The 56972-nt window shown below is 55.7% G+C and carries 52 protein-coding genes (1 of these 52 running past the window's edge); 30 read left to right on the top strand and 22 right to left on the bottom strand.

Going from position 1 to position 56972, the window contains the following annotated elements; translation table 11 throughout:
• Positions 1 to 262, bottom strand: the 5' portion of a protein-coding gene (gene yeiP, locus ACOTXC_RS06815; protein ID WP_003859355.1) for an elongation factor P-like protein YeiP. 311 nt of this gene lie to the left of the window's left edge; only the first 262 of its 573 coding nucleotides appear in the window; it begins with the start codon at positions 260 to 262; the stop codon falls past the left edge of the window.
• Positions 263 to 426: 164 nt separating this feature from the next.
• Between yeiP and ACOTXC_RS06810 the strand changes: the two genes are divergently transcribed.
• Positions 427 to 681, top strand: coding sequence for a YkgJ family cysteine cluster protein (locus ACOTXC_RS06810; protein WP_023300591.1), 255 nt, complete (start codon positions 427 to 429; stop codon positions 679 to 681).
• Here the strand turns inward: ACOTXC_RS06810 and setB are convergent.
• Entirely contained in the window at positions 678 to 1859 is a 1182-nt protein-coding gene (gene setB / locus ACOTXC_RS06805; RefSeq protein ID WP_063841550.1) for a sugar efflux transporter SetB, read from the bottom strand. The genes ACOTXC_RS06810 and setB overlap by 4 nt on opposite strands.
• 358 nt (positions 1860 to 2217) lie before the next feature.
• Here setB and fruB point away from each other — a divergent pair, with 358 nt between their 5' ends.
• From fruB to fruA, 3 genes are read left to right on the top strand one after another with little or no spacing between them, the layout of a single operon-like run.
• Positions 2218 to 3348, top strand: coding sequence for a fused PTS fructose transporter subunit IIA/HPr protein (fruB, locus tag ACOTXC_RS06800; RefSeq protein ID WP_022648705.1), 1131 nt, complete (start codon positions 2218 to 2220; stop codon positions 3346 to 3348).
• A complete protein-coding gene (gene fruK / locus ACOTXC_RS06795) occupies positions 3348 to 4286 on the top strand; it encodes a 1-phosphofructokinase (protein ID WP_006811313.1) in 939 nt (312 codons plus the stop codon). The genes fruB and fruK overlap by 1 nt, the downstream gene beginning before the upstream one ends.
• A gap of 16 nt (positions 4287 to 4302) precedes the next feature.
• A complete protein-coding gene (fruA, locus tag ACOTXC_RS06790) occupies positions 4303 to 5988 on the top strand; it encodes a PTS fructose transporter subunit IIBC (protein ID WP_022648704.1) in 1686 nt (561 codons plus the stop codon).
• Between the two features lie 74 nt (positions 5989 to 6062).
• Here fruA and nfo read toward each other — a convergent pair whose 3' ends face one another.
• Together nfo and ACOTXC_RS06780 are read right to left on the bottom strand one after the other, a co-directional pair.
• The gene (gene nfo, locus ACOTXC_RS06785) at positions 6063 to 6920 is read right to left on the bottom strand and encodes a deoxyribonuclease IV (RefSeq protein WP_023300589.1); all 858 of its coding nucleotides are present in this window, start codon (positions 6918 to 6920) and stop codon (positions 6063 to 6065) included.
• Between the two features lie 64 nt (positions 6921 to 6984).
• On the bottom strand, positions 6985 to 8031 hold the full coding sequence (locus ACOTXC_RS06780) for a YeiH family protein (protein WP_023306611.1): 1047 nt from the start codon (positions 8029 to 8031) through the stop codon (positions 6985 to 6987).
• 97 nt (positions 8032 to 8128) lie between these two features.
• On the opposite strand from ACOTXC_RS06780, the gene yieE reads away from it, so the two are divergent.
• Both yieE and ACOTXC_RS06770 read left to right on the top strand, forming a co-directional pair.
• Complete coding sequence (gene yieE, locus ACOTXC_RS06775) at positions 8129 to 8995, top strand: DNA-binding transcriptional regulator YeiE (protein WP_017383387.1); 867 nt, start codon at positions 8129 to 8131, stop codon at positions 8993 to 8995.
• A gap of 180 nt (positions 8996 to 9175) precedes the next feature.
• On the top strand, positions 9176 to 10645 hold the full coding sequence (locus ACOTXC_RS06770; RefSeq protein ID WP_022648700.1) for an amino acid permease: 1470 nt from the start codon (positions 9176 to 9178) through the stop codon (positions 10643 to 10645).
• A gap of 54 nt (positions 10646 to 10699) precedes the next feature.
• Here ACOTXC_RS06770 and ACOTXC_RS06765 read toward each other — a convergent pair whose 3' ends face one another.
• On the bottom strand, positions 10700 to 12685 hold the full coding sequence (locus ACOTXC_RS06765; protein ID WP_058677664.1) for a ligand-gated channel protein: 1986 nt from the start codon (positions 12683 to 12685) through the stop codon (positions 10700 to 10702).
• A 261-nt stretch (positions 12686 to 12946) separates the two neighbouring features.
• Positions 12947 to 13774 carry an S-formylglutathione hydrolase gene (gene fghA / locus ACOTXC_RS06760; protein WP_045308654.1) on the bottom strand — a complete coding sequence of 276 codons (828 nt, stop codon included), beginning with the start codon at positions 13772 to 13774 and terminating at the stop codon, positions 12947 to 12949.
• A 137-nt stretch (positions 13775 to 13911) separates the two neighbouring features.
• Between fghA and ACOTXC_RS06755 the strand changes: the two genes are divergently transcribed.
• From ACOTXC_RS06755 to mglC, 7 genes are all read left to right on the top strand, one after another.
• Positions 13912 to 15060: a YbfB/YjiJ family MFS transporter gene (locus ACOTXC_RS06755; RefSeq protein ID WP_023306608.1), complete on the top strand. Its 1149-nt coding sequence runs from the start codon at positions 13912 to 13914 to the stop codon at positions 15058 to 15060.
• 102 nt (positions 15061 to 15162) lie between these two features.
• Complete coding sequence (folE, locus tag ACOTXC_RS06750) at positions 15163 to 15831, top strand: GTP cyclohydrolase I FolE (protein WP_017383384.1); 669 nt, start codon at positions 15163 to 15165, stop codon at positions 15829 to 15831.
• Between the two features lie 18 nt (positions 15832 to 15849).
• A complete protein-coding gene (gene yeiB / locus ACOTXC_RS06745; RefSeq protein ID WP_421767518.1) occupies positions 15850 to 17007 on the top strand; it encodes a DUF418 domain-containing protein YeiB in 1158 nt (385 codons plus the stop codon).
• 155 nt (positions 17008 to 17162) lie between these two features.
• Positions 17163 to 18185 carry an HTH-type transcriptional regulator GalS gene (galS, locus tag ACOTXC_RS06740; RefSeq protein WP_003859324.1) on the top strand — a complete coding sequence of 341 codons (1023 nt, stop codon included), beginning with the start codon at positions 17163 to 17165 and terminating at the stop codon, positions 18183 to 18185.
• Between the two features lie 295 nt (positions 18186 to 18480).
• Complete coding sequence (mglB, locus tag ACOTXC_RS06735) at positions 18481 to 19479, top strand: galactose/glucose ABC transporter substrate-binding protein MglB (protein WP_022648695.1); 999 nt, start codon at positions 18481 to 18483, stop codon at positions 19477 to 19479.
• A gap of 79 nt (positions 19480 to 19558) precedes the next feature.
• Positions 19559 to 21079 carry a galactose/methyl galactoside ABC transporter ATP-binding protein MglA gene (gene mglA, locus ACOTXC_RS06730; RefSeq protein ID WP_003859320.1) on the top strand — a complete coding sequence of 507 codons (1521 nt, stop codon included), beginning with the start codon at positions 19559 to 19561 and terminating at the stop codon, positions 21077 to 21079.
• 15 nt (positions 21080 to 21094) lie between these two features.
• Positions 21095 to 22105 carry a galactose/methyl galactoside ABC transporter permease MglC gene (gene mglC, locus ACOTXC_RS06725; RefSeq protein ID WP_022648694.1) on the top strand — a complete coding sequence of 337 codons (1011 nt, stop codon included), beginning with the start codon at positions 21095 to 21097 and terminating at the stop codon, positions 22103 to 22105.
• A gap of 127 nt (positions 22106 to 22232) precedes the next feature.
• Here mglC and sanA read toward each other — a convergent pair whose 3' ends face one another.
• From sanA to ACOTXC_RS06705, 4 genes are all read right to left on the bottom strand, one after another.
• Complete coding sequence (gene sanA / locus ACOTXC_RS06720) at positions 22233 to 22943, bottom strand: outer membrane permeability protein SanA (RefSeq protein ID WP_022648693.1); 711 nt, start codon at positions 22941 to 22943, stop codon at positions 22233 to 22235.
• Between the two features lie 127 nt (positions 22944 to 23070).
• Positions 23071 to 23955, bottom strand: a complete 885-nt coding sequence (gene cdd, locus ACOTXC_RS06715) for a cytidine deaminase (protein ID WP_022648692.1) — start codon at positions 23953 to 23955, stop codon at positions 23071 to 23073.
• A gap of 128 nt (positions 23956 to 24083) precedes the next feature.
• Complete coding sequence (locus ACOTXC_RS06710; protein WP_022648691.1) at positions 24084 to 24779, bottom strand: CidB/LrgB family autolysis modulator; 696 nt, start codon at positions 24777 to 24779, stop codon at positions 24084 to 24086.
• A complete protein-coding gene (locus ACOTXC_RS06705) occupies positions 24776 to 25171 on the bottom strand; it encodes a CidA/LrgA family protein (RefSeq protein ID WP_022648690.1) in 396 nt (131 codons plus the stop codon). Before ACOTXC_RS06705 ends, ACOTXC_RS06710 begins: the two co-directional genes overlap by 4 nt.
• Positions 25172 to 25339: 168 nt before the next feature.
• Between ACOTXC_RS06705 and dusC the strand changes: the two genes are divergently transcribed.
• The 3 genes from dusC to ACOTXC_RS06690 all read left to right on the top strand — a co-directional run bounded on the left by dusC (position 25340) and on the right by ACOTXC_RS06690 (position 28842).
• Positions 25340 to 26275 (top strand): tRNA dihydrouridine(16) synthase DusC, encoded by a 936-nt coding sequence (gene dusC / locus ACOTXC_RS06700; RefSeq protein WP_023306604.1) that lies wholly within the window; start codon positions 25340 to 25342, stop codon positions 26273 to 26275.
• Between the two features lie 333 nt (positions 26276 to 26608).
• Positions 26609 to 28027, top strand: coding sequence for a multidrug resistance outer membrane protein MdtQ (mdtQ, locus tag ACOTXC_RS06695; protein ID WP_421767517.1), 1419 nt, complete (start codon positions 26609 to 26611; stop codon positions 28025 to 28027).
• Between the two features lie 50 nt (positions 28028 to 28077).
• Positions 28078 to 28842 carry an SDR family oxidoreductase gene (locus ACOTXC_RS06690; protein WP_022648687.1) on the top strand — a complete coding sequence of 255 codons (765 nt, stop codon included), beginning with the start codon at positions 28078 to 28080 and terminating at the stop codon, positions 28840 to 28842.
• A gap of 101 nt (positions 28843 to 28943) precedes the next feature.
• Here ACOTXC_RS06690 and ACOTXC_RS06685 read toward each other — a convergent pair whose 3' ends face one another.
• Positions 28944 to 29516, bottom strand: coding sequence for a DedA family protein (locus ACOTXC_RS06685; RefSeq protein ID WP_022648686.1), 573 nt, complete (start codon positions 29514 to 29516; stop codon positions 28944 to 28946).
• A gap of 157 nt (positions 29517 to 29673) precedes the next feature.
• Here ACOTXC_RS06685 and ACOTXC_RS06680 point away from each other — a divergent pair, with 157 nt between their 5' ends.
• Positions 29674 to 30261 carry a Yip1 family protein gene (locus ACOTXC_RS06680; RefSeq protein WP_003859296.1) on the top strand — a complete coding sequence of 196 codons (588 nt, stop codon included), beginning with the start codon at positions 29674 to 29676 and terminating at the stop codon, positions 30259 to 30261.
• 167 nt (positions 30262 to 30428) lie between these two features.
• The gene (pbpG, locus tag ACOTXC_RS06675) at positions 30429 to 31352 is read left to right on the top strand and encodes a D-alanyl-D-alanine endopeptidase (protein ID WP_023300582.1); all 924 of its coding nucleotides are present in this window, start codon (positions 30429 to 30431) and stop codon (positions 31350 to 31352) included.
• Between the two features lie 105 nt (positions 31353 to 31457).
• On the opposite strand, the gene ACOTXC_RS06670 is transcribed toward pbpG, so the two are convergent.
• Positions 31458 to 32012 carry a GNAT family N-acetyltransferase gene (locus ACOTXC_RS06670; protein ID WP_022648685.1) on the bottom strand — a complete coding sequence of 185 codons (555 nt, stop codon included), beginning with the start codon at positions 32010 to 32012 and terminating at the stop codon, positions 31458 to 31460.
• A gap of 102 nt (positions 32013 to 32114) precedes the next feature.
• The gene (gene dld, locus ACOTXC_RS06665; RefSeq protein ID WP_023300581.1) at positions 32115 to 33872 is read right to left on the bottom strand and encodes a D-lactate dehydrogenase; all 1758 of its coding nucleotides are present in this window, start codon (positions 33870 to 33872) and stop codon (positions 32115 to 32117) included.
• A gap of 189 nt (positions 33873 to 34061) precedes the next feature.
• Between dld and bglX the strand changes: the two genes are divergently transcribed.
• The 5 genes from bglX (at position 34062) to ACOTXC_RS06640 (ending at position 40247) form a co-directional block, all read left to right on the top strand.
• Complete coding sequence (bglX, locus tag ACOTXC_RS06660; RefSeq protein WP_421767516.1) at positions 34062 to 36359, top strand: beta-glucosidase BglX; 2298 nt, start codon at positions 34062 to 34064, stop codon at positions 36357 to 36359.
• A gap of 136 nt (positions 36360 to 36495) precedes the next feature.
• Positions 36496 to 37413: a glycine betaine ABC transporter substrate-binding protein OsmF gene (gene osmF / locus ACOTXC_RS06655; RefSeq protein WP_045620887.1), complete on the top strand. Its 918-nt coding sequence runs from the start codon at positions 36496 to 36498 to the stop codon at positions 37411 to 37413.
• A gap of 12 nt (positions 37414 to 37425) precedes the next feature.
• Complete coding sequence (locus ACOTXC_RS06650; RefSeq protein WP_023300579.1) at positions 37426 to 38583, top strand: ABC transporter permease; 1158 nt, start codon at positions 37426 to 37428, stop codon at positions 38581 to 38583.
• Positions 38576 to 39526 (top strand): ABC transporter ATP-binding protein, encoded by a 951-nt coding sequence (locus ACOTXC_RS06645; protein ID WP_022648680.1) that lies wholly within the window; start codon positions 38576 to 38578, stop codon positions 39524 to 39526. Before ACOTXC_RS06650 ends, ACOTXC_RS06645 begins: the two co-directional genes overlap by 8 nt.
• Positions 39510 to 40247: an ABC transporter permease gene (locus tag ACOTXC_RS06640; protein ID WP_022648679.1), complete on the top strand. Its 738-nt coding sequence runs from the start codon at positions 39510 to 39512 to the stop codon at positions 40245 to 40247. Before ACOTXC_RS06645 ends, ACOTXC_RS06640 begins: the two co-directional genes overlap by 17 nt.
• Here ACOTXC_RS06640 and ACOTXC_RS06635 read toward each other — a convergent pair.
• Entirely contained in the window at positions 40222 to 40335 is a 114-nt protein-coding gene (locus tag ACOTXC_RS06635; RefSeq protein WP_022648678.1) for a protein YohO, read from the bottom strand. The two genes, ACOTXC_RS06640 and ACOTXC_RS06635, sit on opposite strands and share 26 nt — an antisense overlap.
• A gap of 69 nt (positions 40336 to 40404) precedes the next feature.
• Positions 40405 to 41145: an HTH-type transcriptional regulator MlrA gene (mlrA, locus tag ACOTXC_RS06630; RefSeq protein WP_421767559.1), complete on the bottom strand. Its 741-nt coding sequence runs from the start codon at positions 41143 to 41145 to the stop codon at positions 40405 to 40407.
• A gap of 218 nt (positions 41146 to 41363) precedes the next feature.
• Between mlrA and ACOTXC_RS06625 the strand changes: the two genes are divergently transcribed.
• From ACOTXC_RS06625 to ACOTXC_RS06615, 3 genes are read left to right on the top strand one after another with little or no spacing between them, the layout of a single operon-like run.
• On the top strand, positions 41364 to 43049 hold the full coding sequence (locus ACOTXC_RS06625; protein WP_063199057.1) for a sensor histidine kinase: 1686 nt from the start codon (positions 41364 to 41366) through the stop codon (positions 43047 to 43049).
• On the top strand, positions 43043 to 43762 hold the full coding sequence (gene btsR / locus ACOTXC_RS06620; protein WP_022648676.1) for a two-component system response regulator BtsR: 720 nt from the start codon (positions 43043 to 43045) through the stop codon (positions 43760 to 43762). The genes ACOTXC_RS06625 and btsR overlap by 7 nt, the downstream gene beginning before the upstream one ends.
• 46 nt (positions 43763 to 43808) lie before the next feature.
• Positions 43809 to 44279 carry a DUF1456 family protein gene (locus tag ACOTXC_RS06615; protein WP_015572337.1) on the top strand — a complete coding sequence of 157 codons (471 nt, stop codon included), beginning with the start codon at positions 43809 to 43811 and terminating at the stop codon, positions 44277 to 44279.
• A gap of 108 nt (positions 44280 to 44387) precedes the next feature.
• On the opposite strand, the gene metG is transcribed toward ACOTXC_RS06615, so the two are convergent.
• The gene (metG, locus tag ACOTXC_RS06610; RefSeq protein ID WP_023300575.1) at positions 44388 to 46421 is read right to left on the bottom strand and encodes a methionine--tRNA ligase; all 2034 of its coding nucleotides are present in this window, start codon (positions 46419 to 46421) and stop codon (positions 44388 to 44390) included.
• A gap of 137 nt (positions 46422 to 46558) precedes the next feature.
• Between metG and apbC the strand changes: the two genes are divergently transcribed.
• A complete protein-coding gene (gene apbC, locus ACOTXC_RS06605; RefSeq protein WP_023300574.1) occupies positions 46559 to 47668 on the top strand; it encodes an iron-sulfur cluster carrier protein ApbC in 1110 nt (369 codons plus the stop codon).
• 89 nt (positions 47669 to 47757) lie between these two features.
• On the opposite strand, the gene ACOTXC_RS06600 is transcribed toward apbC, so the two are convergent.
• Both ACOTXC_RS06600 and ACOTXC_RS06595 read right to left on the bottom strand, forming a co-directional pair.
• Positions 47758 to 48234: a GNAT family N-acetyltransferase gene (locus ACOTXC_RS06600; protein ID WP_032622520.1), complete on the bottom strand. Its 477-nt coding sequence runs from the start codon at positions 48232 to 48234 to the stop codon at positions 47758 to 47760.
• Positions 48185 to 48517 (bottom strand): RcnB family protein, encoded by a 333-nt coding sequence (locus ACOTXC_RS06595; RefSeq protein ID WP_022648672.1) that lies wholly within the window; start codon positions 48515 to 48517, stop codon positions 48185 to 48187. Before ACOTXC_RS06595 ends, ACOTXC_RS06600 begins: the two co-directional genes overlap by 50 nt.
• Before the next feature lie 455 nt (positions 48518 to 48972).
• On the opposite strand from ACOTXC_RS06595, the gene ACOTXC_RS06590 reads away from it, so the two are divergent.
• From ACOTXC_RS06590 to ACOTXC_RS06580, 3 genes are read left to right on the top strand one after another with little or no spacing between them, the layout of a single operon-like run.
• The gene (locus ACOTXC_RS06590) at positions 48973 to 50103 is read left to right on the top strand and encodes a polysaccharide export protein (RefSeq protein WP_022648671.1); all 1131 of its coding nucleotides are present in this window, start codon (positions 48973 to 48975) and stop codon (positions 50101 to 50103) included.
• Complete coding sequence (locus tag ACOTXC_RS06585; RefSeq protein WP_022648670.1) at positions 50103 to 50552, top strand: phosphotyrosine protein phosphatase; 450 nt, start codon at positions 50103 to 50105, stop codon at positions 50550 to 50552. The genes ACOTXC_RS06590 and ACOTXC_RS06585 overlap by 1 nt, the downstream gene beginning before the upstream one ends.
• Positions 50552 to 52741 (top strand): polysaccharide biosynthesis tyrosine autokinase, encoded by a 2190-nt coding sequence (locus ACOTXC_RS06580; protein WP_058677655.1) that lies wholly within the window; start codon positions 50552 to 50554, stop codon positions 52739 to 52741. The genes ACOTXC_RS06585 and ACOTXC_RS06580 overlap by 1 nt, the downstream gene beginning before the upstream one ends.
• A gap of 52 nt (positions 52742 to 52793) precedes the next feature.
• Here ACOTXC_RS06580 and ACOTXC_RS06575 read toward each other — a convergent pair whose 3' ends face one another.
• The 4 genes from ACOTXC_RS06575 to ACOTXC_RS06560 all read right to left on the bottom strand — a co-directional run bounded on the left by ACOTXC_RS06575 (position 52794) and on the right by ACOTXC_RS06560 (position 56856).
• A complete protein-coding gene (locus ACOTXC_RS06575; RefSeq protein ID WP_038416407.1) occupies positions 52794 to 54260 on the bottom strand; it encodes a pyridoxal phosphate-dependent decarboxylase family protein in 1467 nt (488 codons plus the stop codon).
• Positions 54261 to 54278: 18 nt separating this feature from the next.
• Positions 54279 to 55655, bottom strand: a complete 1377-nt coding sequence (locus tag ACOTXC_RS06570) for a diaminobutyrate--2-oxoglutarate transaminase (RefSeq protein ID WP_032623920.1) — start codon at positions 55653 to 55655, stop codon at positions 54279 to 54281.
• Positions 55656 to 55966: 311 nt separating this feature from the next.
• On the bottom strand, positions 55967 to 56410 hold the full coding sequence (locus ACOTXC_RS06565; protein ID WP_048966451.1) for a hypothetical protein: 444 nt from the start codon (positions 56408 to 56410) through the stop codon (positions 55967 to 55969).
• Between the two features lie 206 nt (positions 56411 to 56616).
• Positions 56617 to 56856 carry a YadA C-terminal domain-containing protein gene (locus tag ACOTXC_RS06560; RefSeq protein ID WP_421767515.1) on the bottom strand — a complete coding sequence of 80 codons (240 nt, stop codon included), beginning with the start codon at positions 56854 to 56856 and terminating at the stop codon, positions 56617 to 56619.
• Between the last annotated feature and the right edge of the window lie 116 nt (positions 56857 to 56972).

Raw genomic sequence — 56972 nt, 5'->3', positions numbered from 1 at the left:
CTTTATCCATGAACACGTATTCGTTGCCGTCAATGTAGGAGAAATCAACGTAGCGACGGGTCAGGGTCACGGTATCCACGATATCGTCGCCTTTAAAACGTTCTTCCACTTTCAGGCCGGTACGGACATCGGAGAAACGCATTTTATACAGCGTTGCTGCGCCACGGGCGCTGGGTGCCTGAATGTCGATATCTTTCACAATCAGCAGTTTGCCGTTGTAATTCAGTACCATACCTTTCTTGATTTCGTTCGCTCTTGGCATTGCAGTAATCCTGTTTACGGGAGGTAAAAAATATCGCGCCAAATTACTCGCGCGCGGCCTTTCAGGCAAGCGGAATTCGTGGGTTTTGCTATCAATACATAAAAGGTGTTACTGTGCGCGCAATGCCCGACTGCGCGGGCATCTGCCACCAACAGAGAGCATGTATGGATTGTCGTTCCGACTGTGGCGCGTGCTGTACCGCACCGTCCATCTCAAGCCCCATTCCAGGCATGCCACAAGGCAAGCCTGCCAATACCCGCTGCGTTCAGCTCTCTGACTCCAACCTGTGCATGATATTTGGCTCGCCTTTACGCCCGAAGGTGTGCTCCGGGCTCCAGCCTGGCGCCGAAATGTGCGGCAGTACGCGCCAGCAGGCCATCACTTATCTGCTTGAGCTTGAAGCGCTCACCGCGCCTTAAACGTCCTTAATTCGCGTCAGGCAGCTCAGCGTCAGGACGCACATCACCAGCGCAATCCAGAACACCGTATGATAGTTCCAGATTTCAGCCACAATGCCCGCCAGTGAGCCTGCAATAATCCAGCCCACGCGGGTGGTATTAGTATAAAGGGTAGTGGCAGCGCCTGCCTGACCCGGCATCAGATCCTGGAAGTAGAGCATGCCGATACCGGCCAGAATGCCGATGTAAATGGCGTTCAGCAGCTGTAAAGCAAGAAGCAGGGCTGGCGTATGAACCGTCAGCATACCGACATAAAACAGCAGCCCGGCAACGGCGGCGATGCGCATCAAAAAGCGCTTGCCGAAGCGCTTCGCGTAATAGCCCGCAATCAGCATGGTGGGGATCTCAAGCCCCGCGGCGGTTCCCATCATGATCCCGGCCAGCTTCTCCGGCAGATGCAGCTCATCAATTATAAACAACGGCATATTAATGATATAGAGGCTGTTCGTTCCCCACATCAGCGTACAGATAATGAATAACAGTAGTGCGTCGCGCCGGTTACGCCGCGGTGCTTCCAGCGTACCGGTCGCCACTTTCGGCTCTTTACGCATGGAAGGCAGGAAGAACCATACCATTGCGCCACACACCACGAAGGCTACCGCCGCGCTGAGGTACATTACCGTAAAGCCAAAACCCATTGCCAGTGCGTAGGCGAGCGGGGGGCCAATCACCCACGCAAGCGACACCTGCGCGCGCAGTATCGAGCTGAACATCACAGCTTCCCGCCCGGTGCGGTCGGCATGCTCGCGGGCAAGGGCGAACATCTGCGGGTTGGCTGTCGAGCCGAAGCTGCTCAGGAACACCCCAACAAACAGCAGAATGAAATAGTTGCGGTTCCAGGCAAACAACACGCAGGCGAAAACGCCCAGCAGACAGCAAAAGACGATCAGGCTTTTACGATCGCCTTTTCTGTCGGAACGCCCGGCCAGAAACTGGCTGACCAGGATGCCAATGATGGCGCTCCCGGTGAAGAAGAAGCCAACCATCGCCGGGCGGGCGTGGACTTCGTTGGTCAGAAACAGGCTCAGCGTAGGCGTTTGTAACGCACCGGCAATACCGGTGAGGAAAGCAACAATCAAAAACGCCGTTGACGTCAAATCAAAGGGCTTTGGTGAGGCGGCAGCGGGGGTGTTATGCATGTTCAGTCTTTGCGAGTAACAGAGAGAGGCGGAGTTTACGCCGCCTGTCATTAAATAAACAGAGGGCAAAATCAAGATTGCCACAATAAATCAAAATAGCATTTCAGTTTAACGCTGTTTCGCTGAAGCGTGCTGAACCTGTTTGTTGAACATCAGCAAAAACCTCCCTATTGAAGAAGAAATGTGCTGCACTTCTAAATTCTGCAACAAGAAATGTAACTTTTCTTGCAACCTTTTGTAGAAAAGACAAGACTTCTTGAAACGTTTCAGCGCTATCTTGCATGTTCTGTAGAAGCAGGTTAGCGCATATTTTCTCAGTTAAGCTGAAACGATTCAATTTCAGCAGGAGAGGAGAATCATGTTCCAGTTATCTGTTCAGGATATCCACCCGGGCGAACAGGCCGGGAATAAAGAAGAGGCTATTCGCCAGGTCGCCGCTGCGCTCGTGCAGGCTGGCAACGTGGCGGACGGCTACGTCAACGGCATGCTGGCGCGTGAACAGCAGACCTCCACCTTCCTCGGTAACGGTATTGCAATTCCGCACGGCACCACGGACACCCGCGATCAGGTGCTGAAAACCGGCGTGCAGGTTTACCAGTTCCCGCAGGGCGTGCTCTGGGGCGAGGGGCAGGTGGCTTACGTGGCGATCGGTATCGCGGCCAGCGGTGACGAACACCTGGGCCTGCTGCGTCAGCTGACGCACGTGCTGAGCGATGATGCCGTCGCGGAACAGCTTAAATCCGCCACCACTGCTGAAGAGCTGCGTGCCCTGCTGATGGGCGAAAAACAGAGCGAAGCGCTGAAGCTGGATAATGAAACCCTGATGCTGGACGTCGTTGCGTCCGATCTGGTGACGCTCCAGGCGCTGAACGCGGCTCGCCTGAAAGAGGTGGGGGCGGCTGATACCGCCTTTGTGACCCGCACCATCAATGATAAGCCTTTAAACCTGGGTCAGGGCATCTGGCTGAACGACAGTGCTGAAGGCAACCTGCGCAGTGCTATCGCGGTCAGCCGTGCTGCGGTTGCCTTTGAGACAGACGGCGAACGCGCCGCGATGCTGGTAACCGTTGCCATGGCTGACGATCAGCCGGTATCCGTCCTGAAGCGCCTTGGCGATCTGCTGCTGAACAATAAAGCTGAAAAACTGCTGAACGCAGACGCGGCGACGGTGCTGGCTCTGCTGACCAGCGACGATGCGCTGACGGACGACCTGCTGAGCGCAGAGTACGTGGTGCGTAACGAACACGGCCTGCATGCCCGTCCGGGCACCATGCTGGTGAATACCATTAAACAATTTGAAAGTGAGATCACCGTGACCAATCTGGACGGTTCGGGTAAACCAGCCAACGGGCGCAGCCTGATGAAAGTTGTCGCGCTGGGTGTGAAGAAAGGCCATCGTCTGCGTTTTACCGCGCAGGGTGCTGATGCTGAACAGGCGCTGAAAGCGATTGGCGACGCCATCGCGGCCGGTCTGGGGGAGGGCGCATAATGAGCAGACGTGTTGCGACCATTACGCTGAACCCGGCTTACGATCTGGTGGGCTTCTGCCCGGAAATTGAGCGTGGCGAAGTTAACCTGGTGCGAACCACCGGCCTGCATGCTGCAGGGAAAGGGATTAACGTGGCGAAGGTGCTGAAAGATCTCGGTATCGACGTCACCGTTGGCGGCTTCCTTGGCAAAGACAACCAGGACGGTTTTCAGCAGTTGTTCAGTGAACTGGGCATCGCCAACCGTTTTCAGGTTGTGCAGGGCCGTACCCGTATTAACGTTAAGCTGACCGAGAAAGACGGTGAAGTAACCGATCTGAACTTCTCCGGCTTCGAAGTGACCCCGGCTGACTGGGAGCGCTTCGTTGCCGATTCCCTGAGCTGGCTGGGCCAGTTTGACATGGTGTGCGTCAGCGGCAGCCTGCCGTCCGGCGTCAGCCCGGAAGCGTTCACCGACTGGATGACGCGCCTGCGCAGCCAGTGCCCGTGCATTATTTTTGACAGCAGCCGCGACGCGCTGGTCGCCGGTCTGAAAGCCTCGCCATGGCTGGTTAAGCCTAACCGCCGTGAACTGGAAATCTGGGCGGGCCGTAAGCTGCCAGAATTAAAGGATGTGATTGACGCTGCCCATGCGCTGCGCGAGCAGGGTATCGCTCATGTGGTGATTTCGCTGGGTGCAGAAGGTGCCCTGTGGGTTAACGCCTCCGGGGAATGGATTGCCAAACCGCCTTCTATGGAAGTGGTCAGCACCGTGGGTGCCGGGGATTCGATGGTTGGCGGCCTGATCTACGGTCTGCTGATGCGCGAATCCAGTGAACATACCCTACGCCTTGCTACCGCCGTTGCGGCCCTGGCCGTGAGCCAGAGCAATGTCGGTATTACCGATCGTACCCAGTTAGCCGCGATGATGGCGCGCGTTGACTTAAAACCTTTTAACTAACAGCAGGAGAGGAATAATGAAAACGCTGCTGATCATTGACTCCGGTCTCGGACAGGCTCGTGCCTATATGGCGAAGACCCTGCTGGGCGCGGCGGCACAAAAAGCGCACCTGGATATCATTGATAACCCGGGTGATGCTGAAATGGCGATTGTTCTGGGCGACAAAATCCCCGCGGACAGCGCCCTGAACGGCAAAAAAGTGTGGCTGGGCGATATTAACCGCGCGGTGGCACACCCTGAACTGTTTCTGAGCGAAGCAAAAGGTCATGCGACGGTTTACAGCGCACCCGTTGAGGCCGCGCCGGTCGCAACCGCTGGGCCTAAACGCATTGTTGCGGTAACGGCTTGCCCGACAGGTGTGGCTCACACCTTTATGGCGGCTGAAGCCATTGAAACCGAAGCGAAAAAACGCGGCTGGTGGGTGAAGGTTGAAACTCGTGGCTCTGTTGGCGCGGGTAATGCCATCACGCCGGAAGAGGTGGCCGAAGCCGATCTGGTGATCGTGGCGGCCGATATCGAAGTGGATCTGGCGAAGTTTGCCGGTAAGCCGATGTACCGCACCTCAACCGGCCTGGCGCTGAAGAAAACTGCGCAGGAGTTTGATAAAGCGCTGGCGGAAGCCAAACCTTATCAGGCGACCGGTGCGGCTAAGACGCCTGGCGAAGGTAAGAAAGAGTCTGCGGGTGCCTATCGTCACCTGTTAACCGGGGTTTCCTACATGCTGCCGATGGTGGTGGCGGGCGGCCTGTGTATTGCGCTCTCCTTTGCCTTTGGTATCGAAGCCTTTAAAGAGCAGGGCACGCTGGCGGCAGCGTTGATGCAGATTGGCGGCGGCTCCGCGTTTGCGCTGATGGTACCGGTGCTGGCGGGCTTTATCGCCTTCTCCATTGCTGACCGTCCGGGTCTGACGCCGGGTCTTATCGGCGGTATGCTGGCCGTGAGCACTGGTTCTGGCTTTATCGGCGGTATTATTGCCGGTTTCCTTGCCGGTTACGTGGCGAAGCTCATCAGCTCTAAGCTGAAGCTGCCGCAGAGTATGGAGGCGCTGAAACCTATCCTGATCATCCCGCTGATTTCCAGCCTGGTGGTCGGTCTGGCGATGATTTACCTGATTGGTAAGCCGGTCGCGGGCATTCTGGAAGGTCTGACCCACTGGCTGCAAACCATGGGGACGGCGAACGCGGTGCTGTTGGGCGCAATCCTCGGCGGTATGATGTGTACCGACATGGGCGGTCCGGTAAACAAAGCGGCATACGCGTTCGGCGTTGGCCTGCTGAGTACCCAGACCTACGCGCCGATGGCGGCGATCATGGCGGCAGGTATGGTGCCTCCGCTGGCACTTGGCCTGGCGACAATCATTGCCCGTCGTAAGTTCGATAAAGCGCAGCAGGAAGGCGGCAAAGCGGCGCTGGTGCTGGGTCTGTGCTTCATTACCGAAGGCGCAATCCCGTTTGCGGCGCGCGATCCAATGCGTGTTCTGCCATGCTGTATCGTCGGCGGTGCGGTAACGGGAGCTATCTCCATGGCAGTAGGTGCGAAACTGATGGCACCGCACGGCGGTCTGTTCGTCCTGCTGATCCCTGGCGCCATCACGCCGGTGCTGGGCTACCTGCTGGCGATTGTTGCCGGTACGCTGGTGGCGGGTCTGTCTTACGCGGTGCTGAAGCGTCCGGAAGCGGAAGTGGTCGCAAAAGCAGCCTAAAAGAGGTGTCGGGTGGCGGCTTCGCCTTACCCGACCTACAAAAAAGCCGGGTCGCGTTAAGCGCCCGGCTTTTTTTATGCCGCCTGTTCAGCGGTCTGCTGTGCCTTCAGCCAGGCAATCTCTTCTGCCCAGATATCCGGATTGATGGTTTCCAGCACCATTGGAATGCCGTCGAAGCGGGGATCCTGCATGATAAAGCGGAACGCATCGTGGCCGATATTACCTTCGCCCAGGCTGTGGTGACGGTCTACGCGGCTGCCGAACGCGCTTTTCGCATCGTTTAAGTGCATACCGCGAAGATACTTAAAGCCAACAATACGCTCGAACTCTTCGAAGGTATTTTTCGTGGCCTCGGTTGTGCGCAGATCATACCCGGCGGCAAACGCGTGGCAGGTATCAATGCATACGCCCACGCGGGATTTGTCCTCCACGCCGTCGATTATCGCCGCCAGATGCTCAAACTTAAAGCCGAGGTTGCTGCCCTGACCGGCGGTATTCTCAATCACCGCCGTCACGCCCTGGGTTTTATCCAGCGTCATGTTGATGGACTCGGCGATGCGCGCCAGACAGGCGTCTTCGTCGATTTGCATCAGATGGCTACCGGGATGGAAGTTCAGCAGCGTCAGCCCCAGCTGTTCACAGCGCTGAACCTCATCCAGGAATGCTTCGCGGGATTTTTCCAGCGCCTCAGCAACCGGGTGGCCGAGGTTAATCAGGTAGCTGTCGTGCGGGAGGATCTGCCCAGGCCCATAGCGGTATTTCTCGCAGGCGGCTTTGAAGTCATCAATCACTTCCGCGGTGAGGGGAGCTGCGCGCCACTGGCGCTGGTTTTTGGTGAACAGGGCGAAAGCGGTCGCCTCGATTTCGGCGGCGCGAATGGCGGCATTCGCAAGGCCACCGGCAGCGCTGACGTGCGCTCCAACATATTTCATAAAAAGACTCCTGTTAACCCGAAATGCCTATGATAGCGGGTTAACAGGAGAAGGACGAGATGGTTTATGCCAACAGGCTGTGTACCGCAAGGTTAATCGCACCGCCGCCAACAATCAGCCAGATGAACAGCACCAGCGCCATCAGCAGCGGTTTCGCCCCGGCTTTTTTCAGCGCGCTGACGTGCGTGGTGACGCCCAGCGCCGCCATCGCCATCGCCAGCAGGACCGTATCCAGCGTGACCAGCATATCCACCATCACTTTTGGCAGCAGGTGGAAAGAGTTGAAGATAGCGACCACGATGAACAGGATCGCAAACCACGGAATGGTGATTTTGCTTTTCTCGCTGCCGCCTGCAGGAGCCAGCTGTTTAACCCGTGCCGCGAGGAAAATCAGGAACGGGGCCAGCATCATCACGCGCAGCATTTTGGCGATGACCGCCGCGTTTTCCGCTTCCGGGTTAATGGCGTGACCTGCCGCCACCACCTGCGCCACTTCGTGCATGGTTGAGCCGATATAAATGCCGTAGGTTTCCGGGCTAAACCAGTGCGCCACCAGCGGATACATGGCTGGATACAGGAAGATCGCCAGCGTACCGAAGATAACTACCGTCGCGACGGCAACCGTGACTTTACTGGCTTCGGCTTTGACTACCGGCTCTGTTGCCAGTACAGCCGCTGCGCCGCAGATGCTGCTACCCGCACCGATCAGCCAGCTGGTCTGTTTGTCCAGTCCAAAGATCTTCTGGCCGATAAAGCACGCCAGTAAAAAGGTGCTCGAAAGGGTCAGGACGTCGATGGCAATCCCGCTGACACCCACATCCGCAATCTGCGAAAAGGTGAGACGGAAGCCATAAAGGATGATCCCGAGACGTAATAAATGCTGCTTGGCGAAAATCACGCCGCCGTCGCAGGATTTCCAGATATGCGGGTAAACGGTGTTCCCGACCACCATGCCGAGCAGAATGGCCAGCGTCAGGGCGCTGAACCCTGCACCGGCAACAGCCGGTATACTGCCACCCCATAAGGCCACGCCGGTAACCACGGCGCTGAGCGCGAGACCCGGCACGAAGTGCCACACTGTACGATGATGTTGTAAGGTGATTTCTGACATAACCTTCTCCTTTGTCTGGCTAAAGGTTACGGCGCTCTGGCTTAAAAATAAAATTGATTATATATTTATAATCAATCTTTATAAGTGGTAAGCAACCATGCACATTACATTGCGTCAGCTGGAAGTTTTTGCCGAGGTGCTGAAAAGCGGCTCGACAACCCAGGCGTCACAAATGCTGGCGCTCTCGCAGTCCGCCGTTAGCGCGGCCTTGACCGATCTTGAAGGGCAACTGGGCGTCCAGCTTTTCGACAGGGTAGGAAAGCGACTGGTGGTGAACGAACATGGCCGCCTGCTGTATCCGCGTGCCCTGGCCTTACTTGAGCAGGCAACGGAGATCGAACAGCTGTTCCGCGAGGACAACGGCGCTATTCGCGTCTACGCCAGCAGCACGATCGGTAACTACATCCTGCCGGAAGTGATCGCCCGCTACCGCCGGGATTTTCCGACCCTGCCGCTGGAGATGAGCGTCGGCAACAGCCAGGACGTGATTAACGCGGTGATTGATTTCCGCGTGGACATCGGTCTTATCGAAGGGCCGTGCCACAACGTCGATATCATTGCGGAGCCCTGGCTTGAGGATGAGCTGGTGGTGTTTGCTTCCCCGGCCTCTTCTTTACTACAGGGCGAGGTTACGCTGGAGCGTCTGGCGCAGGCGCAGTGGATCCTGCGAGAGCAGGGCTCCGGCACGCGTGAGATTGTCGATTATCTACTGCTGTCCCATCTGCCGCAGTTCCAGCTAGGGATGGAGTTAGGTAACTCCGAGGCCATTAAGCATGCCGTACGTCATGGCCTGGGCATTAGCTGTCTTTCCCGACGGGTGATCGCCGAACAGCTGGAAACCGGCTCTCTGGTTGAGATCCCCGTTCCGCTGCCGAAGCTGGTGCGCACGCTGTGGTGCATCCACCATCGTCAGAAACACCTTTCCAGCTCGCTCCAGCGTTTTCTGCGCTACTGCGCTATTTAACGTTTCCCGGTGGCGCTTCGCTTACCGGGGCCAGGTGCGCTTATCACTCCACATTTTTATGCTTTACTTATAATCCTGGCCGAGTCATGAAGCTCTCTTATAACTGAGCATTTCTGCCGGAAGCAACGCAGATCGTCTGCTACAATCGCGCCTCATTTATTGAATGGACAGCATTTTCACATGGTTTCAGAAACTAAAACCACAGAAGCGCCCGCGCTACGTCGCGCACTTAAGGCGCGTCACCTGACGATGATCGCCATTGGCGGCTCCATCGGTACGGGTCTTTTCGTTGCCTCTGGCGCAACAATTTCGGCAGCCGGCCCGGGTGGGGCATTATTCTCTTATATCCTGATTGGCCTGATGGTCTACTTCCTGATGACCAGCCTGGGCGAACTGGCGGCATACATGCCGGTGTCTGGTTCGTTTTCGACCTACGGACAAAAATACGTTGAGGAAGGCTTCGGCTTCGCGCTGGGCTGGAACTACTGGTACAACTGGGCGGTGACCATCGCCGTTGACCTCGTCGCCGCACAGCTGGTGATGACCTGGTGGTTCCCGGACACGCCCGGCTGGATCTGGAGCGCCCTGTTCCTGGCGGTCATCTTCCTGCTGAACTACATCTCCGTGCGCGGTTTCGGCGAAGCGGAATACTGGTTCTCTTTGATTAAAGTGGCAACCGTCATCATCTTTATCGTCGTCGGTGTGGCGATGATCGTTGGTATTTTCAAAGGGGCCGAACCGGCGGGCTGGAGTAACTGGACAATAGGCGATGCGCCGTTTGCCGGGGGCTTCTCGGCGATGATTGGCGTGGCGATGATTGTCGGCTTCTCCTTCCAGGGCACCGAACTGATTGGCATTGCGGCCGGTGAATCCGAAAACCCGGAGAAGACCATCCCGCGCGCGGTGCGTCAGGTGTTCTGGCGTATCCTGCTGTTCTATGTGTTCGCGATCCTGATTATCAGCCTGATCATTCCGTATACCGACCCAAGCCTGCTGCGTAACGATGTGAAAGACATCAGCGTCAGCCCGTTCACCCTGGTCTTCCAGCACGCGGGTCTGCTCTCTGCGGCGGCGGTGATGAACGCGGTTATCCTGACGGCGGTACTGTCTGCGGGTAACTCCGGGATGTACGCCTCTACCCGCATGCTCTACACCCTGGCCTGCGACGGTAAAGCGCCGCGTATTTTCTCGAAACTGTCTCGCGGTGGCGTGCCACGCAATGCGCTGTATGCGACCACGGTGATTGCGGGTCTCTGTTTCCTGACCTCCATGTTCGGCAACCAGACGGTCTACCTGTGGCTGCTTAACACCTCTGGTATGACGGGCTTCATTGCCTGGCTGGGCATTGCCATCAGCCACTACCGTTTCCGTCGCGGATACGTCAAGCAGGGTCATGATCTGAATAACCTGCCGTACCGGTCAGGGTTCTTCCCGCTGGGGCCGATCTTCGCCTTTGTTCTGTGCCTGATCATTACCCTGGGCCAGAACTATGAGGCCTTCCTTGCGGACACCATTGACTGGGGCGCCGTCACGGCCACCTATATTGGCATTCCGTTGTTCCTGATCATCTGGTTTGGCTACAAACTGACGAAAGGAACGCGCTTCGTTCGCTACAGTGAAATGGATTTCCCGGAACGATTTAAACAATAACCGCACTTCCTCTCTTTTAGCCCGCTCAATCGAGCGGGCTTTTTTATGGGCAGATCAGAAGCTGTAGGTCATGCCAACGGTATAGCGACGGCCATCCAGCACGGTGTCATACGTATCGTAGTCAATCTGCTTATCGAGCACGTTATACACACCGGCAGTAACCAGCAGGTTTTTGTTGGCGTTGTAGCGCATACCGACATCAACCTGAGTGTAGGACGGTGTACCCTGTGACATTGACGTGCGGCTCAGATACTCAGACGTTTTACCGCGCAGGTTCAGACGGCTCCAGAAGCCGACGTCGGGCGTCGCCTGCCAGTCCAGGGTGGTGTTGAACATGTGTTTTGGCATTTTGTTCAGTGGCTTGCCGGAGAACTGGCCGCTCTTCTGCTCGGATTCCGTATAGGTGTAGTTTGCAGTCCAGTTCACATCGCGCGTGATTTTCCAGCCGAACGAGGACTCCACACCGCGCATATTGGCTTTGTCCACGTTGACGCGATCGCTGACGAAATCATAGCTATGATCGCCAATCGTACAGGCGGGATCGGCGCTGCTGTTACAGCGGCGAACTTCCGTAATTTTATCCTTGAAGTCGGTATTAAACAGCGACACACCGGCATTAAGGTTATCGTTGTTATCCCAGAGCAGGGCGAGCTCTTCGCTCAGGCTCTTCTCGGGTTTCAGATCCGGGTTGCCGACGATGATACCGTCAAGACGGCCGCCACCTGTCACCTGGCCCCAGCTGGCAGACGACTGACGCAGATCCGGCGCACGATAGCCAGCAGAAACCCCGCCTTTCAACGTCCACTGATCGGCCAGGTGCCATACGCCGTAACCGCGCGGCGTCCAGTTCGTCCCGTAGTTTTGGTCTTTGTCCATACGCAGGCCGCCGGTCAACGTAAAGCTTTCCGTCATTGACCACTCATCTTCGGCAAACAGGGCCCAGCTCCAGCGCGTCAGTTTGTTCAGGCCGTCAGCAGCTTCCAGCTGATTGCCGTTGTCGCGCAGTTTCTCATAGCGGTACTGCCCGCCGAGGGTCAACGTATGATCGCCGAGGAAGATCTGGTTCTGGTTGTTAAAGGTGGTGTTGTAGGAACGCATTTTGCGACCTGGATTATTGGTCTCTTCCTGCTGGATATAGCTGGTGGTATTGAAGTCGTCGTAATAACCACTGTGGGTTAACGAGTAGGTCGTGTGCTCATAGCGCGAGTCGCTTTTGGTATTTGGCGTACAGGTTGTTCCCCGGCAGGTTTCAGCCGCTTTCGACATCCCCGGGGTGCTGTTTCTGTCCTGAAGCTCGCGAGCAAAGTCGAGGTCGAAATCATTCTTCTCGTCCGGCGTGAAGTTCAGCGTAATGCCACCGTTACGCATTTTCTGCTCGTTATAGCCGTTCACGATTTTATCTTCTGCGCGGCGTGACAACAGCCCCGTCACTTTTGCGCCCAGCAGTCCGTCGATCAGGGGACCAGAAGCGTAGGCGTTGGTCTGGAAGATATCGCCGGAGTCATGGTTTTCCTGGAAGGTGGCGTCGCCATGCAACGAACCGGTCCAGGCTTTGGTGTTCGAGACTTTTTTGGTAATGACGTTAATGACGCCACCCATAGCATCGGAGCCGTAAAGCGAGGACATCGGGCCGCGGATGACCTCGATGCGCTCAATGGACTCCAGCGGCGGCAGCCAGCCTTGTTCAATACCCGAGTTGTCGCTGTTTGGGCGGGTGCTTCGCGTACTGACGCGTTTGCCGTTCACCAGGAACAGGGTGTACTGAGAGGCCATGCCGCGAATACTGATATCACTGCTACTTCCACCGCCGGTGACGACGACGCCCGGGACATCTCTCAGGGCATCGGTAACATCACGGTAGGCTTTATCTTCAATCTGCTGTTTTGAAATCACAGAGATGGAGGCGGGGGCATTCTGGATCTTTTGTTCAAAACCCGTCGCGGTAACGACAACGGTATCCTGATCGGCTGCGTGAACGAAGGGGGAACATGTGGCAGCGCCAATGGCGACGGCCAGGAGCTTAATGCGTGGTATTGTCATTTGTACATTCCGTATAAAAATGAAAAAAACTCCATCGGGATAACCCTGAGAACTGTATGTTTTTGTCTTGTAAGAACTCTTTGAGATGGAGAAGAGCCTGGAATTGTACAAAAGAATGTAGAATTGTAAACACAAATGATAATTGAAATCATTTGTGTTTGAGTGAGGGCGACGGAAAACAGGCTGGATTCAAGCGGATAGGATTATGTAAATGAGGGGAAAGGCCCGACAGGCGAGAGGCTATCGGGCAAACAGCTGTATTTACGCGAACAAATGTGTCGCATGGAAGCGAAGATGATCTTCAATAAAGGACGCCATAAAGTAATAGCTGTGATCGTATCCCGGCTGTATGCGCAGCGTCAGCGGCCAGTCCTTCTGGCGCGCGGCTTCCGCCAGCACCGCAGGCTGTAACTGCCCGGCGAGGAACTGATCGGCATCACCCTGATCCACCAGCATCGGGATAGCGTCTTCTGGCTGGCTTGCCAGCAACAGCGCACAGCTGTCCCATTCCTGCCATTTCTCTGCATCCTCACCCAGATAGTGCGTGAAGGCTTTTTGCCCCCACGGCACCTGCGTTGGGTTCACAATCGGCGCAAATGCGGACACGCTGGTGTATTTCCCCGGATTTTTCAGCGCCATTATCAGCGCCCCGTGGCCACCCATCGAATGTCCGCTTATCGCGCAGCGCTCGCTGACCGCGAACTGAGAGTGCACCAGGGCAGGCAGTTCATCGCGAATGTAGTCATACATGCGGTAATGGCTCGCCCAGGGTTGTTCCGTGGCGTTGAGATAGAACCCGGCGCCTTTACCCAGATCGTATCCGGCATCGTCGGCCACGTCCTCGCCACGCGGGCTGGTATCTGGCATCACCAGCGCAATGCCCAGTTCGGCAGCAATACGCTGGGCACCCGCTTTGGTGGTGAAATTTTCGTCGTTGCAGGTCAGGCCTGAAAGCCAGTACAACACCGGTGGATTGTCCGCAGGGGGCAGGAAAATGCTGAACGTCATAGCACAGTTCAGCGTGGTGGAGTCGTGCCGCCAGCGCTGCTGTCGACCTTCAAAACAACGATGCTCTTCGAGCAGTTCCATGCAGGGCTCCTTATCCGAAAGACTATTCATTAAACGCATAATACAGAGTTTTCATTGACCTGTGAGCAACTTTCACTTTCGCAGGACGGCGAGATGTTGCATCATAAATTTACTTTTCTTTAACAATTGGAGCGATCATGGCGCTGCGTATCGCGCTCAGCGGATTTGTGGTTCTGGTCGTGGCGATGGGGATAGGGCGCTTCGCCTTCACGCCTCAGGTGCCGCTGATGATTGCCGCCGGGCAACTCACGCTTACCAGCGCGGGGCTGGTGGCGGCAATGAACTACCTGGGCTATCTGGTGGGGGCATGGGATGCTATGCGCGCTCATCGCTTCGTTGAAACGCGTCTCTGGCTTGGCATCACTGGCGCGGTGGCGCTGACGCTGCTCTCTGCGGCGGCAGATAATGCTGTCGTTCACGGTCTGCTGCGCTTTGTGATCGGCTGCATGAGCGGCTGGTCGATGGTGCTGATTGCCGCCTGGACCAACGAGCGGCTGGGGCAGCTGGGCAAGCCGGGGCTTAGTGCAGCCGTCTTTGCCGGACCCGGGGCAGGCATCGCCCTGAGTGGCCTGCTGGCGGTCTATATTCAGGCGAGATCCCTGTCTGCCGGCGCGGCATGGCAAATCTACGGCGTATTGGCGCTGGTGCTGATTGCGCTGGTGGCGCGCTACCTGCCGCGCGCGGGCCAGCTTCATCGCCCCGGTACCGCGCCTGAGCCGTTGCTGCTGACTACGGATCTCAGGCGTCTGGTCTGGAGCTACAGCCTGGCAGGGTTCGGCTATATCCTCCCTGCGACCTTCCTGTCGCAAATGGCGGCGGTGCGTTTCCCGGGCAGCCTGTTTGCCCAGTTTGTCTGGCCAATATTTGGCGCCGCCTCGGTGGTGGGGATTGCGATCAGTATTGCCCTGCGGCATACATCAAGCGCTAACCGCAGGCTGGCGATTGTTCTCTGGTTACAGGGGATAGGCGTGCTGGCGGCCTGGCTGCTGCCGGGCATTGGCGGCTTGCTGACGGGTGGGCTGCTGGTGGGCGGCGGGTTCCTCTGCGCCGTGCAGCTCTCTCTTCAGTACGGTCGCGAGCTGGCGCCAGATCATACGCGTTATATGGCGGGACTGCTCACCACCGGGTATGCCATTGGTCAGCTGATTGGTCCGGTCACGTCGGCACTCTCGACCTGGCTCACGCACCGGCTGGAACCTGCGCTGGGGCTGGCGGGGATCGCGCTGTTCGCTGGCGGAGCGTTAGTCTGGAACCGTCAGGCTGAAAGGCAACAGCAATTGCAATAATTATCGACGTGAATACTGGATTATGTGCGTCGCCTCACGCACAATGAGCGCACACTTTTGCCACAACGAGGGCAAAAGACGCCACACCTGCAGGAGAAAAGAATGTCATCACTCAGTAAAGAAGCAGCCCTTGTCCATGAAGCGCTGGTTGCGCGCGGTCTTGAAACGCCACTGCGCCCGCCCGTGCAGGAGCTGGACAATGTTACCCGCAAGAGTCTGATCGCCGGCCATATGACGGAGATCATGCAACTGCTGAATCTCGATCTGAGCGACGACAGCCTGATGGAGACGCCGCACCGCATCGCGAAAATGTACGTCGACGAAATTTTCTCCGGCCTGGATTACGCGAACTTCCCGAAAATCACCGTCATTGAAAACAAGATGAAGGTCGATGAGATGGTGACGGTACGCGATATCACGCTGACCAGCACCTGCGAGCATCACTTTGTGACCATCGATGGTAAAGCGACGGTGGCCTATATTCCAAAAGATACGGTCATTGGCCTGTCCAAGATCAACCGCATCGTGCAGTTCTTTGCCCAGCGTCCTCAGGTGCAGGAGCGTCTGACGCAGCAGATCCTGACCGCACTGCAAACCCTGTTAGGGACTAACAACGTGGCGGTGTCTATCGACGCGGTTCACTACTGCGTGAAAGCGCGTGGCGTGCGTGATGCAACCAGCGCGACTACCACCACCTCGCTGGGCGGCCTGTTCAAATCGAGCCAGAACACCCGCCAGGAGTTTCTGCGCGCCGTGCGCCACCACAACTAATCAGACAGGGCAGGGACCATGGAGCGAAACGTCACGCTCGATTTTGTTCGCGGCGTCGCCATTCTCGGTATCCTGCTGCTGAATATTAGCGCCTTCGGTCTGCCGAAGGCCGCCTATCTGAACCCTGCGTGGTATGGCGTCATCACGCGCAGCGACGCCTGGACGTGGGCAATCCTTGATCTCTTCGCACAGGTTAAATTTCTGACCCTCTTTGCGCTTCTGTTTGGCGCGGGACTTCAGCTTCTCCTCAAACGCGGTACGCGCTGGATCCAGTCGCGTTTAACGCTGCTGGTTATCCTCGGTTTTATTCACGGGCTGCTTTTCTGGGACGGCGATATTCTGCTCGCGTATGGTCTGGTGGGCCTGATTTGCTGGCGGCTGATCCGCGACGCGCCCGGTGTAAAAAGCCTCTTTAACACTGGCGTGATGCTCTATGTCATGGGACTGACCGTGTTATTGCTGCTTGGCATGATTGCCGATGCTTCCACCAGTCGTTCGTGGATCCCGGATGCGGCCAATCTGCAATATGAGCAGTTCTGGAAGCTGAAAGGTGGCATGGAAGCGATCGGCAACCGGGCCGATATGCTCGGCGATAACCTGCTGGCGCTGGGGGCGCAATACGGCTGGCAGCTGGCGGGGATGATGCTGATGGGCGCAGCCCTGATGCGCACCGGCTGGCTGAAAGGAGAATTTAGCCTGCGACACTATCGTCTCACAGGCGCTGGCCTGGTACTGCTCGGCGTGATGATTAACCTTCCGGCGGTGATCTTACAGTGGCATCTTCAGTGGGATTACCGCTGGTGCGCGTTCCTGTTGCAGGTGCCGCGAGAGCTGAGCGCGCCGTTCCAGACCATTGGCTATGCGGCGCTGATCTATGGCTTATGGCCCCGGCTTTCTCGCCTGTGGATCGTCAGTGCGGTGGCCTGCGTTGGACGGATGGCGTTAAGCAATTACATCCTGCAAACGCTGATATGCACCACGCTTTTCTACCGATTCGGCCTGTTTATGAAATTCGACCGCCTGACGCTGCTGGCGTTTGTTATTCCGGTCTGGATTGTTAACGTGGTGTTTTCAGTTATCTGGCTGCGTTTTTTCCGCCAGGGCCCGCTGGAGTGGGTATGGCGACGGTTAACCGCCCTTGCGTCGGGCGTGTCATTGCGTAATACATCCAGATAACGATCTGGATCACAATCATTAACAAAACGGATGTAAGCGTTTTCATCTGTGTGAGCTTCTTCACGTAGTCTCTTCTCTCTCGCTGCCAGAATAGCCACCTTGCTAAACACAGGGGGTGTCTGTGAGTTGCTGCAATCCTTTTAAGGGTGGTGAATATGATCACCATTCGTGACGTCGCCCGCCAGGCGGGTGTTTCTGTTGCTACTGTCTCCCGCGTGCTGAACAACAGTGCGCTGGTCAGCCCTGAAACGCGTGAAACCGTAATGAAAGCCGTGACCCAGCTGGGGTACCGGCCAAACGCCAATGCTCAGGCGCTGGCGACGCAGGTCAGCGATACCATTGGCGTCGTGGTGATGGACGTGTCGGACGCCTTCTTCGGCGCGCTGGTCAAAGCGGTGGACGTCGTTGCTCAGCAGCACCAGAAATATGTGCTGATTGGCAACAGCTATCACGAGGCTGAAAAAGAGCGTTATGCCATTGAGGTACTGATCCGCCAGCGCTGTAACGCCCTGATTGTGCACTCAAAAGCCCTGAGCGATGAAGAGCTGGCCGGGTTTATGGAGCAGATCCCCGGTATGGTGCTGATCAACCGTATCGTCCCCGGTTATGCGCACCGCTGTGTCGGTCTGGATAACATCAGCGGCGCGATGATGGCGACGCGGATGCTCATCAGCAACGGCCATCAGCGCATTGGTTATCTGGCTTCAAGCCACGGTATTGAAGACGACATGATGCGCCGCGAGGGCTGGCAAAACGCCCTGAAAGAGCAGGGCATTGCGCCGCTGGAGAGCTGGGTTGGTACCGGTTCGCCGGACATGCAGGGCGGTGAAGCGGCAATGGTGGAACTGCTGGGGCGTAATCTTCAGCTGACGGCCGTGTTTGCCTATAACGACAGCATGGCGGCAGGTGCGCTTACCGCGCTGAAAGATAATGGCATTGCGGTGCCGCAGCATTTATCGCTGATCGGTTTTGATGATATTCCGATTGCCCGTTACACCGATCCGCAACTGACAACGGTGCGTTACCCCATTGCGTCGATGGCGAAACTGGCGACAGAGCTGGCGTTACAGGGGGCGGCAGGGCTGTTAGATCCTGACGCAACGCATTGTTTTATGCCGACTTTAGTACGCCGCCATTCGGTCGCTATCCGACAAACTGTGGCTCCGATCACTAACTGATAACATCACGTGATGTAACCGTTTTCAATCTGTGAGTAAATTCACAGTATCTTAACAAGCCGCTGTCTATGATGTCAGCGTTTTAGGGGCTGAAACACAATGTAACGGTGATTATTCACTTTTACCGTTACCAGAATGCCTCAAACAACGAATAAAACGCATTTCTGGAGCGTTACCGAACACGGAAGCTGGACATTTTATAAGTGAACTTCGGCGATCAGTAACGTTTTATTAACATCTGCCCGCCGACCGTTTTTCACAAGAACTACCCTGCATAAAAAAAACCGGAGATACCATGAATAAGAAGGTGTTGACTCTGTCTGCTGTCATGGCAAGCATGCTTTTTGGCGCAGCAGCACACGCAGCGGATACCCGTATTGGCGTGACTATCTATAAATACGACGACAACTTCATGTCCGTTGTGCGTAAAGCAATTGAAAAAGATGCTAAATCAGCGCCAGACGTGCAGCTGCTGATGAATGACTCCCAGAATGACCAGTCCAAACAGAACGATCAGATTGACGTTCTTCTGGCAAAAGGCGTGAAAGCGCTGGCTATTAACCTGGTTGACCCGGCTGCGGCAGGTACGGTGATCGAGAAAGCACGCGGCCAGAACGTGCCGATTGTCTTCTTCAACAAAGAGCCTTCCCGTAAAGCGCTGGACAGCTACGATAAAGCCTATTACGTGGGTACTGACTCCAAAGAGTCCGGGATTATCCAGGGCGATCTTATTGCGAAACACTGGGCGGCGAACCCAAACTGGGATATGAACAAAGATGGTCAGATTCAGTTCGTTCTGCTGAAAGGCGAACCGGGCCATCCGGATGCTGAAGCACGTACCACCTACGTTATTAAAGAGCTGAACGACAAGGGCCTGAAAACCCAGCAGCTGGCGTTAGACACCGCAATGTGGGACACCGCTCAGGCGAAAGATAAGATGGATGCGTGGCTCTCTGGCCCGAACGCCAACAAAATTGAAGTGGTCATCGCCAACAACGATGCAATGGCAATGGGTGCTGTTGAAGCGCTGAAAGCACACAACAAATCCGCCATTCCTGTATTCGGTGTGGATGCTCTGCCAGAAGCGCTGGCGCTGGTGAAATCTGGCGCAATGGCCGGTACCGTGCTGAACGATGCTAACAACCAGGCGAAAGCCACCTTCGATCTGGCGAAAAACCTCGCTGATGGTAAAGGCGCTGCTGACGGCACCAGCTGGAAAATTGAAAACAAAATCGTTCGCGTTCCTTACGTGGGCGTAGACCAGTCCAACCTGGCTGAGTTTATCGGTAAATAAGTTATCTGAATTGTCTTCACTGGGCGCAATTCGTTGCGCCCTTTTATAACGCGATATGCGAGGCCAACAAGGTATAATTATGGTCAGCACAACTACTCAGTCGTCCGGTGAATACTTGTTGGAAATGACCGGTGTTAACAAGTCATTCCCCGGTGTTAAGGCGCTCGATAATGTTAATTTAAAAGTTCGTCCTCACTCTATTCATGCGTTAATGGGTGAAAACGGTGCGGGTAAATCAACATTATTAAAATGCCTTTTTGGGATCTATCAAAAAGATTCTGGCAGCATTCTTTTTCAGGGAAAAGAGATCGACTTCCATTCAGCGAAAGAAGCGCTGGAGAACGGTATCTCGATGGTACACCAGGAATTAAACCTGGTTCTGCAACGTTCAGTTATGGATAATATGTGGTTGGGCCGCTATCCAACCAAAGGTGTCTTTGTCGATCAGGATAAAATGTATCGCGACACCAAAGCCATTTTCGATGAGCTGGATATTGATATTGACCCGCGCGCACGTGTCGGGACATTATCCGTTTCCCAGATGCAGATGATCGAAATTGCCAAAGCGTTCTCCTATGATGCGAAAATCGTGATCATGGATGAACCGACATCGTCATTGACGGAAAAAGAGGTTAACCACCTTTTTACCATCATCCGTAAGCTGAAAGATCGCGGCTGCGGCATTGTCTATATCTCACATAAAATGGAAGAGATCTTCCAGCTGTGCGATGAAATTACCATCCTGCGCGATGGCCAGTGGATTGCCACCCAGCCGCTGGAAGGGCTGGACATGGACAAGATCATCGCCATGATGGTTGGCCGTTCATTGAACCAGCGCTTCCCGGATAAAGAAAACAAGCCGGGCGAAGTGATTCTGGAGGTGCGTAACCTGACCTCACTGCGTCAGCCGTCCATCCGCGATGTCTCTTTCGATTTGCACAAGGGCGAGATCCTTGGTATCGCAGGGCTGGTGGGCGCTAAGCGCACCGATATCGTGGAAACCCTGTTTGGTATCCGTGAGAAAGCCGAAGGCACCATTACCCTGCACGGTAAGAAAATCAACAACCACAACGCCAATGAAGCCATTAATAATGGTTTTGCGCTGGTGACGGAAGAGCGGCGTTCCACCGGTATTTACGCTTATCTTGATATTAACTTTAACTCGTTAATTTCTAATATTCGCAATTACAAAAACAAGGTCGGGTTGCTGGATAATTCCCGCATGAAGAGCGATACCCAATGGGTGATTGACTCCATGCGCGTGAAAACGCCGGGCCACCGCACGCAAATTGGCTCACTCTCGGGAGGGAACCAGCAGAAAGTCATTATTGGTCGCTGGCTATTAACCCAGCCTGAAATACTGATGCTGGATGAACCTACGCGCGGTATCGATGTGGGTGCAAAATTCGAGATTTACCAGCTGATCGCAGAGCTGGCGAAAAAAGATAAAGGGATCATTATTATTTCTTCCGAAATGCCGGAATTGTTAGGGATCACAGACCGTATTCTGGTTATGAGCAATGGTCTCGTTGCCGGTATTGTTGAAACCAAAACGACAACGCAAAACGAAATTTTGCGTCTTGCGTCTTTGCACCTTTAAGATCAGGGGCTCCTCATGAGTGCGTTAAATAAAAAAAGTTTTCTCACTTATCTGAAAGAAGGCGGTATTTACGTTGTTCTTTTAGTCTTGCTGGCGATAATTATTTTCCAGGACCCAACGTTCTTAAGTCTGCTGAACTTAAGTAATATTCTGACCCAGTCTTCCGTACGTATTATCATCGCACTGGGCGTGGCAGGGCTCATCGTTACCCAGGGGACAGACCTTTCGGCAGGGCGCCAGGTGGGTCTGGCGGCGGTTATTGCGGCAACCCTGTTGCAGTCGATGGAAAACGCCAACAAGGTGTTCCCGGAGATGGCGACCATGCCGATTTTCGTGGTGATCCTGATCGTATGCGCCATCGGCGCGGTAATTGGCCTGATTAACGGCATCATCATTGCTTACCTGAACGTGACGCCATTCATCACCACGCTTGGCACGATGATCATCGTTTATGGTATCAACTCCCTGTACTACGATTTCGTCGGCGCGTCTCCAATCTCTGGCTTCGAAAGCGGCTTCTCGACCTTCACGCAGGGGTTTGTTGCGCTGGGCAGCTTCCGTCTCTCCTATATCACCTTCTATGCGCTGATTGCGGTGGCGTTCGTCTGGATCCTGTGGAACAAAACCCGCTTCGGTAAAAACATCTTTGCTATCGGCGGCAACCCGGAAGCGGCGAAAGTCTCCGGCGTCAACGTGGCTCTGAACCTGCTGATGATTTATGCCCTGTCCGGTGTGTTCTACGCCTTCGGCGGGATGCTGGAAGCAGGCCGTATCGGCTCTGCCACCAACAACCTCGGCTTTATGTACGAGCTGGATGCGATTGCGGCCTGCGTGGTCGGCGGCGTCTCCTTCAGCGGCGGCGTGGGTACCGTGCTGGGCGTGGTGACCGGTGTGATCATCTTCACCGTGATCAACTACGGCCTGACCTACATCGGCGTCAACCCGTACTGGCAGTACATCATCAAGGGCGCGATCATTATCTTCGCGGTTGCCCTGGATTCACTGAAGTACGCGCGTAAGAAATAAGTTCTTCAGAATGGAAAGGCCCGCTCACGTAGCGGGCCTTTTTTTGCCCGGTGGCGCGACGCTTTCCGGGCCTACAAAATCGCGATCGTAGGTCGGGTAAGGCGAAGCCGCCACCCGACATCAGTTATTACTTCTTCTGCATTTCCAGCAGCTGCTCCGGCGTCACCGCCGGATAACCTTGCGCATTTTCAGGCACTTCGTGCATCGTTGGGATCGGCACCAGCGGGCCTAAAAAGCGCGGTTCACGCTTGAACAGGTACAGGTCAGCCAGCGCGCCAAAACGGGCGCCAAACTCACGTACGCGTACGCTCAGCATATCTTTTGGCGACGGCACGGCGTAGCACTGGGCCTGGATCCCCATATGCAGGGCGATAAACAGCGCCCGCTCGCAGTGGAAACGCTGGGTGATGATGATGAAATCATTGGTGTCGAACACCTTGCGGGTGCGCACGATGGAATCAAGGGTGCGGAATCCGGCGTAGTCGAGCACGATATCGGCCGGGTCGACGCCTGCGGCAATCAAATCTTTGCGCATCGTCACCGGCTCGTTATAGCTTTGCAGGGCGTTATCGCCGCTTAACAGCAGATAGTTCACCTTGCCGCTGTTATAGGCGTTCAGTGCGCCCTGAATACGATACCGATAATACTGATTGATGACGCCGGTGCGGTAATACTTGGCGGTGCCAAGCACCACGCCAACCTGGCGGTAGGGGAGGTCCTGTAGGTCATCAAAAATGTAGGGAGCTGTTTTCCAGCTCATCCAGCGGTCGAGACCCAGCACGATCAACAGCAGTATGCCGACCAGGACAGACAGGCTGTAAAACACGCGCTTTAACATGCAGATGGCTCGTACCGATGATGAAATTTCCCTCAGGCTACTGTACCCGCCTGGTTAGCGCAAGAAACAGCGATTCAACTGAGGGGTTTTTCGTCAGACTGGCGGGCAAATTTGCCCGCCGAACAGATTATGCCAGCAGCACGCGGTCGATGGTTGAACAGCCCAGCGCTTTCAGCGTGGCTGCGGTCGCGTCCCACTGGATCAGCGGTGCATCGGCCTTTTCAGCGAGGATCGCGCGCTGAATATCCGGGTAGTCATACCCGTTCAGGCTGAGCAGGTTCAGGGCGCCCTGGAGCGGAGGCAGCGTCGGGTTAAACGCGGCGTTCTCTGCATAGCTGCCGGTGAAGATGCGGCCGTCGCGGCACTGAAGGGCGACGCCGCTTGGTGATTTGCTGTATGGCGTGTGGCTTTTATTGGCGGCGGCAATGGCCGCTTCGCTGAGCGCATCCCCTGAGAGCGCGTAACCGTGGTCCTGCTCGTCCATCAGCAGGGTTTTGATCTCAAGATCTTTAGGGCCAAAAGCATCCGGCAGGTAATCACCCAGCGTATGCGGCGCGCGTCCCGGCAGGTTGATACGCAGTTCAAGACCGCTGTTCAGCTCATTCATAAACTGGCGGCAGTGGCCGCAAGGGGTATAGTTGACGGTGATGGCGCGCAGGGCCTTTTCGCCGCGCAGCCAGGCGTGACTGATGGCACTCTGCTCCGCATGAACGGTTTGCTGCATGGTCGCACCGAGAAACTCCATGTTCCCGCCGAAGTACCAGGTCCCGCTCACGCCGCGCGCAATTGCGCCTACGTTAAAATGGGAAAGGTCAGCGCGGGCGCAAGCAGCCGCCAGCGGTAGCAGGGCGAAAGCCAGCGCGTCTTCGTCCAGCCCCGTTGCCTGTTTAAGCGTCGTGACCTGATCTGCCGTCAGCAGGGCGGGGAAATGCGCATCCGCCAGAACCGGAGCCAGGGCTGATTGCAAATTCTCTGCAAGCTGAGAGAAAGCAGCTTGAAAACGTGGATGCATGACGTTGCCTCATCAAGGTTAATGGATCGGTAGTGTACGGAGCCGTACGGCCTTTATATGTGATCCAAATCTCATTATGTATGCAACTTATGAAATGAAAATGAAATTTGCGCGACGCATCGCAAATTTTAGCCCATTACTGCCAGAATAATCGGGAAGATAAACGGCGCGAGCAGGGAGGTTATAATCCCGCAGATCACCAGTGCCAGCGAGCTGAATGCCCCTTCCTGATAATCCAGCTCCGCGCAGCGTGCGGTGCCCAGCGCGTGCGAGGCGGTACCCATCGCCAGACCGCGCGCCGCTTTGGTCCGAATTTTCATGATATTCAGCAGTGTATGACCAAACACCGCGCCCAGGATACCGACGAAAATCACGCACACGGCGCTGATGGCCGGAATGCCGCCGATGCTGCCGCCCACGGCCATGGCAATCGGCGTAGTAACGGATTTAGGCAGGATAGAGGCGGCGATCTGCGGCGATGCGCCCATCAATAAGGCCACCGAGGTACCGGTGATCATCGCAACAAGGCTACCCACAAAGCAGATGGTAATGATGGATTTCCAGCGCGCGCGGATCTGATGCAGTTGCTCATATAAAGGAAACGCCAGCGCCACCACGGCAGGCTGCAACAAATCGTTGAGGATCTTGCTCCCGGCGAAGTAACGTTCATAAGAAATGCCGGTGAGCAGCAGAAAAGGAATAATCACCACCATGGCGACCAGCAGCGGGTTGAGCAACGGCATTTTGAAACGAACCGCAAGCTTACGCGCAGCAAAGAACACCACCAGGGTTAACGGCAGGGACCACCAGATATTCGCCATCATTTTTTTGTTTTCTCCCCGATGACCTTACGTTCGCCATGCACAATGTGTGAGCTCCAGCTGACGACCAGGAAAACTACCAGCGTACTGATGGCGCAGGAGACCACTATCGGGCCGAACTGCGCCTTAAGCACATCGTAATACTGCATAACCCCAACGCCGATAGGCACAAAAAGCAGGGCCATATAGCGAATGAGAACGAAGCACCCCGGGTTGACCCATTTCGCGGGCAGCACCTGTAATGCCAGCAGCACAAACAGGATCAACATGCCGATAATGCTGCCGGGGATGGTAATAGGCAGCAGCGACGCGATAAAAATGCCGGCGTACAGGCAGGCATAAATCAGGACGAAGGCGCGAAGGTATTGCCAGATAGTATTCAGTGATTTGCTCATGGTGAAAGTCCTTGCTGAGACGTATTCATCATACAATTAAACCTGAAAATGTGCCACGGATCACATCATGAATTTTGGGCATACCAGACATTCCAGAATGGAACGCCGGGCTTTCAACATACATAGAGAGCAGCTACTATAGCGCGTCTTTTTTCACAGGTACTCAGAATGCGTGTTTTACTGGCCCCGATGGAAGGCGTGCTCGACTCTCTCGTGCGCGAGCTGCTTACCGAGGTGAACGATTACGATCTCTGCGTGACGGAGTTTTTGCGCGTGGTCGATATGTTGCTGCCAGAAAAATCATTTTATCGTCTCTGTCCGGAACTGCATCGTCAGAGCCGCACCCCCTCCGGTACGCTGGTGCGCGTCCAGCTGCTCGGCCAGTATCCTGAGTGGCTGGCGGAAAACGCCGCCCGCGCGGTAGCGCTTGGCTCGTACGGTGTCGATCTTAACTGCGGCTGTCCGTCAAAGCTGGTCAACGGCAGCGGCGGCGGGGCGACGTTACTCAAAGATCCGGAATTGATTTATCGCGGCGCAAAGGCCATGCGTGAGGCGGTGCCATCGCATCTACCGGTGACGGTCAAAGTGCGTCTGGGATGGGACAGCGGCGACAGGCAGTTTGAAATTGCCGACGCGGTGCAGCAGGCGGGCGCCACCGAGCTGGTGGTGCACGGGCGAACCAAAGAGGATGGTTATAAAGCCGAGCGCATTAACTGGCAGGCGATTGGCGAGATCCGCAAACGGCTTACTATTCCGGTGATTGCTAACGGCGAAATCTGGGATTATGAGAGCGCGCAGGCCTGCCTCAAAGAGACCGGCTGTAATGCCGTGATGATTGGCCGCGGTGCGCTGAACGTGCCGAACCTCAGCCGGGTGGTGAAATACAATGAGCCGCGGATGCCGTGGGCGGACGTGGTGAAACTCCTGCAAAAATACACGCGGCTGGAAAAGCAGGGCGATACCGGGTTGTATCACGTCGCGCGCATTAAGCAGTGGCTGAGTTATTTACGGAAAGAGTACGACGACGCGCTGGGATTATTTCAGGAGATCCGTACGCTACAGACGTCGGCGGATATTGCCCGTGTGATCCAGTCGAAGCACTGAGCGAAGTGTGAATACGTTTGCCCGGCGCGGAGCCGGGCAAACGTATCAGAAAATCATTTTGAATACACCGGTTACCACCAGCAGCCCTATCAGAAATATAATCAAAATAACCCACAATAATATTTTCATTCGCTTCTCCTGCGTATGTCTGTCGTCAGTAAGTGTAGCAGTCAATTCATAATTGGTATGAATAGGTGAAATTAAATCATTCGCTTGGGGAATAAATTTCCGGATATGAAAATGTATAACAATATGCGGATTGCCACGCGTTACTAAAAAACGGAACGTCAGTAAGCGTAAGTTGCGCCTTTATTTTTTTGAGTTTATGGCGTAATGAAACGTTCTCTTACTTTATCTCTGAGTGCTCCCCTTATTTTTATGCTGGCCGCCTGCGCGCCGGAGCATGCCACGGTGTCTCCAGTGAAAACGCAAGCCGCCGCCGCTGCTGTAAATACCCAACTAAGTCATGCCGACTGGCCAAAAAACGAATGGTGGAAAGATTTTAATGACCCTCAGCTCAACGCGCTGATCGCTAAAGCGCTGGCGGATGCGCCGGATATGCAAATTGCCCGGCAGCGCATCACCCTGGCAGAAGCACAGGCGAAAGCCGCTGTCGCTGCTGATGGTCCACAAATGGATTTTTCCGCAGATGTGGAACGGCAAAAGATGTCGGCAGAGGGGCTGATGGGGCCATTCGCCCTGACTGACCCGGCGGCGGGGACAACCGGACCCTGGTACACCAACGGCACCTTTGGTCTGACGGCCGGATGGGATCTGGATTTATGGGGTAAAAACCGCGCCCAAATTGAGGCCCGCATCGGTAAGGTGAATGCGCAAAAAGCGGAGCTGGAGCAGACCCGACAGCTGCTCGCCAGCAGCGTCGCGCGGCTGTATTGGGACTGGCAGACCGAGGCCGCGGTGGGTGACGTGCTCGCGCAGATCAAACGGGAGCAGGAAAATATCATCGGTGCCGATCGTGAGCTTTATCAGCACGGCATTACCTCCTCGGTGGAAGGCGTTGAAACAGATATCAATGCCAGCAAAACCGATGAACAGCTCGCTGACGTGCACGGCAAAATGAAGGCCATTGAGGCGCGTCTGAATGCATTGACCAATACCCCTTCAGTCACGCTCGCCCGGCATGCCTTACCTGACGCAGAGGCGTCGCTGCCGTCAACGCTCGGTTATGAGCTGCTGGCTCGCCGCCCGGATTTGCAGGAGGCGCACTGGTATATCGAAGCGTCCATGAGCGAAGTGGATGCCGCCAGAGCCGCGTTCTACCCTGACATCAATTTGATGGCGTTCTTGCAGCAGGATGCATTGCACCTTAGCGACCTGTTCCGCTCATCTGCTCAGCAAATGGGCGTAACCGCGGGTCTGACGCTGCCAATTTTTGACAGCGGTCGGTTAAATGCGAACCTGGATATCGCCCAGGCGCAAAACAACCTCTCCGTGGCGAACTACAACAAGGCCGTAGTGGACGCCGTAAACCAGGTTGCCCGGACGGCCAGCGAAGTAGAAACCCTGACCGCCAAAAATCAGCACCAGCAGCAGATCGAAAAAGATGCGGCGCGCGTCGTTGCGCTGGCACAGGCGCGCTTCAGCACGGGGATCATTGCCGGCTCGCGGGTGAGTGAAGCAAAAATTCCGGCGCTCAAAGAGCGTATTGCCGGGTTGATGCTGAAAGGTCAGTACGTGGATGCTACGCTCCAGCTCACCTCCGCGCTGGGTGGCGGATATCATCACAGCTAAAATCGCGCATTATCTATACTTACCTCTTTGCAGATTTTCAGGAGGTGAGTATGACGCGAGTCGCAATTGTTACCGCATCGGATTCAGGAATTGGCAAAACGACGGCCCTGATGCTGGCCGAACGCGGGTTTGATATCGGGGTGACCTGGCATTCAGATGAGGAAGGGGCGCTGGCAACCTGCCGTGAAATTGAAGCGCGCGGGCAGCGTGCCGAGGCCATCCAGCTCGACTTAAGCAATTTGCCGGAAGGCGCAAAGGCCATTGAAACCCTGATTACGCGTTTCGGGCGGCTGGATGTGCTGGTAAACAATGCCGGGGCGATGAACAAAGCGCCATTTCTGGACCTGTCATTTGACGACTGGCGGCACATATTCACCGTTGACGTGGACGGCGCATTTCTCTGCTCGCAAATCGCGGCGCGTCAGATGGTGAAGCAGGGAGAAGGGGGGCGGATCGTGAACATCACCTCGGTGCATGAACATACGCCATTGCCGGACGCCAGCGCCTATACGGCGGCCAAACATGCGCTGGGCGGGTTAACAAAATCGATGGCGCTGGAGCTGGTTAAACATAAGATTCTGGTGAACGCCGTTGCGCCTGGTGCGATCGCCACGCCGATGAATGATATGGACGACAGCGAAGTGAAAGAAGGCTCAATGCCGGAAATCCCGCTGGCACGGCCAGGGCATACCAAAGAAATAGCCAGCCTGGTGGCGTGGCTGTGTGACAGCGACGCCAGCTACACCACCGGGCAGTCGTTTATCGTCGACGGTGGTTTTATGCTGGCGAATCCGCAGTTTAAGCCAGCAGAATAAACATTCCCCTCACCCCAGCCCTCTCCCCAAAGGGGAGAGGGTGTATAGAGTTCCCTCTCCCCTTTGGGGAGAGGGGTAGGGTGAGGGGCAGCAGGCCGCACTCACTCTTCATCCCGCCGCTTTTCACGATGCTTGAGCCACAGCCGTACCCCAATCACCACCGCAACAACCAGGATCAACCAGGCCCAGTGTTTAAGATGCTGATCGAGATTATGCAGCCACGGGCCTATCACTTCGCCACCCACGTAGCCAAGCGTGGTAAAAATCAGCGCCCAGGCAATCGCCCCGATAATGTTCAGCGGCAGGAAAATTTTCGGCGGTAAGCGGCTCGCGCCAATCAGTATTGGCCCAATGATGCGAAAGCCATACATAAAGCGGGTGCCAATCACAAACATATAGGGATGCCGCTGGATAAGCCGCTGAGCACGACGAATTTTCTTTTGATGCTTAGCAAAACGTTGTAAAAGCGTCGGACCAAAGCGCAGACCCAGAAAGTAGAGCAGCTGGTCGCCAATCATACCGCCCAGTGCGACGGCGGCGACCACCAGCGGGAATTTCAGCAATCCCTGATGTGCGGCCACTCCGCCCAGCAGCGTGATGGTTTCACCCTCTGCCACGCTGCCGATGACCAGCGCGGCGTATCCATATTGTTCAATAAGACCGTTGATATCCATTAAGTAAATGTCGTCTCCCTTACTGTGCCTGCGTTAATCATATACCCCATCCATCAACCACGCGGCAATCAACGGAAATTTCCCACTGTACATAAAATAATCTAAAGCCTGCATTATACTTTAGCTATCGCTGACGGGCCGACAACAAGGGGGCGTTATGAACCATGTCTGGGGACTTTTCTCCCATCCCGATCGTGAAATGCAGGTCATCCGTAACGAGAACGAAACGGTCGCGCATCACTACACCCACCACGTCCTGCTGATGGCAGCGGTGCCGGTGGTCTGCGCGTTTATTGGTACTACGCAAATAGGCTGGAACTTTGGTGACGGCACCGTGGTTCAGCTTTCCTGGTTTACCGGACTGTACCTTGCCATTCTGTTTTATGGCCTGATGCTGGCCGGGGTGGCGGTAATGGGGCGGGTCATCCACTGGATGGCGCGCAACTATCCGCAGCGCCCGTCGCTGGCACACTGTATGGTCTTCGCCGGATACGTCGCGACCCCGCTGTTCTTAAGCGGTATTGTTGCGCTCTATCCACTGGTCTGGCTGTGCGCGCTGATCGGTACGGTTGCCCTCTTTTACACCGGTTATCTGCTGTATGTAGGAGTGCCAACCTTCCTCAACATCAATAAAGAAGAGGGCCTGAGCTTCTCCAGCTCTACGCTTGCCATCGGCGTGTTGGTCCTTGAGGCGCTACTGGCCCTGACAGTTATTCTTTGGGGTTATGGATACCGTCTCTTTTAAGTCCCCTGCATTGCTGGCGTAAATGCCAGCAATGCAGCATCTGGTTATGATTCTCCGCTGGCGACAACGCACGGTGACCGCTATGATGCCGAAGCCAGCCTGTGTTTATCCGTCGACACAGGCGGTGTACGTCATAACGTGCGTGAATCATTATCAGAAGTCTCATCATGCTGAAATTTCGAGTGTCACTCCTTAGTCTTGCGCTACTGTTGGGCGTCTCCGCTACCGCGCCAGCCATCGCCAAAACGCCCGCAGTTGCCACCGCTGCTGCGCAACCCCAGATTGCGTCCGGCAGCGCGATGATCGTTGACCTGAATACCAACAAGGTGATCTACGCCAGTCACCCGGATCTGGTGCGCCCGATCGCTTCCATAACCAAAGTCATGACCGCGATGGTGGTGCTTGATGCACGACTGCCGCTGGACGAAAAGCTAAAAGTGGATATCAGCCACACGCCAGAGATGAAAGGGATCTACTCTCGCGTGCGTCTGAACAGTGAAATCAGCCGTAAAAATATGCTGCTGTTGGCGCTGATGTCCTCAGAGAACCGCGCGGCGGCGAGCCTTGCCCACCATTATCCTGGCGGTTACGACGCGTTTATCCGCGCGATGAATGCCAAAGCCAAAGCGCTGGGGATGAAAAATACCCATTTCGTGGAGCCAACCGGTCTGTCGATCCATAACGTCTCGACGGCGCGTGATTTAACCAAGCTGCTGATCGCCAGTAAGCAATACCCGCTGATTGGTCAGCTCAGCACCACGCGTGAGGAGATGGCGACATTCTCGAACCCGGCGTATACGCTGCCGTTCCGCAACACTAACCATCTGGTGTATCGCGATAACTGGAATATTCAGTTAACCAAGACCGGATTCACCAATGCGGCAGGGCACTGCCTGGTGATGCGCACCGTGTTTAACGGTAAACCAGTGGCGCTGGTGGTGATGGATGCCTTCGGCAAATATACCCACTTTGCGGATGCCAGTCGCCTGCGCACCTGGATTGAAACCGGGAAAGTGCAACCGGTGCCGGCTTCAGCGATGGCGTATAAAAAGCAGAAAGCGGAACAGATGGCGACGGCGCAGAACGACTGAGTCGCCTGTCTGTGCCGGGTGGCGGCTTCGCCTTACCCGGCCTACGGCCCTAAAGCGGCCCCGATACGTAGGCCCGGTAAGCGGAGCGCCACCGGGCGAAAGCGCCTACTCCGGCAGCGTCCAGTCACCATCGTTGAGTGGACGCTGCATGATCAACGTATCCCGCCAGTCGCCCTTCTTATACCCCACGCTGCGCAGTTGACCGACAACCTCGAAGCCATGTTTTTTATGCAGCCGTAACGATCCCGCATTATTGTTTCCGTCACCGACCACAGCAATCATCTGCCGCCAGGGACCTTGCTCACACCGTGCAATCAGGGCATCCATCAGCGCCGAGCCAAACCCGCGCCCGGTGGTGCTGGCATCCACATAGATGGATTCCTCAAGGGTGTACCGGTAGGCCTGACGTGGACGATAAAACGTGGCGTAGCAGTAGCCGACGACAATGCCGCGATACAGCGCAACCAGCCACGGTAAACCGCTGTCGGTCACACTCTTCATCCGCTGACGCATCTCATCGACGGTGGGGGGAACTTCCTCGAACGACGCACGGCCATGAAGCACATGCCAGGCGTATATCGCCGAGATGGCATGTGCATCGTCAGGAAGGGCGTCGCGCACCTCGATTTCAGTTTCGGGTAAAATCTCTACAGCCGACATGTTCTGCCCGCTCCTTGTTTGGAAAGCCAGAGAAACGTTTCTCTGGCAACAGGCAGATACTCTAGTACGATTGAGGAGAGCTTAACAATCTCTTAAATTTGGCTATAGGCGTTCATCAGAGGCTTGCGTATTTTGCTCCTCTGTTTCGGCACTCTCTTTCCAGTATTTCTTCCGCGTTGTCTTACCAATGCCGGGGTTCATACTGTTTGTAGGGTCATTTTTGCGATAAAACTGTTTAAGCGTCTCCGGCGCTTTGTACAAATGCCCCACGTTATGCTCGGCAGGATATTGCGCGCCACGCTCGTGCAGCAACGCCAGCATCAGCTCTTTCAACGCATGCGCATCCACCCCTTTTTTGACGATGTAATCCTGGTGGAAGACATAGCACATGAAGTGGCCGTAATAGAGCTTGTGCACCAGCTTGCTGTCAATCTCCGGCGGCAGATGTTCAAACCACTCGGTATCGTTGCGACGCAGGGCAATATCCAGCGCCAGAATATCCTCTACCTCTTCGGAATGCACAGCCTGATAACGGATAGCCGCACCCGCCGCGGCGAAGCGGTGCAGGAAGGCTTTGCTGCCTTCTTCCGGCGTGCAGGCGAAGAAATCCCCGTCGGCAGTTTTGAAGAACTCGGTGAGCCAGCTCTGCGCTTCGGCAATTCCATCCCCGGCCATTTTCAGCAGCAGGTGGTGCTCATACTTATCGCGCCAGGTCTTCATCCGCTCCGGTAAATGCGCCGGGAAGGCGTTGCCCAGTTTCTGCATAAAGCGGTCGGTGAAGTGCGGTTTGAACAGCGATACTTTCTCCAGCATCGCGTCGGTGCGACCCTTCATGGTGAAGAAGAACGGCATTTTGTCGGTGCCGAGCTTGTCGATCATCAGGAAGGTATCTTTGCCGTAGCGCTCAGCGATGTCATAAATGTCCCGGTGCATATACTCGCCCGCCACCGGCAGGTGAGTGAACTCGGCCAGAATATGACGGCGGATCTCCGTCAGCACCTCCGGCTGATTGGTGCCAATGTAAAACACCTGCTGCTTTTTCTCTGCCGGGAAGGTATCGAGGCGCACCGCAAAAACGGCCAGCTTGCCCGCGCAGCCGGAGGATTCAAACAGGCGATCCGGATCGGCGTTATAGCGCGCTGGCGTATCGGCATTGATATCGCGCACGCGGGTGATGTAATCGTGGTCATGCGCGTGACGGCCATCGTGCTGAACGTCTTCGTCCTTCACGCGGTCATCGTCAAGTTTGCTGAGGATCTGCTCTGGCGTTACACCCAGATCGATCCCCAAATGGTTAACCAGCGTCAGCTTGCCGTTTTCATCGATACGGGCAAACAGCGACATCTCCGTGTAGGCCGGGCCGCGCTGCACCAGCGAGCCGCCGGAGTTATTGCAGATCCCGCCGATCACCGAGGCGCCAATGCACGATGAGCCGATCACCGAGTGCGGTTCGCGTCCCAGCGGCTTAAGCGCTTTTTCCAGCGAGTAAAGCGTGGTGCCGGGGAAGGCGAGCACCTGTTCGCCCTTGTCCAGCAGGTGCAGTTTGTCGAGGCGCAGGGTGCTGATAATCACGATGTCACGATCGTAATCGTTGCCGTTCGGCGTGGAGCCTTCGGTCAGGCCGGTGTTAGCAGCCTGCATTAAAATAATCTTGTCTGCCGCAACGCAGGCGCTGAGCACGCGCCACAGTTCGAGCAACGTACCGGGGAAGACTACCGCCAGCGCGTCGCCCTGGCCGGAGCGAAAGCCCTTCCGATAGCGGGCGGTTTTGGCCGGGTCGGTAAGCAGGTGAGAGTGACCAACCAGGCGAGACAGTTCGTTAATAAATGTAGTGTTATCGTCAGTTCGAACAGAAGACATCTTCCACTCCTTGTGGTGGGGCAAATTTCTCGCTGTAAAGCATAGCGCGATTAGCCGTTGAGCGGTCGGGTATTCATGAGAAAAATCAGAGAATAACCCTGCAAGGTTTTCAGGCTTTATGGCACACTGCGCTTTTCGCACGGTCTGGCCGGGTGCTTCCCGCGGTTATTGATGAGAGAGAATAACAACATGAAATGGCTATGTTCTGTAGGTGTCGCCGTCAGCCTGGCGCTGCAACCTGCGCTGGCAGAGGATTTGTTTGGTAATCACCCGCTCACGTCTGAAGCCCGCGACGCCTTTGTCACGGATTTACTCAAAAAGATGACGGTCGATGAGAAAATCGGCCAGCTGCGCCTGATCAGCGTCGGCCCGGAGAACCCGAAAGAAGCCATTCGCGAGATGATCAAAGACGGGCAGGTAGGAGCCATTTTTAACACCGTTACCCGCCAGGATATCCGCAAAATGCAGGATCAGGTGATGGAACTGAGCCGCCTGAAAATTCCGCTGTTCTTCGCCTACGACGTGGTGCACGGCCAGCGTACCGTCTTCCCGATTAGCCTCGGCTTAGCCTCCTCCTTTAACCTCGATGCGGTGAAAACCGTCGGGCGCGTATCGGCATATGAAGCCGCAGACGACGGCCTGAACATGACCTGGGCGCCGATGGTAGACGTCTCCCGCGATCCGCGCTGGGGCCGTGCTTCGGAGGGCTTTGGGGAAGATACTTATTTAACCGCCACGATGGGCAAAACCATGGTGGAAGCGATGCAGGGCAAAAGTCCGGCAGATCGTTACTCGGTGATGACCAGCGTCAAGCACTTCGCCGCCTATGGCGCGGTGGAAGGCGGCAAAGAGTACAACACCGTGGACATGAGCCCGCAGCGCCTGTTTAACGACTATATGCCGCCGTACAAAGCGGGGCTGGACGCGGGCAGCGGCGCGGTGATGGTGGCATTGAACTCTCTCAACGGCACGCCTGCCACCTCCGATTCGTGGCTGCTGAAAGATGTGCTGCGCGACCAGTGGGGCTTCAAGGGCATCACCGTTTCGGATCACGGCGCGATTAAAGAGCTGATCAAGCACGGCACAGCGTCTGACCCGGAAGATGCGGTACGCGTGGCACTCAAGTCCGGCATCAACATGAGCATGAGCGACGAATACTACAGCAAATACCTGCCGGGGCTGGTGAAGAGCGGCAAGGTGACGATGGCGGAGCTGGACGATGCCGCTCGCCACGTGCTGAACGTGAAATATGACATGGGGCTGTTTAACGATCCTTACAGCCATCTGGGGCCGAAGGAATCTGATCCGGCGGACACCAATGCTGAAAGCCGCCTGCACCGCAAAGAAGCCCGCGAAGTGGCGCGCGAAAGCCTGGTACTGCTGAAAAACCGTCTCGACACGCTGCCGCTGAAAAAATCCGGCACCATTGCCGTGGTCGGTCCGCTGGCCGACAGCAAGCGTGACGTCATGGGCAGCTGGTCCGCCGCAGGCGTGGCGGATCAGTCCGTTACCGTGCTGACAGGCATTAAGAGCGCCGTGGGTGATAATGCAAAAGTGGTTTACGCCAAAGGCGCAAACGTCACCGACGATAAAGACATCGTGACCTTCCTCAACCAGTACGAGGAAGCGGTGAAGGTGGATCCACGCACGCCGAAAGAGATGATCGACGAAGCGGTTAACGCCGCGAAGCAGTCCGACGTGGTGGTCGCCGTGGTGGGTGAAGCGCAGGGGATGGCGCACGAAGCCTCCAGCCGGACCGACATCACGATCCCGCAAAGCCAGCGTGACCTGATCGCGGCCCTGAAAGCCACCGGCAAGCCGCTGGTGCTGGTGCTGATGAACGGGCGTCCGCTGGCGCTGGTGAAAGAAGACCAGCAGGCTGACGCCATTCTGGAAACCTGGTTCGCCGGTACCGAAGGCGGTAACGCCATTGCCGACGTGCTGTTTGGCGATTACAACCCGTCAGGCAAGCTGCCGATGTCCTTCCCGCGCTCCGTCGGGCAGATCCCGGTTTACTACAGCCACCTGAACACCGGTCGTCCGTACAACGCCGACAAGCCGAACAAGTACACGTCCCGTTACTTCGACGAGGCTAACGGCCCGCTCTATCCGTTTGGCTATGGCCTGAGCTACACCACGTTTAAGGTCTCTGACGTGAAAATGTCGGCGCCGACCCTGAAGCGTGACGGCAAAGTGACCGCCAGCGTGGAAGTGACCAACAGCGGCAAACGCGAAGGCGCGACGGTGATCCAGATGTACGTTCAGGATGTCACGGCCTCCATGAGCCGTCCGGTGAAACAGCTGCGCGGCTTCGAAAAAGTCAACCTGAAACCGGGCGAAACCAAAACGGTCAGCTTCCCGATTGACGTAAATGCGCTGAAGTTCTGGAATCAGCAGATGAAATACGATGCCGAGCCTGGCAAATTCAACGTCTTCATCGGCGTGGATTCCGCCCGCGTGAACAAAGCCGAGTTCGAACTCCAATAATCTTACCTTCCTCCCCATCCCCCGCCTGGCGGGGGATGCCTCTCATCTGGTACGAAAAACGGTTAAATTCACTGTTTTAAGCTACGCTTTTCTCTCAAGCCTATGAAAAAGGCCACAAAATAATGAGGAAAGTAGAATGACGATTATTAAGGGGATAACAGGGTCGGCGGTGCTTCTGGCGGCGCTGAGCCTGCCGTTACAGGCCGCAGAGCCGGTTAAGGTGGGTTCCAAAATTGATACCGAGGGCGCGTTGCTCGGCAATATCATTTTGCAGGTGCTCGAAAGCCACGGCGTGAAAACGGTCAATAAAGTGCAGCTTGGCACTACGCCTGTCGTGCGCGGTGCTATCACTTCCGGCGAGCTGGATATCTACCCGGAATACACCGGCAACGGGGCATTCTTCTTCAAGGATGAAAACGATCCGGCCTGGAAAAATGCCAAAGCCGGGTACGAAAAAGTCAAAAAGCTGGACGCGGAAAAAAATAAGCTGGTCTGGCTTACACCGGCACCGGCCAACAACACCTGGACCATCGCGGTGCGCAAAGATATCGCCGAGAAAGGCAAGCTCACCTCGCTTGACGATCTCAGCCGCTACCTGAAAGAGAAGGGCGAGTTTAAGCTCGCGGCCTCGGCAGAGTTTATCGAGCGCGCTGATGCCCTGCCAGCGTTTGAAAAAGCTTATGATTTCAAGCTCGATCAGGCACAGCTGCTCTCTCTGGCGGGCGGCGACACGGCGGTGACCATTAAGGCGGCGGCGCAGCAAACCTCCGGCGTCAACGCGGCGATGGCTTACGGCACCGACGGCCCGGTCGCGGCGCTTGGTCTGCAAACCCTGACCGACCCGAAAGGCGTTCAGCCAATTTACGCCCCAACCCCGGTCGTGCGCGAGGCGGTGCTGAAAGCCTACCCGGATATCGACGATTGGCTCAAACCGGTGTTTGAAAAACTGGATGCGAAAACGCTGCAACAGCTGAATGCCAGCATTGCCGTAGAGGGGCTGGATGCCAAAAAAGTGGCTGCCGACTTCCTGAAACAACAAGGGCTTGTGAAGTAACGGGATAAGGCTGTGCCAATAAAATGTCATAACCGCGTCCTGCTGCTGTTGGTCTGTGTGGCCATCGTGGCGGTCGCGTTACCTTTTGTGAATGTCGCGCCAAACCGTCTGGTGTCGGGCGAACCGCGCGCGCTGTGGCAGATCTGGGCATTTACGCCGCTGCTGCTGGGCGCGGCGCTGGCGAGTACCGTAGTCTTAGCCTTCTGGCCGGGGCGAACCGCGCTGTGGCTGACGCTTCTGCTCAGCGAAGCGCTGTTTATCGTACTGTTCTGGAGCGCGGGACAGGCGGCAACGCAGATGGCCTCGGTTGAAAGCCCGCTGGCGCGCACGTCGATTGGCAGCGGCCTGTGGCTGTGGCTGGCACTCTGCCTGCTGGCCTGTAGCGATGCCATTCGCCGCCTGACGCCGATACCTGTGTGGCGCTGGCTGCTGAACGCGCAATTCTGGGTTATCCCCCTGCTGATCCTCTTCAGCGGCGATCTGAATCAACTCTCGCTGTTAAAAGAGTACGTCAACCGCCAGGAGGTGTTTGACAACGCGCTGGCGCAACATCTGACGATCCTGTTCGGGACGCTGGTCCCGGCGCTGCTGCTGGGCGTGCCGCTGGGCATGTGGTGCTACCGACATCCCAGCCGCCAGGGTGCCGTCTTTACCGTGCTCAACGTTATTCAGACCATCCCCTCCGTTGCCCTGTTTGGCCTGCTGATTGCCCCCCTCGCCGGTCTGGTTAAATCCTTCCCTGCGTTGGCCGCGGCAGGCATTGCCGGAACCGGGCTGACCCCGGCGCTGATTGCCCTTGTGTTGTATGCGCTGCTGCCACTGGTGCGCGGCGTGGTGGCGGGCTTAAGCCAGGTTCCGCCCGACGTGCTGGAAAGCGCCCATGCGATGGGGATGAGTGCGCGCCAGTGTTTCTGGAAAATACAGCTGCCGCTTGCGCTTCCGCTGCTGGTTCGCAGCCTGCGGGTGGTGACGGTGCAAACCGTGGGGATGGCGGTGATTGCCGCGCTGATCGGGGCGGGCGGCTTTGGGGCGCTGGTGTTCCAGGGGCTGCTCAGCAGCGCGCTGGATCTGGTGTTGCTGGGCGTTGTGCCCACGATTGCGCTGGCGGTCGTTCTGGATGCCCTGTTTGCCCTGTGGCTCGCGCTGCTCAGGAGAAGAGCCAATGATTGAATTTCATGATGTGAGTAAAACCTTTGCGGGCCGTCCGGCGGCAAGCCATCTCAATCTGCATTTTGCCGAGGGGGCGTTCTCGGTATTGATCGGGACGTCGGGGTCGGGAAAATCGACGACGCTGAAGATGATCAATCGGCTGGTGGAGCACGACAGCGGGACGATTCGCTTTGCCGGAGAGGAGATCCGCAGCCTGCCGGTGCTGGAGCTGCGGCGGCGTATGGGCTACGCCATTCAGTCCATCGGCCTGTTTCCCCACTGGACGGTGGCGCAGAACATTGCCACCGTGCCACAGCTGGAAAAATGGTCCCGGGGGAAGATCAATGAGCGTGTCGACGAGTTGATGGCGCTGCTGGGCCTGGACGCGTCGCTTCGCGACCGCTACCCGCACCAGCTTTCCGGCGGACAGCAGCAGCGGGTCGGGGTGGCGCGCGCGCTGGCCGCTAACCCGCAGGTACTGCTGATGGATGAGCCCTTCGGCGCACTGGATCCGGTCACCCGCGGCGCACTTCAGGCCGAGATGAGCCGCATCCACCGTATTCTCGGGCGCACCATCGTGCTGGTGACGCATGATATCGACGAAGCACTGCGGCTGGCCGATCGTCTGGTACTGATGGATCACGGCGAAGTCGTCCAGCAGGGTACGCCGCTTGAGCTGTTAACGTCGCCGGCAAACGATTTTGTGCGTGAGTTCTTTGGCCGCAGCGAGCTGGGTGTCAGGCTGCTCTCGCTGCGCACCGTCAGGGACTATCTGCGTCCGCAGGATGCGCAAATCGGTGGTGAACCGCTGCATGACGGGATGAGCCTGCGCGATGCCCTGTCGGCGTTTGTCGCCCGGCAGTGTGAGGTGTTACCCGTTGCGGACGGGCAGGGGACACCATGCGGGACGATCCATTTTCGCGATCTGCTGGCGGGGGAGGTGACGCGTGAAGTGGGTCCGTGATCCGTTACTCTGGCTGACAGGGCTGTTTATCGCCTTACTCTACCTGATGCCGCACAGCGCGGCGCTGTTTAATGCGCTTATTCCCGGGCTGCCGCGCCCGGTGTACCAGCAGGAGAGCTTTGTTAATCTCACCCTGGCGCACTTCTGGCTGGTAGCGGCGTCAAGCGTGATTGCCATCGTGCTGGGCACAGGTGCCGGTATTGCGGTGACGCGGCCTGCGGGCAGGGAGTTCCGTCCGCTGGTGGAGACCATCGCCGCAACGGGGCAGACCTTCCCGCCGGTGGCCGTGCTGGCGATTGCCGTGCCGGCGATCGGTTTTGGGCAGGAGCCTGCCATCATTGCGCTGATCTTGTACGGCGTGTTGCCCATTCTGCAAGGGACGCTGGCGGGCATTGCGGCGGTGCCTGCATCGGTGCTGAGCGTAGCGGAAGGGATGGGAATGAGCGCCTGGCAGCGGCTGCTGAAGGTTGAACTGCCGCTGGCCGCACCGGTGATTATTGCCGGTGTGCGGACGTCCGTGATCATCAACATTGGTACGGCAACCATCGCGTCGACGGTCGGGGTCAATACGCTGGGGACGCCAATCATTATTGGGTTAAGCGGGTTTAACACGGCCTATATTATTCAGGGGGCGGTTCTGGTTGCGCTGGCGGCGATTGTGGTGGATCGCCTGTTTGAACGCCTGGCCGGATACCTCAGCCAACACCGCCGCGAACAATAAACGAGTAACCTGCAAGCATAACGCCACCGATACCGCTGACGGCCATCAGTGCAAAAAGGGTAATTACGGCCAGTTTCGTTGCCTTCATCATGTGCTCCTGTTGTTAACGGAACAATTATACGGTGAAGCGCAGCTGTTAATGAACCATTAAATGCCGTTACAACGCATTTGGCCCCAGCGAGTAAACGGGATAACCATGTTCGCGCCATTCCGTCAGGAGCTGCTGCTGGGAAGCGGAGGGGACTTCGCCACACCAGACCAGCAGCGTCTGCCCCTCAAACAGTTCCGGCCTGAGCTGTGCCAGGGAGTGTGCAAGCACGTCAACGCGCCAGCCCTGCTGGGTGGCAATCCAGGCTTCGAGCCACAGCCGGGTGGTATCGTGGACGTTCCAGCCGATCACCAGCGCATCTTTGCTGTTTTTATTCCGCGCTGAGGCAAGACAGACGGAAATATAGTTAATCAGCACGCCATCAAGCATGCTGAGCAGTGCCTGTAAGGTGGTTTGCTGACACTGAAGCCGACGCCGTAGGGGAATAAAAAGATGGGTGATCAGGGTTTCCGCGGGGTAGTCTCGACCCTGTTCTTTGATCCAGCCGCGCAGACGCTGCAAATTGCCGGTCTGCAACAGCCTCAGCAGCGTTTCCTGCTGCCCGCGCCAGAGATGCTGCGTATCAGGATCGTCCTGGCTCAGAAGCGACTTCACCTTGCCGACCTGTACGCCATTGTCGATCCAGCTTTTGATCTCGCGGATCCGGTCAATATCCGCATCGTTAAACAGGCGGTGCCCGCCGTCCGTTCTTTGCGGCTTAAGCAATCCATACCGTCGCTGCCACGCCCGTAGCGTAACGGGATTGATATCACACAGGAGTGCCACTTCACCTATCGTGTAAAGCGCCATTTTCGCCCCCAGGCTTGCGCGTCCCCAGCTTAACTGTAGACCCACTTTGCGGAACCAGGAAGATTTGATTCTTTTTTGTACAAATTATACGAAAGACAGGTTATCTCCGGCAAAAGGTGTGATGACGGACACGATTTATCGCTTTTTTGGCACGTTTCAAAGAAAGTTAACCGCCATCAGTGTATGTTACGCGTTTTTAGAATGTGCGGTTTGTGAGTATGTACGAGTTTAATCTGGTGCTGCTGTTGCTTCAGCAGATGTGCGTGTTTCTTGTCATCGCCTGGTTGATGAGCAAAACGCGCCTGTTCATTCCGCTGATGCAGGTCACCGTCCGTCTGCCGCACAAATTCCTCTGCTACGTCGTATTTTCCATATTCTGCATTATGGGGACCTGGTTTGGTCTCCATATTGAAGATTCCATCGCCAATACGCGCGCCATTGGCGCGGTAATGGGCGGGCTGCTCGGAGGCCCGGTCGTGGGCGGTCTGGTGGGGTTAACCGGCGGCCTGCACCGCTATTCGATGGGCGGTATGACGGCACTAAGCTGCATGATCTCCACCATTGTCGAAGGGCTACTCGGTGGTCTCGTCCACAGCTATATGATTAAGCGCGGACGGCCGGATAAAGTGTTCAGTCCCCTTACCGCCGGGGCGATCACCTTCGTGGCGGAAATGGCGCAGATGGCGATCATCCTGCTGATCGCGCGCCCGTTTGACGATGCGTTACATCTGGTCAGCAGCATTGCCGCACCGATGATGGTCACCAATACCGTAGGTGCGGCGCTGTTTATGCGCATTCTGCTCGACAAACGCGCCATGTTCGAAAAATACACCTCGGCATTTTCTGCCACCGCATTAAAAGTTGCGGCGTCGACGGAAGGGATCCTGCGGCAGGGATTCAACGAGGAGAACAGCATGAAGGTGGCGCAGGTGCTGTATAAAGAGCTGGATATCGGGGCCGTGGCGATTACCGATCGCGAAAAGTTGCTGGCGTTTACCGGTACCGGGGACGACCACCATCTTCCAGGTAAGCCGATCTCCTCGGCCTACACTTTGCGCGCTATTGAAACGGGTGAAGTGGTGTATGCCGACGGGAATGAAGTGCCGTACCGCTGTTCCCTGCATCCGCAGTGCAAACTTGGCTCTACGCTGGTTATTCCCCTGCGGGGCGAAAACCAGCGCGTCATGGGCACCATTAAGCTTTACGAAGCCAAAAATCGCCTGTTCAGCTCCATCAACCGCACGCTGGGGGAGGGTATCGCCCAGCTGCTTTCGGCGCAAATCCTGGCGGGGCAGTATGAACGGCAAAAAGCGCTGCTGACGCAGTCAGAAATTAAGCTCCTGCACGCTCAGGTGAATCCGCATTTCCTGTTTAACGCGCTCAACACGCTGAAGGCGGTGATCCGCCGCGACAGCGATCAGGCCGCGCAGCTGGTGCAATTTCTGTCGACATTTTTCCGCAAAAACCTAAAGCGTCCCTCGGAGATCGTCACCCTCGCGGACGAGATTGAGCATGTAAACGCCTATCTGCAAATTGAAAAAGCGCGCTTCCAGTCACGATTACAGGTGTCGTTATCCGTCCCGGATGAGCTGGCGTATCAGCATCTTCCGGCCTTTACCCTGCAACCGATTGTGGAGAACGCCATTAAGCATGGGACGTCGCAGCTGCTGGGAACCGGAGAAATCATGATTTCCGCTTCCCGTTTTAACCACCATCTGGTGCTGGATATTGAAGATAACGCGGGGCTGTATGAAGTCTCCGCGTCAGGCGGTCTGGGCATGAGCCTGGTGGATAAGCGCCTGCGCGCACATTTTGGTGATGACTGCGGTATCACCGTCGCCTGTGAGCCAGACCGCTATACCCGAATTACCTTACGATTGCCGCTGGAGGAGAACGCATGTTAAGAGTGCTGATTGTTGATGATGAGCCGTTAGCACGGGAAAACCTGCGTGTCCTGTTGCAGGAGCAGAGTGATATTGAGGTCGTGGGGGAATGCGCCAATGCCATTGAAGGCATCGGTGCTGTGCATAAACTGCGCCCGGACGTGCTGTTCCTCGATATTCAGATGCCGCGCATCAGCGGTCTGGAGATGGTCGGCATGCTCGACCCGGAGCACCGTCCCTATATCGTCTTTCTGACGGCTTTTGATGAGTACGCGGTAAAGGCGTTTGAAGAGCACGCGTTTGATTATCTGCTGAAACCGATTGAAGAGAAACGCCTTGAAAAGACCCTGACCCGTCTGCGCCAGGAGCGTACCGCGCAGGACGTGACGCTGCTGCCGGAGCATCAGCAGCCCCTGAAGTTTATCCCCTGTACCGGGCACAGCCGGATTTACCTCCTGCAAATGGACGACGTTGCCTTTGTCAGCAGTCGTCTGAGCGGGGTATACGTCACCAGCGCTGAAGGCAACGAAGGCTTTACCGAGCTTACGTTACGCACGCTGGAGAGCCGCACGCCGCTGATTCGCTGTCATCGACAGTATCTGGTGAACATGGCGCACCTGAAGGAGATCCGCCTGGAAGATAACGGCCAGGCCGAACTGGTGCTACGTGCAGGGCAAACCGTGCCCGTCAGTCGTCGCTATCTGAAAAGTTTGAAAGAGGCGATAGGGCTGTAAAACTGGTACACTGCGCGCCATTGCATCATCGACATTCGAAGGCTCTATGCTAAGTAACGATATTCTTCGTAGCCTGCGCTACACCCTGAAAGCGAACAATAATGACATGGTGCGCATTCTTGCGCTCTCCGACATGGAATCCACGTCCGCCGGGTTCGACACCTGGATGACTAAAGAAGATGAAGAGGGTTTTGTTCGCTGCCCGGACATCATTCTGTCGGGCTTCCTGAACGGCCTGATCTACGACAAGCGCGGCAAAGATGAATCTGCGCCTGAGCTGGCGCTTGAGCGTCGGGTGAATAACAACACGGTGCTGAAAAAGCTGCGTATTGCGTTCTCCCTGAAAACTGACGACATTCTGGCGATCATGACCGAGCAGAAATTTCGCGTGTCGATGCCGGAAATCACCGCCATGATGCGCGCGCCGGATCATAAAAATTACCGCGAGTGTGGGGATCAGTTTCTGCGTTATTTCCTGCGTGGGTTGACGCAGCGGGTGCATAACCAGAAGGGGTGATTTTTAGCCGGGTGGCGGCCTCGCCTTACCCGGCCTAAAAACTCGTTGGCCCGTGCAAGCGTAGCGCCGCCGGGCAAAAAAAAGCCGGATTCTCATCCGGCTTTTTTATTACTTCACCTGCTGACCCGGCTTCGCGCCTTCGTCAGGGCTTAACAGGAAGATGTCTTTTCCGCCCGGGCCTGCGGCCATCACCATCCCTTCAGAGATGCCGAAGCGCATTTTACGCGGCGCCAGGTTTGCCACCATCACGGTCTGACGACCGATCAGCACCTGCGGATCAGGGTACGCGGAACGAATGCCGGAGAAGACGTTACGTTTCTCGCCGCCCAGATCCAGCGTCAGACGCAGCAGTTTGTCAGAACCTTCCACGAACTCCGCGTTTTCGATCAGCGCCACGCGCAGGTCGACTTTGGCGAAATCATCAAAGGTGATGGTCTCCTGAATCGGATCGTCCGCCAGCGGGCCGGTCACCGGCGCGGCAGCCGCTTTCACCTCTTCTTTTGATGCTTCCACCAGCGCGTCAACCTGTTTCATCTCGATGCGGTTATACAGCGCCTTGAAGGTGTTCACCTTGTGGCCGAGCAGCGGCTGCTGGATGGCATCCCAGGTCAGTTCGGTGTTCAGGAATGCTTCCGCGCGGGCTGCCAGCTGCGGCAGAACCGGCTTCAGCCAGGTCATCAGCACGCGGAACATGTTCAGACCCATGGTGCAGATCGCCTGCAAGTCGGCGTCGCGGCCTTCCTGTTTCGCCACCACCCACGGCGCCTGCTCGTCGACATATCGGTTGGCCACGTCTGCCAGCGCCATGATTTCGCGAATGGCTTTACCAAATTCACGGCTTTCCCAGGCTTCGCCAACCGCAGCGGCGGCGTCGGTGAAGGTTTTATACAGCTCAGGATCGGCCAGTTCGGCAGAGAGCACGCCGTCAAAGCGTTTAGCGATAAAACCTGCGTTACGGGACGCCAGGTTCACCACCTTGTTGACGATGTCCGCGTTCACGCGCTGCACGAAATCTTCCAGATTCAGGTCGATATCGTCGATGCGGGAAGAGAGCTTCGCGGTGTAGTAGTAGCGCAGGCTATCCGCATCGAAGTGGTTCAGCCAGGTGCTGGCCTTAATAAACGTCCCGCGAGATTTGGACATCTTCGCGCCGTTGACCGTTACGTAGCCGTGTACAAACAGGTTAGTCGGCTTGCGGAAATTGCTGCCTTCAAGCATCGCTGGCCAGAACAGGCTGTGGAAGTAAACGATGTCTTTGCCGATGAAGTGGTACAGCTCGGCGGTGGAATCTTTCTTCCAGTACTCGTCGAAGCTTAGGGTATCGCCGCGCTTGTCACACAGGTTCTTGAAGGAGCCCATGTAGCCGATTGGCGCATCCAGCCAGACGTAGAAATATTTGCCCGGCGCGTTCGGGATTTCGAAGCCGAAGTATGGCGCATCGCGGGAGATATCCCACTGCTGCAGACCGGATTCAAACCACTCCTGCATCTTGTTCGCCACCTGCTCCTGCAGCGCGCCGCTGCGGGTCCACGCCTGCAGCATTTCGCTGAACGACGGAAGGTCGAAGAAGAAGTGCTCGGAGTCACGCATCACCGGCGTGGCGCCGGAAACCACGGATTTCGGCTCGATAAGCTCGGTCGGGCTGTAGGTCGCGCCACACACTTCGCAGTTATCGCCGTACTGGTCCGGGGATTTACATTTCGGACAGGTGCCTTTGACGAAACGGTCCGGCAGGAACATGCCTTTTTCCGGATCGTACAGCTGAGAGATGGTGCGGTTTTTAATGAAACCGTTCTCTTTCAGACGGGTGTAGATCAGCTCTGACAGCTCGCGGTTCTCGTCGCTGTGCGTGGAGTGATAGTTGTCATAGCTGATGTCAAAGCCAGCAAAATCGGTCTGATGCTCCTGACTCATTTCGGCGATCATCTGTTCCGGGGAAATTCCCAGCTGCTGCGCTTTCAGCATGATTGGGGTGCCGTGGGCATCGTCCGCACAGATGAAGTTCACCTCGTGGCCGCGCATTCGCTGGTAACGGACCCAGACATCAGCCTGGATATGCTCCAGCATGTGGCCGAGGTGGATTGAGCCGTTGGCGTACGGCAGGGCGCACGTTACCAGAATTTTTTTCGCGACTTGAGTCATAGTAGGCATTACTTCTTTTAACTGTGAAAAGGGTTTTCGATATTACCAAAAGGGGCATTATTAAGTAAGCACAAACCACGGCCTTTCAGGTAAACTTGTTCATCTAAGGTCTTATTCACAAGAACAAAGGAGTCGGGATGAGTTCTCAATCCCAGGCCAAATCACCGGAAGCCTTACGAGCAATGGTCGCCGGGACGCTGGCTAATTTTCAGCATCCAACCCTGAAGCACAATCTCACGACGCTGAAAGCGCTTCATCATGTCGCATGGCTGGACGATACGCTGCACATTGAGCTGCAGATGCCGTTCGTCTGGACCAGCGCCTTTGATGCCCTGAAAGAGCAAACCAGTTCTGAGCTGCTGCGCATTACTGGCGCAAAAGCAATTGACTGGAAGCTAAGCCACAGCATCGCCACGCTCAAGCGCGTGAAAAATCAGCCGGGCGTTAACGGCGTGAAGAACATCATCGCCGTCAGTTCTGGCAAGGGTGGGGTGGGTAAATCGTCGACCGCCGTGAACCTGGCGCTTGCGCTGGCGGCAGAAGGGGCGAAAGTCGGCATTCTGGATGCGGATATTTATGGCCCGTCCATTCCGAACATGCTGGGTGCTGAAAACCAGCGTCCAACTTCGCCGGACGGCACCCACATGGCACCGATCGTGGCGCACGGTCTGGCGACCAACTCCATTGGTTACCTGGTCACGGACGATAACGCAATGGTCTGGCGCGGCCCGATGGCCAGCAAAGCGTTGCTGCAAATGTTGCAGGAGACGATGTGGCCTGACCTCGATTATCTGGTGCTGGACATGCCGCCGGGCACCGGTGATATCCAGCTGACGCTGGCGCAGAACATTCCGGTCACCGGCGCCGTCGTGGTCACCACGCCGCAGGATATCGCGCTGATCGACGCCAAAAAAGGCATCGTGATGTTCGAGAAGGTGGAGGTGCCGGTACTCGGCATCGTCGAAAACATGAGCATGCACATTTGCAGCAACTGTGGACACCATGAGCCGATCTTCGGTACCGGCGGTGCGGAGAAGCTGGCGGCGCAATATCACACCCAGCTGCTGGGGCAACTGCCGCTGCATATCACACTGCGTGAAGATCTGGATAGCGGTAAGCCGACGGTGGTCAGCCGTCCTGATAGCGAATTCACGGAAATCTATCGTCAGCTGGCGGGGCGCGTTGCGGCGCAACTGTACTGGCAGGGGGACGTGATCCCGAGCGAGATCGCCTTCCGCGCGGTGTAACGCCTCTGCGCGTTAGTGCCGGGTGGCGGCTTCGCCTTACCCGGCCTACCTCGATTTTGTAGGTCAGGTAAGCGTAGCGCCACCTGACTTTACCCAAGCCGATAGTGCATCAAATAATACTCTCCTTCCGGAGAATCCCCCGTCGCCTCAATGTGCCAGCCGTGGCGCTGGTAAAACGCAACTGCCCGCTCATTCTTCACCAGACACTTCAGCGCGCCTGTACTGGTAAACGTCCTCTGTACTTGTTCCAGTAACAAACGGCCAACTCCCAGACGCTGATACTGCGGGTCGACAAACAGATTGTGCAAAAAGTTATCATTTTCCCAGACGGAGGCAAACCCTACCCGGTGACCGTCGTGAATCGCAACCCAGATCTGCTCGTCACGCGTTGCGGCGTCAAAATCCTCAAGCTGCCATTCAGAATTGTCCAGCCATGGCCAGGCCACGCGTCGTGCATGCAGGTACAGCGTGCGCAGAAATGGCCGGTCGTCCTCCTGCCAGGGCCGGATCATCGTATCAGCGGTGATAGAAAATATCTCCGTTATAGGCTTTGTAGATTTTGCCATCAGCATCGCCAATCAGAACGTAATTTTCACCCATGTAGGTCCAGTGCGTACCGGCATCGGGCGCGGGAAGGTTACGTAGCTGGTACTGTTTGATGGTGTACTCTGGCGTCTGATACTGCGCGGGCGCGGTATCGCCAATCTTAAATTTGGTGAAGTCGGCGATGAACTCCTGCTCTTCATAAGCCTTAATGCCGGAAGGCGCGGCGGCCGTTTGCGGGGCTGCGAATGCGGAGCCCGCCAGAGACAGTAATACACCCAGAAGCACCAATTTACGCTTAGCCATTTTTTCTCCAGTGATATCGTTACGGATACGCTTGTCTGCGGGGGACAGTGCGGCAGACAGCCCATTTTAAGTATCAAAACAGGGTGTGTTTGAAAAAAAATGTAACAAAAGTGAACGGTTTTGTGTAGTGCCAGCGGTTGTGAGTATTTTTGATATGAATGCGTGCTGACGGGAATAATTCATTGTAACTATCGTTTTGCTGAATTAATTCTGAAAATACATTGTTGCCGTAATTTTATAAACTGTAGATCGTGCTTTTTTTTGCCACAGGCTTTAAGATTTTCAGGAAGATTATATTTTAATTAATTGCCCGTCACAGATCGGGCAATTCGTGTCTTCACTTTTAGATTACGTTTTCGTATTCCCTTGAAAAGAAACTTATTTCAAGCGTGGGTTAGCGCAGGGCTGCGCCCCGTCGGGCGTTCGCTACGAGCAGGGATGATAAGTATATATAAATGAAAAACACAACAGCATTATCTGTAATATTCTTAGCAATAAGTCAGTTGGCGGGGTGCGTAATTTCTCCTGGCCAAACGTTAAGTTCCGCAGGCAAAAAAATAATTGCGCCGGCTGATCTCAATAATAGTTTAGATAAACAAATCGAAATTTATCCACTTACGCCCGGATTAATTGAGAAACTACGTCCCGCAGCAGCTAAATCTCAGGCAAATCCTAATCTTGATGAGCAGGTCAAAAACTGGGAATACCGTATTGGAATCGGTGACATCCTGACGGTCACCGTCTGGGATCACCCGGAGCTGACTACGCCCGCGGGACAGTATCGCAGCGCAAGCGATACGGGAAACTGGGTCAATGCCGATGGCACGCTCTTTTATCCTTACGTGGGTAAACTGCACGTGGCGGGAAAAACGGTTTCCAGAGTGCGCGAGGAGATCACCGCGCGGCTGGATAACGTCATTGAAAGCCCCCAGGTCGACGTCAGCGTTGCCGCTTTCCGTTCGCAAAAAGCCTACGTTACGGGAGAAGTGGCGAAATCTGGCCAGCAGGCCATCACCAACATTCCGCTGACGGTTATGGATGCCGTTAATGCCGCAGGTGGGCTTACTGCTGATGCGGACTGGCGGAACGTGGTGCTGACTCACAACGGTCAGGATTCCCGAATTTCCCTGTATGCCCTGATGCAGCATGGCGATTTAACCCAGAATAAGCTGCTCAACCCTGGCGACATCTTGTTTATTCCCCGCAACGATGCGCTGAAAGTATTCGTGATGGGCGAAGTTGTTAAACAGAGCACGCTGAAGATGGATCGCAGCGGCATGACGTTGGCCGAAGCGCTCGGCAATGCCGGTGGCCTGGACCAGAATATGGCTGATGCGACGGGTATTTTTGTTATCCGATCGGTACGCGAGTCCGGGAAAATTGCGAATATCTATCAACTGAATGCAAAAGACGCTTCAGCCATGGTGCTGGGCACCGAGTTTCAGCTTGAGCCTTACGACATTGTCTATGTCACCACTGCTCCACTCTCCCGCTGGAATCGCGTAATAACACAGCTTGTTCCGACAATCAGCGGGGTGCATGACCTCACCGAAACGGTTCGTTATATCAGATCGTGGCCGCAATAATGTTCGAATCAATACTCGTGGTATGTACCGGAAATGTCTGCCGTTCTCCGATTGGAGAACGGCTTTTGCGCCAGCACTTGCCCGACAGACACATCACCTCGGCGGGAATACTCGGCCTTGAGGGGTATCCGGCGGATGAGTGCGCCCAGGACGTGGCCTGGCGGCATGGGATCTCCCTCGACGGTCATGTGGCGCGCAGGCTGACACGCAGGCTGATGCAGGGATCCGATCTCATCCTGGTTATGGAGCCGGAACATCTTCGCTTCATTGCAGCCATGGCACCGGAAAACAGGGGGAAGTCGCTGCTTTTTGGGCAGTGGTTGGAGCCGCAGGATATCCCAGACCCCTATCGTAAAAGCCGTGAAGCGTTTGAATATGTGTTCGGGCTATTGGGTAAAGCCAGCCAGGAATGGGCACGTCGTTTAGGACAGAAAGGAATAAAGCATTAATGTCGTCTTACACAACAGACAGTTATGGTGCAGGGGCACCCGAACAAAATGAAATCGATCTCGTTCGTTTGCTCGGCGAAATGATCGACCACCGCACGATGATATTGTGCGTGACTTTCCTTTTCACTCTATGCGCGGGCCTCTATGCCTGGGTTACGCCACCTGTTTATCAGGCGGATGCTATGGTGCAAATAGAAAGCAAACAGGATAACGGCCTGCTCAAAGGCTTGAGCCAGCTGGGCACCGATATTTCGCCGGATGTTGCCCCTGAAATTTTACTGTTGAAATCTCGCATGATCCTCGGCGAGACCGTCGACAAATTAGATCTGACGTATCAGGCAAAGCAGCGCGTTTTGCCTGTGGTGGGGCGTCTCTGGCAGCGTCTGCAAGGGCGTGGGCAGGGCAACATAACGTTAGGCGAACTCCAGATCCCGCAGGTGGAGGGCAAAGCGCAAGAACTCACGCTGACCGTACAGGAAGCGGGAAGGTATCACCTGACGGGCGAAAACATTGAGGCAGACGGCCAGGTGGGTAAAACGCTGGTTACGCAAGGGATCGTGCTGCGGGTGACCTCGATTGAGGCGACGCCAGGCACACAGTTTTCGCTTAAGTCGTTGACGCGCCTGGAGACGATCAATGCACTGAAGAAGCGTCTGACGGTCGTGGAATCGGAGAAACAGAGCGGTATTGTGACCTTAACCCTGACGGGTGAAGATCCTGACAAAATCGCCCGGGTGCTGAATGCGATTGCTGAAAATTATCTTCAGCAAAATATCGCGCGCCAGGAGGCTCAGGATTCGCGTAGTCTGGATTTTTTACAGGAGCAGTTACCGAAAATCAGAGCGGACCTGGATCAGGCTGAAGCGCGGCTGAATGCCTACCGGGCGCAGCGCGACTCTGTGGATCTGTCTTTAGAGGCAAAATCCGTCCTGGATCAGGTTGTGAACGTTGAGAATCAGCTAAATGAGCTGACGTTCCGGGAGGCAGAAATTTCCCAGCTCTTTAAAAAGAGTCACCCTACCTACCGTGCATTGCATGAAAAAAGACAAACCCTTGTGCGGGAACGGGATCGTCTTAATAACCGTGTGTCCTCGATGCCCTCCACGCAGCAGGAGATTTTACGCCTGAGCCGCGATGTTGAGTCGGGCCGCACGATTTATTTACAGCTTTTGACGCGTCAGCAGGAGCTGAATATTTCCCGCTCCAGCGCTGTCGGGAACGTGAGGATCATTGATGAGGCGGTTACACTCCCGGATCCGATAAAACCGCGAAAAGCGCTAATCATTGCGCTTGGCGTGCTGTTCGGGCTCATCCTTTCAATGGGGACCGTACTGGTACGTCAAGCGTTCAAACGTGGGATCACGCTTTCCGAACAGCTGGAAGCGCAGGGGATGCCGGTTCTGGCGACGTTACCACGTTCACAGTGGCTGTGGAGTAAAACGCATTTGCGCAGAAAAAATCCGTTTTCTCGTCGCTGGACACACAAAACCTCGGATGTACCTTTCCTGCCAGTCGATCGACCTGCTGATATGTTTGTTGAAGCGGTACGCGGGCTGCGAACCAGTCTGCATTTCACCATGATGGAGGCTGAGAATCGCATTGTGATGATTTCTGGCCCCACGCAGGACTGCGGAAAAACGCTGGTGGCGACGAACCTGGCGGCCATTGCCGGGCAGAGCGGTCAGCGTGCGCTGTTTATTGATGCGGATATGCGCCAGGGTTATGTGCATAATATTTTTGGCCTGGAGAACCGCCACGGATTATCCTGCCTGCTGGAGGGGAAGCGCGACTTTGGGGAGGTCATTCAGCATGCTGAAAAAGGGGGAATTGACGTCATCACCTGCGGCCCGGAACCCCTGCGTCCGTTAGAAATGCTGTTAAGCGAACGGTTCATTGACATCATGTCCTGGGTTAACGAGCACTATGACATTGTCATCATCGATACACCCCCAGTTCTTGCCGTCAATGATGCCGCGCTGGTTGCCAGAGCAGCCGGAACAACGCTAATGGTTGCCCGTTACGATAAAACCAGCGTGAAAGAGATGGAGAATACCGTTAAACGTCTACAGCACGTTGGCGTGAAGGTCAGCGGCACAATCCTCAACGATATTGTTAAATCCGCAGCGCTGTTTTACAGCTCGGGGTACAGCCAGTATGACTACGGTTATGCTTCGAGGAAAAAAGGATAGGGGCGTCAGGACGGGATAATAAACCCTCTCCCGGATGGGAGAGGGAAAAGCATTACTTCGCCATCACTTCCTGCGCGGTACGCTCAACCAGAGACAGCAGGACTTTAACGTCCTCCAGCGTCACGGTTGGGTTCAGCAGGGTCAGCTTCAGGCAGGTGACGCCGTTATGCTCGGTCACCCCGACGTTTGCGCGGCCGGATTCCAGCAGCGCATCGCCAATTTTCTGGTTCAGCAGGGCGATACCGGCGTCATCCATCTGGGTCTGCGGACGGAAGCGGAACAGCACGCTTGCCAGCTGGGGTTGCATAACCAGTTCCAGAGCAGACTGCTCTTTTACGTAAGCCGCAACCTGCTGTGCCAGCGTCACGCCGTGATCGATAATTGCCGCATATTGCTCCTGACCCAGCGCTTCCAGGCTCATCCACAGTTTCAGCGCGTCGAAACGACGGGTGGTTTGCAGAGATTTGGAAACCAGGTTAGGCACGCCCGCTTCTTCATCGAACTCAGAGTTCAGGTAAGCCGCCTGATAGCGCATCAGCTCATAATGACGTGCTTCTTTCAGCAAGAAGGCACCGCAGCTGATGGTCTGGAAGAACTGCTTGTGGAAGTCCAGCGTCACGGAATCCACCAGCTCGATGCCGTCCAGGTAGTGACGATACTGCTCAGACATCAGCAGCGCGCCGCCCCAGGCCGCATCAACGTGTACCCAGATATTCTGTTTCGCAGCCAGCTCGGCAATGGCACGCAGCGGATCGATAGCACCCGCATCCGTCGTGCCGGCCGTGGCCACAATCGCCAGGATCTGTTCGCCGTTCGCGTTGCACTGTTCGATTTTCGCCGCCAGATCGGTGAGATCCATGCGGGAGAATTCATCAGTTTTCACCTGCACCACGGACTGGTAGCCCAGGCCCATCAGCGCCATGTTTTTCTGCACAGAGAAGTGGGCGTTTTCAGAGCACAGCACGCGAATTTTGCGCAGATCGCCCACCAGACCGTCCTGCTGTACCGAGTGGCCTTGACGCGCGAAGAACGCATCACGCGCCAGCATCAGGCCCATCAGGTTACTCTGGGTGCCGCCGCTGGTGAAGACGCCTGCGTCGCCAGCCTGATAACCCACGCGGGTACGCAGCCATTCGATCAGCTTGATCTCAATAATGGTTGCGGACGGGCTTTGATCCCAGGAGTCCATACTCTGGTTGGTGGCGTTAATCAGCACTTCCGCCGCCTGGCTTACGACCAGGCTTGGGCAGTGCAGGTGCGCCACGCACTGCGGGTGATGAACGGACAAACTGTCTTTCAGGAAGAACTCCACGGCGCGTTCAATCGCCGCTTCGTTGCCCAGCCCTTTCGGGTTGAAATCCAGCTTAATACGGTCGCGCAGCTCCGCGACCGTTTTGCCCTGGTACATCTCAGGCTGTTTCAGCCACTGCATCACAGCCTGAGTGCTTTGTTCAATCGCCTGCTGGTAAGCTTCAATGCTCTGGGCAGAGGAGAACAAAATTGGGTTTGAATCAGACATCGTAATCAACAACTCCGGTTACGCCGGGCGAACGCCCGCAGCAAGCAGTGCCTGCTCGAATTTATCCAGGAAGACTTTCAGCTCGTCATCGCTGATCAGCAGTGACGGCAGCAGACGCAGAACGATACCGTTACGGCCGCCACGCTCCAGAATCAGGCCTGCTTCGAAGCACTTCTTCTGGATCAGTGCAGACAGCTCGCCATCGCCCGGGAAGCAACCCATGTGGTCGGCGGCTTCATGTGGCTTAACGATTTCAATACCGATCATCATGCCCAGACCGCGAACGTGGCCGATAACCGGATAGCGTTTCGCCATCTCTTTCAGCTGGCCTTTCAGCCATTCGCCCTGTGCGGCAACTTTGCCCGCGATATTCTGGTCTTTCAGGATCTTCAGCGTCGTCAGACCGGTTGCCATCGCCAGCTGGTTGCCGCGGAAGGTACCGGTGTGGTGACCAGGCGCCCACGCATCGAACTGCTTCTTGATACCGAGCACAGCCAGTGGCAGACCGCCGCCAACTGCTTTGGACATCACGATGATGTCAGGCTCAATGCCTGCGTGTTCGAAGGCAAAGAATTTACCGGTACGGGCAAAGCCAGCCTGAACTTCGTCGAGGATCAGCAGAATGCCGTGTTCCTGAGTCACTTTACGGATGCGCTGCAACCACTCAGCCGGAGCCGGGTTCACGCCGCCTTCGCCCTGAACAGCTTCCAGGATCACCGCGGCAGGTTTACGCACGCCGCTTTCAACGTCGTTGATCAGGTTATCGAAGTAGTAGGTCAGCGCCTTCACGCCCGCTTCACCACCGATACCCAGTGGGCAGCGGTACTCGTGTGGGTAAGGCATGAACTGGACTTCTGGCATCATACCGTCAACCGCTTCTTTCGGAGACAGGTTACCGGTGACGGACAGTGCACCGTGGGTCATACCGTGGTAACCACCAGAGAAACTGATGATACCGCTGCGACCGGTTACTTTTTTCGCCAGCTTCAGCGCCGCTTCAACGGCGTCAGCCCCGGACGGGCCAGTGAATTGCAGACAGTACTCTTTGCCCTGACCAGGCAACAGAGAGAGGAGGTATTCTGAAAACGCGTCTTTCAACGGCGTAGTCAGATCCAGGGTATGTAACGGCAAGCCGCTGGTAATGACATTTTGGATGCTTTTCAGCACATCAGGATGATTGTGGCCAAGCGCGAGGGTGCCTGCGCCTGCTAAACAGTCAAGGTATTCTTTATTATCTGCATCGGTGATCCACACGCCTTCTGCTTTCGTGATCGCTAAAGGCAGTTTGCGCGGATAACTCCTGACGTTAGATTCAAACTCGGCCTGACGGGCCAGATAGGTTTCGTTGCTTTTGTGGGCATCTACGGTGTCAATACGGACTTTATCCGTCATCATATCACTCCTACAACCGCCGCTTCGTTATGAGCAACGATTGAATAAAAAGTTAAAAAACAGATGGGGCCTGAAAAAAACGCCGCCAATATAGAGCCTTTTGTCACCGGGCTCAATGGTTAATTTGTTTACTGTTTTGTGACACAGGGCACAGGGGAGGGGATAACCTCATTTTTCGGCAAAGATATGCAGTTTATTCTCAATAAAAACAGTGGCTTATATATGGATTGTCAGCATTGTAAAATCAGATGAAAGAGTGTGGCAAATTGTGCGCCTGGCAGGCTAAAAGGAGGCGGAGAGCCTCCTTAGACTGTTTATTTTTGGGTAACGCGTAAAACGCCGTGTTCACGTCCCTTTGTTTTATTCCATGACGCGTCCGTAATACCGTTTTCATCCAGGCTTATCGATATCACAAAACCGTTACCATGGATCTCATAGAAATTCGCATTCAGACGTTTAACGCTGGCTTTTTTGCCGTTCACGGTAGCGCTAAAAAAGCCGTTAGAAAGGGTAGCGTTAACCGTATCCGACGAGAACGAGGCTTCGCGAAGGGGATCGTGAACGGATGCCGTTGGTTCGTGTTGTCCCGCGTTTTCCGCTTTGGTTTTGCTGATATCGCAAGATCCATCGCCAGCGCTAATTTGCGTGCATCCCGAGCGCTCTAACTGAGCACGATAGTGTGCGCTAATGGCGTGTGCAGGCGAAATACACCCAGCAAGTACGGCAGCGCTTAACACTAGCATCATTGATTTTTTCATTTTATCACCTTAAAAACGACACAAATAATAAGAAACGTACATAATGCCGATCCAGACCCCGACCGAAATAAGCAATAGATACAGGGCAGCTGAAATAAAAATGTGTTTGAGCATGTTATTGGCCATCATCATACTTTCCATCAGCGAAGTACTGTCGCCCTGAAAAGCTTCCTCTATTATGAATGTAGTCGAGTTACGTGTTTTTCTTAAAAGCCAATCCCGATGCCTGCGCCCATAGCAAGATCATTATTTGTAGAATCGCTTACGCCAGCTTTAACGATGGTGTTGCTACCAACGTGGAAGGATGCACCCACACTAACAGCTTGCTCGTCTTTAAAGCTACCTACACCAGCAGAGAACATGACAGCCTGATCTTTCTCTACTTGAGGCATAGAGGCGATAGCTACAGCGCTAGCAGCACCTGATCGGGCTTCTTGAATCGCCACGGGTTTAACAGACACCTCAGAGTCATTTAAGATGACTTAAAGAGAGGTGCCCATGAGCGGTAAGCGTTATCCTGAAGAGTTTAAAATTGAAGCAGTCAAACAGGTTGTTGATCGTG

Origin of the sequence: Enterobacter cloacae complex sp. IR5428 (assembly GCF_049238585.1) — a bacterium.
Lineage (GTDB): Bacteria > Pseudomonadota > Gammaproteobacteria > Enterobacterales > Enterobacteriaceae > Enterobacter > Enterobacter intestinihominis.
This window is presented reverse-complemented; position numbering and strand designations above follow the sequence as displayed.

Bases quoted from the DNA above. Each gene is read 5' to 3' on its own strand.
- ACOTXC_RS06810 (WP_023300591.1), top strand. From the start codon at position 427: ATGGATTGTCGTTCCGACTGTGGCGCGTGCTGTACCGCACCGTCCATC.
- setB (WP_063841550.1), bottom strand. From the start codon at position 1,859: ATGCATAACACCCCCGCTGCCGCCTCACCAAAGCCCTTTGATTTGACG.
- fruB (WP_022648705.1), top strand. From the start codon at position 2,218: ATGTTCCAGTTATCTGTTCAGGATATCCACCCGGGCGAACAGGCCGGG.
- fruK (WP_006811313.1), top strand. From the start codon at position 3,348: ATGAGCAGACGTGTTGCGACCATTACGCTGAACCCGGCTTACGATCTG.
- fruA (WP_022648704.1), top strand. From the start codon at position 4,303: ATGAAAACGCTGCTGATCATTGACTCCGGTCTCGGACAGGCTCGTGCC.
- nfo (WP_023300589.1), bottom strand. From the start codon at position 6,920: ATGAAATATGTTGGAGCGCACGTCAGCGCTGCCGGTGGCCTTGCGAAT.
- ACOTXC_RS06780 (WP_023306611.1), bottom strand. From the start codon at position 8,031: ATGTCAGAAATCACCTTACAACATCATCGTACAGTGTGGCACTTCGTG.
- yieE (WP_017383387.1), top strand. From the start codon at position 8,129: ATGCACATTACATTGCGTCAGCTGGAAGTTTTTGCCGAGGTGCTGAAA.
- ACOTXC_RS06770 (WP_022648700.1), top strand. From the start codon at position 9,176: ATGGTTTCAGAAACTAAAACCACAGAAGCGCCCGCGCTACGTCGCGCA.
- ACOTXC_RS06765 (WP_058677664.1), bottom strand. From the start codon at position 12,685: ATGACAATACCACGCATTAAGCTCCTGGCCGTCGCCATTGGCGCTGCC.
- fghA (WP_045308654.1), bottom strand. From the start codon at position 13,774: ATGGAACTGCTCGAAGAGCATCGTTGTTTTGAAGGTCGACAGCAGCGC.
- ACOTXC_RS06755 (WP_023306608.1), top strand. From the start codon at position 13,912: ATGGCGCTGCGTATCGCGCTCAGCGGATTTGTGGTTCTGGTCGTGGCG.
- folE (WP_017383384.1), top strand. From the start codon at position 15,163: ATGTCATCACTCAGTAAAGAAGCAGCCCTTGTCCATGAAGCGCTGGTT.
- yeiB (WP_421767518.1), top strand. From the start codon at position 15,850: ATGGAGCGAAACGTCACGCTCGATTTTGTTCGCGGCGTCGCCATTCTC.
- galS (WP_003859324.1), top strand. From the start codon at position 17,163: ATGATCACCATTCGTGACGTCGCCCGCCAGGCGGGTGTTTCTGTTGCT.
- mglB (WP_022648695.1), top strand. From the start codon at position 18,481: ATGAATAAGAAGGTGTTGACTCTGTCTGCTGTCATGGCAAGCATGCTT.
- mglA (WP_003859320.1), top strand. From the start codon at position 19,559: ATGGTCAGCACAACTACTCAGTCGTCCGGTGAATACTTGTTGGAAATG.
- mglC (WP_022648694.1), top strand. From the start codon at position 21,095: ATGAGTGCGTTAAATAAAAAAAGTTTTCTCACTTATCTGAAAGAAGGC.
- sanA (WP_022648693.1), bottom strand. From the start codon at position 22,943: ATGTTAAAGCGCGTGTTTTACAGCCTGTCTGTCCTGGTCGGCATACTG.
- cdd (WP_022648692.1), bottom strand. From the start codon at position 23,955: ATGCATCCACGTTTTCAAGCTGCTTTCTCTCAGCTTGCAGAGAATTTG.
- ACOTXC_RS06710 (WP_022648691.1), bottom strand. From the start codon at position 24,779: ATGATGGCGAATATCTGGTGGTCCCTGCCGTTAACCCTGGTGGTGTTC.
- ACOTXC_RS06705 (WP_022648690.1), bottom strand. From the start codon at position 25,171: ATGAGCAAATCACTGAATACTATCTGGCAATACCTTCGCGCCTTCGTC.
- dusC (WP_023306604.1), top strand. From the start codon at position 25,340: ATGCGTGTTTTACTGGCCCCGATGGAAGGCGTGCTCGACTCTCTCGTG.
- mdtQ (WP_421767517.1), top strand. From the start codon at position 26,609: ATGAAACGTTCTCTTACTTTATCTCTGAGTGCTCCCCTTATTTTTATG.
- ACOTXC_RS06690 (WP_022648687.1), top strand. From the start codon at position 28,078: ATGACGCGAGTCGCAATTGTTACCGCATCGGATTCAGGAATTGGCAAA.
- ACOTXC_RS06685 (WP_022648686.1), bottom strand. From the start codon at position 29,516: ATGGATATCAACGGTCTTATTGAACAATATGGATACGCCGCGCTGGTC.
- ACOTXC_RS06680 (WP_003859296.1), top strand. From the start codon at position 29,674: ATGAACCATGTCTGGGGACTTTTCTCCCATCCCGATCGTGAAATGCAG.
- pbpG (WP_023300582.1), top strand. From the start codon at position 30,429: ATGCTGAAATTTCGAGTGTCACTCCTTAGTCTTGCGCTACTGTTGGGC.
- ACOTXC_RS06670 (WP_022648685.1), bottom strand. From the start codon at position 32,012: ATGTCGGCTGTAGAGATTTTACCCGAAACTGAAATCGAGGTGCGCGAC.
- dld (WP_023300581.1), bottom strand. From the start codon at position 33,872: ATGTCTTCTGTTCGAACTGACGATAACACTACATTTATTAACGAACTG.
- bglX (WP_421767516.1), top strand. From the start codon at position 34,062: ATGAAATGGCTATGTTCTGTAGGTGTCGCCGTCAGCCTGGCGCTGCAA.
- osmF (WP_045620887.1), top strand. From the start codon at position 36,496: ATGACGATTATTAAGGGGATAACAGGGTCGGCGGTGCTTCTGGCGGCG.
- ACOTXC_RS06645 (WP_022648680.1), top strand. From the start codon at position 38,576: ATGATTGAATTTCATGATGTGAGTAAAACCTTTGCGGGCCGTCCGGCG.
- ACOTXC_RS06635 (WP_022648678.1), bottom strand. From the start codon at position 40,335: ATGAAGGCAACGAAACTGGCCGTAATTACCCTTTTTGCACTGATGGCC.
- mlrA (WP_421767559.1), bottom strand. From the start codon at position 41,145: ATGGCGCTTTACACGATAGGTGAAGTGGCACTCCTGTGTGATATCAAT.
- ACOTXC_RS06625 (WP_063199057.1), top strand. From the start codon at position 41,364: ATGTACGAGTTTAATCTGGTGCTGCTGTTGCTTCAGCAGATGTGCGTG.
- btsR (WP_022648676.1), top strand. From the start codon at position 43,043: ATGTTAAGAGTGCTGATTGTTGATGATGAGCCGTTAGCACGGGAAAAC.
- ACOTXC_RS06615 (WP_015572337.1), top strand. From the start codon at position 43,809: ATGCTAAGTAACGATATTCTTCGTAGCCTGCGCTACACCCTGAAAGCG.
- metG (WP_023300575.1), bottom strand. From the start codon at position 46,421: ATGACTCAAGTCGCGAAAAAAATTCTGGTAACGTGCGCCCTGCCGTAC.
- apbC (WP_023300574.1), top strand. From the start codon at position 46,559: ATGAGTTCTCAATCCCAGGCCAAATCACCGGAAGCCTTACGAGCAATG.
- ACOTXC_RS06600 (WP_032622520.1), bottom strand. From the start codon at position 48,234: ATGGCAAAATCTACAAAGCCTATAACGGAGATATTTTCTATCACCGCT.
- ACOTXC_RS06595 (WP_022648672.1), bottom strand. From the start codon at position 48,517: ATGGCTAAGCGTAAATTGGTGCTTCTGGGTGTATTACTGTCTCTGGCG.
- ACOTXC_RS06590 (WP_022648671.1), top strand. From the start codon at position 48,973: ATGAAAAACACAACAGCATTATCTGTAATATTCTTAGCAATAAGTCAG.
- ACOTXC_RS06585 (WP_022648670.1), top strand. From the start codon at position 50,103: ATGTTCGAATCAATACTCGTGGTATGTACCGGAAATGTCTGCCGTTCT.
- ACOTXC_RS06580 (WP_058677655.1), top strand. From the start codon at position 50,552: ATGTCGTCTTACACAACAGACAGTTATGGTGCAGGGGCACCCGAACAA.
- ACOTXC_RS06575 (WP_038416407.1), bottom strand. From the start codon at position 54,260: ATGTCTGATTCAAACCCAATTTTGTTCTCCTCTGCCCAGAGCATTGAA.
- ACOTXC_RS06570 (WP_032623920.1), bottom strand. From the start codon at position 55,655: ATGATGACGGATAAAGTCCGTATTGACACCGTAGATGCCCACAAAAGC.
- ACOTXC_RS06565 (WP_048966451.1), bottom strand. From the start codon at position 56,410: ATGAAAAAATCAATGATGCTAGTGTTAAGCGCTGCCGTACTTGCTGGG.